The 48242-nt window shown below is 39.7% G+C and carries 46 protein-coding genes and 2 pseudogenes; 25 read left to right on the top strand and 23 right to left on the bottom strand.

From position 1 onward, the window contains the following. The first annotated feature begins 231 nt into the window (after window positions 1-231). The 3 genes and pseudogenes from P20311_RS13705 to P20311_RS13695 all read left to right on the top strand — a co-directional run bounded on the left by P20311_RS13705 (window position 232) and on the right by P20311_RS13695 (window position 4173). Window positions 232-1113: a LysR family transcriptional regulator gene (locus P20311_RS13705; protein WP_008113873.1), complete on the top strand. Its 882-nt coding sequence runs from the start codon at window positions 232-234 to the stop codon at window positions 1111-1113. Window positions 1114-1326: 213 nt separating this feature from the next. Continuing rightward, window positions 1327-2757 (top strand): aerolysin family beta-barrel pore-forming toxin, encoded by a 1431-nt coding sequence (locus P20311_RS13700; RefSeq protein ID WP_008113871.1) that lies wholly within the window; start codon window positions 1327-1329, stop codon window positions 2755-2757. A 223-nt stretch (window positions 2758-2980) separates the two neighbouring features. Next, window positions 2981-4173 (top strand): annotated as a pseudogene (locus P20311_RS13695) (acetyl-CoA C-acyltransferase family protein). A gap of 87 nt (window positions 4174-4260) precedes the next feature. On the opposite strand, the gene P20311_RS13690 reads toward P20311_RS13695, so the two are convergent. The 5 genes from P20311_RS13690 to P20311_RS13670 form a co-directional block, all read right to left on the bottom strand. Continuing rightward, window positions 4261-4635 (bottom strand): hypothetical protein, encoded by a 375-nt coding sequence (locus tag P20311_RS13690; RefSeq protein ID WP_008113868.1) that lies wholly within the window; start codon window positions 4633-4635, stop codon window positions 4261-4263. A gap of 52 nt (window positions 4636-4687) precedes the next feature. Further along, on the bottom strand, window positions 4688-4987 hold the full coding sequence (locus P20311_RS13685; protein WP_008113866.1) for a DUF6419 family natural product biosynthesis protein: 300 nt from the start codon (window positions 4985-4987) through the stop codon (window positions 4688-4690). 121 nt (window positions 4988-5108) lie between these two features. Then, on the bottom strand, window positions 5109-5687 hold the full coding sequence (locus tag P20311_RS13680) for a cold shock domain-containing protein (RefSeq protein WP_008113864.1): 579 nt from the start codon (window positions 5685-5687) through the stop codon (window positions 5109-5111). Between the two features lie 109 nt (window positions 5688-5796). Further along, entirely contained in the window at window positions 5797-6030 is a 234-nt protein-coding gene (locus tag P20311_RS13675) for a hypothetical protein (RefSeq protein WP_008113861.1), read from the bottom strand. A 156-nt stretch (window positions 6031-6186) separates the two neighbouring features. Further along, window positions 6187-7092, bottom strand: coding sequence for a hypothetical protein (locus P20311_RS13670; RefSeq protein WP_008113860.1), 906 nt, complete (start codon window positions 7090-7092; stop codon window positions 6187-6189). 193 nt (window positions 7093-7285) lie between these two features. On the opposite strand from P20311_RS13670, the gene P20311_RS13665 reads away from it, so the two are divergent. Then, on the top strand, window positions 7286-8230 hold the full coding sequence (locus tag P20311_RS13665) for a TIR domain-containing protein (protein WP_008113858.1): 945 nt from the start codon (window positions 7286-7288) through the stop codon (window positions 8228-8230). Window positions 8231-8614: 384 nt separating this feature from the next. After that, window positions 8615-9142, top strand: a complete 528-nt coding sequence (gene gloA / locus P20311_RS13660) for a lactoylglutathione lyase (protein WP_008113856.1) — start codon at window positions 8615-8617, stop codon at window positions 9140-9142. A gap of 73 nt (window positions 9143-9215) precedes the next feature. On the opposite strand, the gene htpX is transcribed toward gloA, so the two are convergent. The 5 genes from htpX to bioB form a co-directional block, all read right to left on the bottom strand. Continuing rightward, window positions 9216-10079, bottom strand: a complete 864-nt coding sequence (htpX, locus tag P20311_RS13655) for a protease HtpX (RefSeq protein ID WP_008113854.1) — start codon at window positions 10077-10079, stop codon at window positions 9216-9218. Window positions 10080-10217: 138 nt separating this feature from the next. Next, window positions 10218-10901 carry a dethiobiotin synthase gene (gene bioD / locus P20311_RS13650; RefSeq protein ID WP_008113852.1) on the bottom strand — a complete coding sequence of 228 codons (684 nt, stop codon included), beginning with the start codon at window positions 10899-10901 and terminating at the stop codon, window positions 10218-10220. Between the two features lie 10 nt (window positions 10902-10911). Beyond that, window positions 10912-11745 carry a methyltransferase domain-containing protein gene (locus P20311_RS13645; RefSeq protein WP_008113850.1) on the bottom strand — a complete coding sequence of 278 codons (834 nt, stop codon included), beginning with the start codon at window positions 11743-11745 and terminating at the stop codon, window positions 10912-10914. Then, complete coding sequence (locus P20311_RS13640) at window positions 11742-12896, bottom strand: 8-amino-7-oxononanoate synthase (protein WP_008113848.1); 1155 nt, start codon at window positions 12894-12896, stop codon at window positions 11742-11744. Before P20311_RS13640 ends, P20311_RS13645 begins: the two co-directional genes overlap by 4 nt. Before the next feature lie 14 nt (window positions 12897-12910). Further along, complete coding sequence (bioB, locus tag P20311_RS13635) at window positions 12911-13951, bottom strand: biotin synthase BioB (protein WP_008113846.1); 1041 nt, start codon at window positions 13949-13951, stop codon at window positions 12911-12913. Between the two features lie 95 nt (window positions 13952-14046). Between bioB and bioA the strand changes: the two genes are divergently transcribed. From bioA to P20311_RS13600, 7 genes and pseudogenes are all read left to right on the top strand, one after another. After that, on the top strand, window positions 14047-15348 hold the full coding sequence (gene bioA / locus P20311_RS13630) for an adenosylmethionine--8-amino-7-oxononanoate transaminase (protein WP_008113843.1): 1302 nt from the start codon (window positions 14047-14049) through the stop codon (window positions 15346-15348). Between the two features lie 179 nt (window positions 15349-15527). Beyond that, entirely contained in the window at window positions 15528-16340 is an 813-nt protein-coding gene (locus P20311_RS13625) for a hypothetical protein (RefSeq protein ID WP_008113841.1), read from the top strand. Next, entirely contained in the window at window positions 16341-17381 is a 1041-nt protein-coding gene (locus tag P20311_RS13620; RefSeq protein WP_008113840.1) for an ABC transporter substrate-binding protein, read from the top strand. Then, entirely contained in the window at window positions 17381-18880 is a 1500-nt protein-coding gene (locus P20311_RS13615) for an iron ABC transporter permease (RefSeq protein ID WP_036932919.1), read from the top strand. The genes P20311_RS13620 and P20311_RS13615 overlap by 1 nt, the downstream gene beginning before the upstream one ends. Before the next feature lie 12 nt (window positions 18881-18892). Then, window positions 18893-19903: an ABC transporter ATP-binding protein gene (locus P20311_RS13610; RefSeq protein WP_008113836.1), complete on the top strand. Its 1011-nt coding sequence runs from the start codon at window positions 18893-18895 to the stop codon at window positions 19901-19903. 30 nt (window positions 19904-19933) lie between these two features. Continuing rightward, window positions 19934-20143 carry a hypothetical protein gene (locus tag P20311_RS13605; RefSeq protein WP_008113834.1) on the top strand — a complete coding sequence of 70 codons (210 nt, stop codon included), beginning with the start codon at window positions 19934-19936 and terminating at the stop codon, window positions 20141-20143. Between the two features lie 242 nt (window positions 20144-20385). Beyond that, window positions 20386-20826: pseudogene (locus P20311_RS13600) on the top strand (CatB-related O-acetyltransferase); the annotation flags it as partial. 3 nt (window positions 20827-20829) lie between these two features. On the opposite strand, the gene P20311_RS13595 reads toward P20311_RS13600, so the two are convergent. Next, the gene (locus P20311_RS13595) at window positions 20830-21264 is read right to left on the bottom strand and encodes an ATP-binding protein (RefSeq protein ID WP_008113825.1); all 435 of its coding nucleotides are present in this window, start codon (window positions 21262-21264) and stop codon (window positions 20830-20832) included. A 286-nt stretch (window positions 21265-21550) separates the two neighbouring features. Between P20311_RS13595 and asnS the strand changes: the two genes are divergently transcribed. Beyond that, window positions 21551-22948, top strand: coding sequence for an asparagine--tRNA ligase (gene asnS / locus P20311_RS13590; RefSeq protein WP_008113822.1), 1398 nt, complete (start codon window positions 21551-21553; stop codon window positions 22946-22948). Window positions 22949-23073: 125 nt separating this feature from the next. On the opposite strand, the gene P20311_RS13585 is transcribed toward asnS, so the two are convergent. The 3 genes from P20311_RS13585 to P20311_RS13575 all read right to left on the bottom strand — a co-directional run bounded on the left by P20311_RS13585 (window position 23074) and on the right by P20311_RS13575 (window position 26015). Next, window positions 23074-24153, bottom strand: a complete 1080-nt coding sequence (locus P20311_RS13585; RefSeq protein ID WP_008113820.1) for an acyltransferase family protein — start codon at window positions 24151-24153, stop codon at window positions 23074-23076. A gap of 185 nt (window positions 24154-24338) precedes the next feature. Then, window positions 24339-25265: an electron transfer flavoprotein subunit alpha/FixB family protein gene (locus P20311_RS13580; RefSeq protein WP_008113818.1), complete on the bottom strand. Its 927-nt coding sequence runs from the start codon at window positions 25263-25265 to the stop codon at window positions 24339-24341. Beyond that, window positions 25266-26015, bottom strand: coding sequence for an electron transfer flavoprotein subunit beta/FixA family protein (locus P20311_RS13575; RefSeq protein ID WP_008113816.1), 750 nt, complete (start codon window positions 26013-26015; stop codon window positions 25266-25268). Between the two features lie 220 nt (window positions 26016-26235). Here P20311_RS13575 and P20311_RS13570 point away from each other — a divergent pair, with 220 nt between their 5' ends. The 5 genes from P20311_RS13570 (at window position 26236) to P20311_RS13550 (ending at window position 32002) form a co-directional block, all read left to right on the top strand. Further along, window positions 26236-27882 carry an electron transfer flavoprotein-ubiquinone oxidoreductase gene (locus P20311_RS13570; RefSeq protein ID WP_008113813.1) on the top strand — a complete coding sequence of 549 codons (1647 nt, stop codon included), beginning with the start codon at window positions 26236-26238 and terminating at the stop codon, window positions 27880-27882. Window positions 27883-27983: 101 nt separating this feature from the next. Next, window positions 27984-28448 carry an acyl-CoA thioesterase gene (locus P20311_RS13565; RefSeq protein ID WP_008113812.1) on the top strand — a complete coding sequence of 155 codons (465 nt, stop codon included), beginning with the start codon at window positions 27984-27986 and terminating at the stop codon, window positions 28446-28448. Window positions 28449-28701: 253 nt separating this feature from the next. After that, entirely contained in the window at window positions 28702-29271 is a 570-nt protein-coding gene (locus P20311_RS13560) for an outer membrane beta-barrel protein (protein WP_008113810.1), read from the top strand. Between the two features lie 172 nt (window positions 29272-29443). Continuing rightward, complete coding sequence (gene tsaA, locus P20311_RS13555; RefSeq protein WP_008113807.1) at window positions 29444-30148, top strand: tRNA (N6-threonylcarbamoyladenosine(37)-N6)-methyltransferase TrmO; 705 nt, start codon at window positions 29444-29446, stop codon at window positions 30146-30148. Window positions 30149-30277: 129 nt separating this feature from the next. Further along, on the top strand, window positions 30278-32002 hold the full coding sequence (locus tag P20311_RS13550; RefSeq protein WP_008113804.1) for a proline--tRNA ligase: 1725 nt from the start codon (window positions 30278-30280) through the stop codon (window positions 32000-32002). A 180-nt stretch (window positions 32003-32182) separates the two neighbouring features. Here the strand turns inward: P20311_RS13550 and P20311_RS13545 are convergent, their stop codons facing one another. From P20311_RS13545 to P20311_RS13535, 3 genes are read right to left on the bottom strand one after another with little or no spacing between them, the layout of a single operon-like run. Next, window positions 32183-33391: an ABC transporter permease gene (locus P20311_RS13545; RefSeq protein WP_008113802.1), complete on the bottom strand. Its 1209-nt coding sequence runs from the start codon at window positions 33389-33391 to the stop codon at window positions 32183-32185. Continuing rightward, window positions 33384-34172, bottom strand: a complete 789-nt coding sequence (locus P20311_RS13540; RefSeq protein WP_008113800.1) for an ABC transporter ATP-binding protein — start codon at window positions 34170-34172, stop codon at window positions 33384-33386. The genes P20311_RS13545 and P20311_RS13540 overlap by 8 nt, the downstream gene beginning before the upstream one ends. Then, window positions 34169-34981: a DUF3025 domain-containing protein gene (locus P20311_RS13535; RefSeq protein ID WP_008113798.1), complete on the bottom strand. Its 813-nt coding sequence runs from the start codon at window positions 34979-34981 to the stop codon at window positions 34169-34171. Before P20311_RS13535 ends, P20311_RS13540 begins: the two co-directional genes overlap by 4 nt. Window positions 34982-35088: 107 nt before the next feature. Here P20311_RS13535 and P20311_RS13530 point away from each other — a divergent pair, with 107 nt between their 5' ends. Beyond that, window positions 35089-36714 (top strand): M28 family metallopeptidase, encoded by a 1626-nt coding sequence (locus tag P20311_RS13530; RefSeq protein ID WP_008113796.1) that lies wholly within the window; start codon window positions 35089-35091, stop codon window positions 36712-36714. Between the two features lie 88 nt (window positions 36715-36802). Then, window positions 36803-37972: a putative manganese transporter gene (locus tag P20311_RS13525; RefSeq protein ID WP_008113794.1), complete on the top strand. Its 1170-nt coding sequence runs from the start codon at window positions 36803-36805 to the stop codon at window positions 37970-37972. Window positions 37973-38060: 88 nt separating this feature from the next. Here the strand turns inward: P20311_RS13525 and P20311_RS13520 are convergent, their stop codons facing one another. The 6 genes from P20311_RS13520 to seqA form a co-directional block, all read right to left on the bottom strand. Further along, on the bottom strand, window positions 38061-39641 hold the full coding sequence (locus P20311_RS13520; RefSeq protein WP_008113793.1) for a dihydrolipoyllysine-residue acetyltransferase: 1581 nt from the start codon (window positions 39639-39641) through the stop codon (window positions 38061-38063). An 8-nt stretch (window positions 39642-39649) separates the two neighbouring features. Next, window positions 39650-40627, bottom strand: coding sequence for an alpha-ketoacid dehydrogenase subunit beta (locus P20311_RS13515; protein ID WP_008113791.1), 978 nt, complete (start codon window positions 40625-40627; stop codon window positions 39650-39652). Then, window positions 40627-41841, bottom strand: a complete 1215-nt coding sequence (locus P20311_RS13510; RefSeq protein ID WP_008113789.1) for a thiamine pyrophosphate-dependent dehydrogenase E1 component subunit alpha — start codon at window positions 41839-41841, stop codon at window positions 40627-40629. The genes P20311_RS13515 and P20311_RS13510 overlap by 1 nt, the downstream gene beginning before the upstream one ends. Window positions 41842-42106: 265 nt before the next feature. Continuing rightward, window positions 42107-43159: a succinylglutamate desuccinylase gene (astE, locus tag P20311_RS13505; protein WP_008113787.1), complete on the bottom strand. Its 1053-nt coding sequence runs from the start codon at window positions 43157-43159 to the stop codon at window positions 42107-42109. Window positions 43160-43242: 83 nt separating this feature from the next. After that, entirely contained in the window at window positions 43243-44880 is a 1638-nt protein-coding gene (pgm, locus tag P20311_RS13500) for a phosphoglucomutase (alpha-D-glucose-1,6-bisphosphate-dependent) (protein WP_008113784.1), read from the bottom strand. 9 nt (window positions 44881-44889) lie between these two features. Continuing rightward, window positions 44890-45474, bottom strand: coding sequence for a replication initiation negative regulator SeqA (gene seqA / locus P20311_RS13495; RefSeq protein ID WP_008113782.1), 585 nt, complete (start codon window positions 45472-45474; stop codon window positions 44890-44892). Between the two features lie 221 nt (window positions 45475-45695). On the opposite strand from seqA, the gene P20311_RS13490 reads away from it, so the two are divergent. The 5 genes from P20311_RS13490 to fur all read left to right on the top strand — a co-directional run bounded on the left by P20311_RS13490 (window position 45696) and on the right by fur (window position 48227). Then, window positions 45696-46463, top strand: a complete 768-nt coding sequence (locus P20311_RS13490; RefSeq protein ID WP_008113779.1) for an alpha/beta fold hydrolase — start codon at window positions 45696-45698, stop codon at window positions 46461-46463. 95 nt (window positions 46464-46558) lie between these two features. Beyond that, window positions 46559-46780 carry a DUF2788 domain-containing protein gene (locus P20311_RS13485; protein ID WP_008113777.1) on the top strand — a complete coding sequence of 74 codons (222 nt, stop codon included), beginning with the start codon at window positions 46559-46561 and terminating at the stop codon, window positions 46778-46780. Window positions 46781-46782: 2 nt separating this feature from the next. Then, window positions 46783-47061, top strand: a complete 279-nt coding sequence (gene ybfE / locus P20311_RS13480) for a LexA regulated protein (RefSeq protein ID WP_008113775.1) — start codon at window positions 46783-46785, stop codon at window positions 47059-47061. 13 nt (window positions 47062-47074) lie between these two features. Next, entirely contained in the window at window positions 47075-47602 is a 528-nt protein-coding gene (gene fldA / locus P20311_RS13475) for a flavodoxin FldA (RefSeq protein WP_008113772.1), read from the top strand. A 181-nt stretch (window positions 47603-47783) separates the two neighbouring features. Beyond that, window positions 47784-48227, top strand: coding sequence for a ferric iron uptake transcriptional regulator (gene fur / locus P20311_RS13470; RefSeq protein ID WP_008113768.1), 444 nt, complete (start codon window positions 47784-47786; stop codon window positions 48225-48227). The last annotated feature ends 15 nt before the right edge of the window (window positions 48228-48242 follow it).

Below are 48242 nucleotides of genomic sequence, written 5' to 3'. Positions count from 1 at the left end.
CGCTTTTATTATCAATAAGGGTTATTTGAAGAACCTTAAGTTACCAGTGTGTCCATACAAGTACATCCTAGCTTAAAACAAGTTACTAGATGATTTAATTCAAAGGTAAATTTTTTGTTGCCACAAAAGGGACTAATGAGTACTTTAATTAAATAACTAGTTTTATAACCTAACCTAGTTATTAAGTACTAAATACAATTTCATACCTTAAATTTATACAGGAGATTTTCCTTGCTTGATATCATCGCGCTTTTTATAAAAGTAAATCATTACAAAACATTTAATGAAGCGTCAGTAAAGTTAAATATTCCTTTACCCACGTTACAAAGAAAAATAAAAAAACTTGAAGAAGACTTATCGTTAGCGTTGTTTTATCGTGAAAAAGGAAGGCTGCGGTTAACAGAGCCTGGAAAGAGTTTTTATAGCCACTGCCTAGCCCATGTAGAAGGTTTACAAACTACGCTGTGCAATTTTAAGAATTTCAGTGAAAATAAAGTGAGTAAAATTAAACTAATAGCGCCGCAAAACTTTATAAAGAGTGTGTACTTCTCAGGCGTTATAAATCAATTCACATTACTTTATCCAAATATTAAGATTCATATGATGCTATCGGATGAACGCCTTGATTTAAAAGCCACTGAGTTTGATTTAGCCATTAGAATTGGAAAACTAGATAGCTCACAAAATATATGTAAAGTTATTAACCAAATGAGTTTTGTTTTAGCTTGTTCATCGAGTTTAATTGAGCAATATGGCATACCAAGTAATTTTGACGATTTAGCTAAACTACCCCACATATCGTGCTCGCCATTCGAAAACTGGTCCTTTAAAGCAAATAAAAGTGAACAGGTAATTTTTAAACCTCAAGCCAACTTTATTTCTAACGATATAGAAATGTGTGCATTAGCTGCTATTGAAGGAAGAGGTGTTTATTATGGTCCAAAATATTGTTTATTACCGCATATAAAAGACCAAAGCCTAGTAGAGGTATTAACTCAGTACACACCCATTAAGCGAGATGTAAACCTGATATGGCCTAATAAACTAATTCCAAAAAGTACACGCTACTTAATCGATTTTTTAGAGCATTCTCTTAAAGGGATCAAAATGTAGATACCTCATCACTTATACTTTTATTAATTTTTTGTAATGTTTAAGCAACTAATTTTTTTGAAAAACCAACTTTCATTTAAGTCTCTATAAAAAATTAGCGAGTTCTTTAGAATCAAAATCGGTCCAAAATTAGATTATTTAATTAGGGCCTAGTTTAAATATAATTTTTTAAAGGATGTAACTTAATGAAAAAAATAATTACCCCTATTGCTTTTGTCACACACTAGTTTTGTAAGTGCCAACACAACGGCAATTTATCCAGATCAACTTAAAAATGAAAGCTTAGGCGCTGGATTATGCTCAGCTGATAATAGATTAATAACAAAGGCCGAAGCGCAAACCTACAGAAACGAGCTTATTAATAAAATGGGTAAGTGGCAAATAACGGGATTAGCTGATGGTTGGGTTATTATGGGCTCTGGCTACGCAGGTGAAATAAAACAAGGGTCTGCTGCAAATTCTTGGTGCTACCCTACCGATCCCATTAATGAAATTCCTACATTAAGTCCAGTAAAAGTATCCCCTGGCAGTCAAAGCCAAATTGAATGGGACTTAGTAAATCAAAAAGAGAGTTTTATAAAACCCCTTTCATACCTTGCTCACACAATGGGATTTGCGTGGGTTGGTGGAAATCGCTCAAGCTATGTGGGTGATGACATGGAGGTATCTAAAGCAGGCTCTGGATGGAAAATACAAGGTTATAATGGGGGCAGCTGTGATGGTTATCGATGTGATGAAAAATCAGCTATTACCGTATCTAACTTTGAATATGTGATGGATAACGAATCATATAAAATAACAGGTGATATTGTTGCTGCCGACAAAGAACTAATTAAAACGTTAACAGTCCCTGCAGTGAATGACACGTCAGCAGCTCAAATGTCAGTCGTTACCATTGAATACGATGCTGCTACTAATTGGTCTAAAACAAATGACTACAGTATTTCTGAGTCTGTTACATTATCCAATACATGGAAATCCCCTTCAGTTACTGGCGGATCAGACACTTCGTTATCGGTTACTATAGCAGCAGAGCAAGCATGGGGAACAAGTAACGGCGGCTCAGAAGCTGAACGTGTTGTTGTACAGGCAAGAACCAATGTACCAGCATTCACAAAGCTTAATGCTAAGGTCGATTTGTTTAAATCATCAATATCGTATCCTTATTCATTCGATGCTGATATTACTTACGATCTATCAATAAATGGCTTTATGCGTTGGAGAGGCAATGCTTTATTAAGCCATCCTGAAAACAGACCTAATGACACTGCTAATTTTGTAATAGGCCGTTGGGCAGGTCAAGAAAAGAGCATTGAGTATCAATGGGAACACCGCTATATACCAGGTGAGAATAAAAAATGGGATTGGCCTTGGATGATACAACAAACAAGCTTATCAACAATGCAATACTATTTAAGTCATGTTTTAAGACCTAAAAAAACAACCCTAACAGGCCACTTTTATGCACAAAGCCAATTTGCTGGTAGCGTTTATTTTGGTGATGAAACCCCACTTGTCACTAACCAAAGAAGTAAGCGAAGTGTTTCAGCTAGTGATTACTCAAGTGCAGAAAAATTAAAAAAAGAGTTTGAAGATGCTGGTTTTAAAAATGTAGTTGTTAATATTGAAATGATTGATTTATAAATCCCCGTGGGCTCTCATAATGAGAGCCCTATTTTATAAATTTACACAAAAATATAATTATCACACGCCTATTTTACTTTATTAGAAAACACATACAGCTCAACCCAACCTCGCCTTTAGTTTATTTAAAAGTTATGCTTTGATGTTAGAAGAAGTATTGATCTCCTTTGTCTATTAAACATATTTCAGCAAAAGTGATTATAAAAATAATAAGAGAACAGCAATGACACAAAATACAAACAACAGCGTAGTAATACTCAGTGCGGTTCGTACCGCAATTGGTGGCTTTGGTGGCAGCCTTAAAGATTTTAGCCCCGCTGAGCTTGGCACTCTGTGCGCAAAAGAAGCACTAAACCGATCTCAGCTTACCCCTGACCAAATTGGCTCATGTGTGGTAGGCAAAGTTATTCATAACGGCCCAAAAGACGCTTACCTATCAAGGGTTATTGGACTAGATGCTGGGTTACCTATAAGCAGCCACGCTGTAACGCTTAATCGCTTATGTGGTTCAGGGCTTGAAGCAATCATACAAGCGGCACAACAAATTCAATTAGGTGATGTAGATGCAGCCCTTGCTGGCGGAGCAGAAAGCATGAGTAGCTCTGCCTACACCCTCGAAAGTAACCGCTGGGGGCAAAAAATGGGTAATAGCACTATGGTTGATGAGCTCACCACGACCTTACAAGACCCATGGGATAATAACCCGATGGGAATAACAGCTGAAAACATTGCAGAAAAATATTCAATTAGCCGTCAGCAACAAGACGAGTACGCAGCAAACAGCCATAATAAAGCTGCAAAAGCCATTGCTGCAGGTCATTTTAAACAGCAGATTGTGCCTATCGAGATTAAATCACGTAAAGGGACGCACATTTTGACACCGACGAACATGTTCGCGCCGATACCACAGTCGATAAGCTTGCAACTTTAAAGCCCTACTTTAAAAAAGATGGAACCGTTACCGCAGCAAGCTCATCCGGTATAAACGATGGTGCAGCCATGTTGGTACTTATGTCAGAGCAAAAAGCTAATGAGCAGGGCTTAAAACCGCTCGCTCGTTTAGTGGGTTATGCCAGAGCCGGCGTTGATCCTACTTTAATGGGTATCGGCCCTATTCCTGCAGTAAAGCAGGTTTTTGAAAAAACGGGTTTAACACTTGACGATATAGATGTGATTGAATCTAACGAGGCCTTTGCAGTACAAGCACTGTGCGTTACAAACGAATTAAACTTTCCTGCCCATAAGGTAAACCCGAATGGTGGTGCAATTGCCTTAGGCCACCCTGTTGGCGCAACGGGTGCAATTTTATCAACTAAATGCTTGTACGAACTCAAACGAACTCAAGGCAAATATGGGCTAGTCACAATGTGTATTGGTGGCGGGCAAGGCATAGCAGCCATTTTTGAAGCGCTTTAATGAGTAAAGCTAAATCATTTTTGTAGTAATAAAGTTGATAATTGAATTGGCTAGTCACATAACTAGCCAATTCAATATTTACACCAATTAACTAAAAACGCCAAATAAGTTAAGTACAACGAGTAAAGCGCCAAATAGACCCGAAAGTGTTAATAACCAATAAAAGATACATCCAAGAAATCTATCGAATTTGGTTGTATTTTCAAATAACAACGAAGAGTGCGCATACATAAAAGAAAACTTACTTTTTTCAATTTTAAGTAACCAACGCCTTGGCAAGGAGAATGCTTGAGCAACATTTATAATATCCCAACCACTAATAACCTCTAGACCGAGTATATCTTTTGTTTTAGGGTTTTTTCTTAATTTACGTACGGTCATTTGGCCAAAAACTACATAAAGGATCCCAGAAATAATAGATGACATAATTAATATAGCGACCCAAATTTCTCTATCACTCATAATTTATTAACCTGCTCCATAATATAATCATATATCCCTCCGGCATCTTCTTTTACAATTTCGTTAACTTTCTTACGCCTAATAAAACACCACCAAATGAAATTAAAAATAATATTGGTAAAAACAGTAATGTTTGGGTGTTGTCTAGATTTATACCTGGGCTGCCAATAACCGCCAGCGTATTAATTAACAGTAGTATTAAGCTTGATTGCAGATAGCCCTTGTAACCTATAGCCCCTGCGAATAACAGCATAATAAATGAACCTGAAACTGCAGGCGTAAAAGGCGCCGCGGCGAGTAACATACAAACAAACGAAAATATAACAGCACATCCAATTATTACTTTAAACATAACAACCTCCATGATAAATGGCTTTAATCCACCAGCTATTTATAACTGTATTACTAAAAATCGTATTCCACTTAACAGGTATCAACTAATTTTTAGTTTATTAATAACCCCAATATAAAAACTACCTATTTCCAAACTGCCGTTCACAAGGCTCGCCATCTCTATCACCGTCCATTTTAGTATTTGGGCAATGTTGAATAAAAAATAATGCCTCTGCATACGAGGTCATTTGGCTACAATGTTGGCGGCCATCACAACGAAATGTTGGTGGTGTTTTATTAAGTGAGCTTGAACTCGCGGGCATAAATGACTCTAAGTTAGCATTAGTTACGACTGGTGTTTGCTTGGTATTTAAAAAACCGGTTTTATACACACTAAAACCAATACTAAAAATAATACCAAGTGTTATAAGTTTCATTAAAGGTGAGTTCTTACCTGAGGTTTTACTTATTCTAACCGGCCTTGATGAAGCTTTTATGTGTGGTTGTGCGAGTACGCCCTCAATACGGCAATTTACAGCTTTAGTTTTACCGTTAGGCTCAGTCGCAACCTCAAAATAGATAATGTCACCCACTTTAGGTTTACGACACATATGTTTTAGCGATGAAATGTGTATAAAGGTATCGTGTTGTAGTGTGCTTGATTTAATAAAGCCAAAGCCTTTATCGTCATTCCAAGATTTTAATAATCCTTTGTTCATCCTTGAATCATCCATTTAATAGCTGTTAATTTTACACCCGTTTTAAAAAAGGTTTAAAACCAAGCAAGCCTTAGTGAGTTAAACTTAGCAATTTTCCCTATTAACTAACTCATTTTGCAAAAAAGCGTATTTTTGCTTCTTTTAATGTGCTTAAAAATACAGAAAACGCACAAATTCCGCCCCCCATAAACGCAATTTGAAAGCTTGATAGTGACGAGAAACTAAATTGCTGAGAATACATGTACTGCCCAAATAACTGTGCAAAGGTAGCCACACCTAAAATAATTAACAATGGGCACACAACTAGCGTAAACCAAAACCAAATACGTTTAATACCTTTCATAATTAATACCTTTCATAAATAATCCTTTTCCTTAATTTGACTTAGAAATTAATTAGCTAGTGAGCCACTAGCTTTTTATTTTAAAAGCAACTTATAAGGTTCCCGCATGAATTTGATGTCTGAAGTCAAGATTTGACCCCTATGGTTTGTTATGCATTAAAACCCATAGTACTTGCCGATAGCTGTAGCCAATAGACTACCAGCAGCACCAACCTTAACATCCCATAGTGTTGACGCTGCTTTAGAAACCATTGTGCCCATCCAGCCCGATACGGCTGAACCAAAGTTACCAGATTCTACTTCCGCACTACCTTTATCGGTTTCTAGTGCAACTTGAAGTGACTCTATATCCTCATCACTAACTTTATTTTGTTTGAGGACTTCGATTAAGGAAGCCATATCATTTTTGTTTACGGTATTACGAATAGTTTGAGTATTTGAATCACCAACTACGATAGTGGCATTATCACCAAAAACTGCATTGTTAAATAAATCTGACACGCCAACCTCTTTCGCTCTTGTTTTCATATCACTCAACTCCATTTCATTTGGAAATTTTTCAGACAATTCCAAAACGAAATCTAAAAGTCGAGTCGTAACCTCTGTCAATATTTGCGTCATCGCACCAGCAGAATGAACAGCCCAAGCGGTTTCTACACCATAGCTAGTATCAAAACCCTCAGACAGGAGTGGATAGAACTCAGGTGCGATACTTACCTGCAAATTTTCTTGAGTTGAATACTGCTCGATAACAGCTATGCTGTCCATCAAGTATTTAGTGTCTAGCCTTTCACGTATTTCATCATCTAAGTGCATCAAAGGCAGAGTTTGATTCTGATATCTGTATACAGAATTACTCAAATTGCCTTTAACTGTAAGATGCAGTTTCCTATAGGAGGGGACAGACTCACGATTTCCATATCCTCTGAGCTCACTATCAACCCAATCGAAAAGCTCTTTCTCACCTAACTGATGAAGAAGTACTTTTGTTTTCAACAATGCTACTTTTAAGTTGCTTTCTCCAGAGCTTAACAACTCGATAATTTCTTCGATTAACTTCATTTACTTACCAAACTCAAATTTAATGCATAACGCCCCACTAAGAGGCAAAAAATTGTTGGTTAAAATAAGCGAGGCACGAGCAAAAGCCAACTGTTTTTTGTCCTGCTTAAGTGGCTTGTTATAAGCCCTTTACAAGGTTAATATAAACCAATGAAAGAAGCTAGTTGTCTGATTTAATTAATAAAGGTCGAAAATGTCTGATTTAACCACTAAAGAACGTAGAAAACTAGAAACTTTTTTTGAAATGAGTAGTGGTTATTTTTTAGATTTTTCTAATAATTCTTTAGCGCAATTTATTGCAGAATCTGTAGATATAGAGCTTTATTCAGATAAATACGAAATTGGTTCAGGCTCAAAAGCGAATAGAATGCGCGCTATATGGGATTTAGAATCTAATCAATTAGTTGGTAAATTAATTCGTGATATAATTGAAGATGATGACGATAAACATTTACTACACCCATACAACAAAAATAGGAATCAGGAATTAAAAAGGCATTGTTTACAGATTGCTATGAGGTTAGAAAACACTAGTTTTCCTGTAGCTCCCTCCCCAACAAAACAACCAAACATTATAAATACCCAAGTTCACAACGCTCCAGTTATGCATCCATCCGCTGCAGGGGTATTTAAAGCAGTGTCGCAACCTTTCCCTCAAGAGCATCCAGTTTACAACACGCCTATTACACCCCAGAAGAATAAGGTGTTTATTGTTCATGGTCATGATGATTTGGCAAAAGAACAATTAGCTCGATTTGTAAGTCAAATAGGGCTTGAGCCAATAATATTGCATGAGCAAGCTAGTTCAAGTAAAACGATAATTGAAAAAATTGAAAAGTATGCTGGTGAAGTATGTTTTGCCATTGTTTTATATACACCCTGTGATCAAGGCTCTAAGGCTGGGTTAACTGAGCTATCACCAAGAGCTCGTCAAAATGTAATTTTTGAACATGGGTATTTCATAGGGAAACTAGGTAGAGAAAACGTAACTGCAATAGTTAAAGGGAATATCGAAAAACCAAACGATATTAGTGGAGTTGTTTACGAAAATTTTGATGCTGCTGGAGCATGGAAGTTCAAATTAGCAAAAGAAATGAAAGAGTCAGGCTGTGAAATAGATATGAACAGAATTATTTAAACATACGCCAAACCTATCAGGGCTTATAACAACTTTGTCTACGACATTTGTCGTTTTATAAACCGACAAATGTCCATATATTACATTGCATTTATCTTAGCCCTCAAATAAACACCTGTAAACAACTAGTTAACTGCTGCTCATGCTTAATAAATGCAGAAATACCCCAAAATGGTGGAGATCAGTAATATTAGACAAAACACTACTACTGTATAAATAAACAGCACAGCTAAATATGCCATTTTTCGCTTATAAAACATTCAGCTCACTGGCTGGTAATTTAGCTCGATGGTTTTAATTTTTGCTGCTGTTTATTATGATGTACGTATTCCCTGCCTTTTTAAATCCATTAAGGTTTTCAGTCATTTCATTAAGGATTATCTCATGTCTAGCTATAACGAATCTCCAGAGCAAATTGCACAAGCCACTGAGGGCTATGTGATGCAACAAACTATGTTGCGTATTAAAGATCCAAAACCGTCGCTGGCATTTTATGAAAACGTATTAGGTATGAAGCTGTTAGGAAAGTACGACTTTCCTGGTATGGAGTTTACCTTGTACTTTTTAGGCTATGAGCAAGATATGCCTATAGGCGATGATAAAGAAAAAACCCAGTGGGTGTTTCGCCGCCCTGCGCTGATTGAGCTTACCCATAACTGGGGCACTGAAAACGACGACAGCTTTACCGGTTATCACAGTGGTAATGAAGAACCAAAAGGCTTTGGCCATATTGGTATAAGCGTGCCCGATGTATACGCTGCTTGTGAGCGCTTTGCTAAATACGATGTGGAGTTTGTAAAACAGCCAGATGGCGGCTCAATGAAGGGCCTTGCATTTATTAAAGACCCTGACGGTTACTGGATTGAAATACTTTCGCCAGAGGGCATTACAGACATTATTCAATCACAATAAAAACTATTAAACATAAAAAAGCCTGCAAATGCAGGCTTTTTGTTTACAAGTACTGTGAAAAACTTGAATTTTTTTAACGACGTAGTGCGTCTATACGTGCATCAAGCGGTGGGTGAGATGAAAACAACTCAGCCATGCCTTTACCACTGGCTATACCAAAGGCCATCATTGAGCCTTCTAATTGCGATGGGTGGTTTTGCTTTAATCGCTCAAGGGCTGAACGCATTTTATCTGCGCCTACCAACTGAGCTGCACCGTTGTCGGCTGCAAATTCACGTTTGCGGCTGTAATGAGCAACCACCACACTGGCTAATACACCAAATAATACTTGGAATAACATATCAAATAAGAAGTAAGTCCAGCTGCTGCCGCCCTCTTCTTCATCGCTATTTATAAAATTATCTACAATTCCCGCCAGTACTTTTGCGGCAAAAATAACAAAGGTATTAACCACGCCTTGAATAAGCGTTAGCGTTACCATGTCGCCATTAGCCACGTGCGATACTTCGTGCGCAAGCACTGCCTCGGCTTGATCTTGGGTCATGTTGTGTAATAAACCCGTACTTACCGCCACCAGCGAGTTATTTTTACTCGGGCCGGTTGCAAAGGCGTTCATTTCTGGGCTGTCGTAAATAGCCACTTCTGGCATGTTAATACCGGCTTTTTTAGCTTGAGCAGCCACAGTGCTTACCAGCCATTGTTCGGTTTCGGTACGAGGTTGGGTGATCACTTGCGCACCGGTTGATTTTTTGGCGATCCATTTCGACATAAATAACGAAATAAACGACCCACCAAAACCAAATACAGCAGCTATTAATAAAATACCACCTAAGCTACGATGGCTTAAGCCCAGCGCACTCATTATTATTGAAAGCACAACACCTAATACCAACATAACCGCTAAGTTAGTTAATAAAAACAAAAATACACGTTTCATACATGGTCTCCAAAAATAACATTTATTGCTGAGCGATTTCTTTTTGTTGATCGGCTATAGCAATCACTGCGTTATGACACACTATGTCATAACGTCAGCGCCATTCTGTGACAAACTATGTCACAACACAAGGGTTATTTATGGATTTAGTAATAATTTTTCAAGCAGGGTTTTATAAATTTGTAATTTAGGGGTTTGCTCGGTATAGGGGCTTATAGCAAGCATTGGAAAAGGTAAGCGTGCTTTAAGTGAATCTAAGTTTGCTTGGTATTCATCCATAGTGGCATCAACTTGGTTAGCAATCCAGCCAATGCAATTAACACCCATACTTTGCATATGGGCTGCAGTGAGTAAAGCATGATTAATACAGCCAAGTTTCATCCCTACCACTAATATTACGGGTAGTTGCTCTGCTTTTACCCAGTCATATAAATATTCGTTATTATTAATTGGCAATGCCCAGCCGCCCGCACCTTCTGTTAGCAGGTAGTCTGCACCTTGTTGCTTCACATTTTTATAAGCGGTACGTAGCTTTTCAACGCTTAGGGTTACTCTCACTTGCTCTGCTGCAATGTGCGGAGCTATGGCGGGCTCAAAAGCAAACGGATTAATAATGTCGTATTTAGCACTCACAGTCGCGCTTTTCATTAGCATTAAAGCATCGGCATTAACGAGCTGATCAAACGCAAGTTCACACCCTGATGCAATAGGTTTAAAACCTATTGCACGCTGCTTATGTTGGGCGAGTAACTTTAATAGCAAACTAGTTACGTGGGTTTTACCAGCGTCGGTATCGGTACCGGTAATAAAAAATTGCTGCATTGCCTTACCTTTAAATTTTTGCTTTTTCTAATGATAACAATACCACATGGTAAGATACATGGGCTTGGTTGTTTACAAGCGGATACGCCGCACATACTTTTTGTAGCGCCGATTTAGTTAATAAACCAGGGCGCTGCGTTGCTTTATTTTGCGACGTTGCACCAATGGCTTTAATTGAGCTAATCGCTTTAAGCGGGCTGGTAAACTCATCGGTAAAAATAACCTTTGTCGCGTTATTAACAATAAACCCTGCCTTTTTGACCGATTGGTTTATATTATCGCTACTTAAAAAGTTATTAATGTGGCTATGCGAATCGAGCGCGGCAAACGCCGTTTTTATTTCATGTAGTGAGCCTTCTACCACCGTACTTATGTACGCCTGCCCACCGGGCTTTAAAGCTGAATGTAATGAATACATTAGCATTTCAAAATTAGCCGACCATTGCATTGCAAAATTACTAAATACCACATCAATACTATTTTGTTGTAATGGCAAATTATCCATGTCGGCGCAAATACGCGGTGCGTTTACTGCACTATTTTTAAGCATGTTGAGGCTTAAATCCATGGCAATTACCTGTTTGTATATTCCTTGTAACGCTTGGGTATTCACTAACGGCCCCGCGCCTAAATCAATACAGTGTTTGTGCTTTGTGCTCGCATCAAGCTTAATGAGTTTAATTAAATCGATTGCTGCTTGTTTTTGCACATGCGCATGGGCTACATATTGGTTTGCCGCCGTTGAAAACTTGCGTTGCGTTACCTGCTTTAAACTACTAACAGCTAAACAAGCTAACGGTGACTTTATACACGAGTTCGTATTTGTAGCTTGTGCGCTTGTCATGCAATGGCCTTTTTTAAACAATTTACCAATGTTGTTATGTCTTGCTCGGTATGGGCGGCGGTTAAGGTAACGCGTAGCCTTGATGTATTATGCTGCACCGTGGGCGGACGAATAGCGGTTAGCCAAATCCCATGTTGTTTGAGCTGCTCACAGGCTTTTAAAGTCTGTTCGGCACACCCTAAAACTAAGGGTTGAATGGCAGTGGTCGAATCCATTAAGGCAATTTTGTGCTCATTGGCTAAACGTTTAAATAAAGCAATATTGGCGTTTAATTTTGCTCGCTTGTGATTTGCATCACGTATGGTTTTAATTCTTGATAATGTATGCGAAGCAATAAATGGCGACATTGCGGTCGAATAAGTGTAATCGCGGTTAAACTGCAGCATGTAATCAATAAATTCACTTGAACCTAATACACACGCCCCGCTACTTGCCACCGCTTTACCAAAGGTGATCACTAAAATATCTGGTAAATTATCTGCCGCTATAAGTGGCTCACAGCTTCCCAAACCCGATTTTCCCAGTACGCCAAAGCCATGCGCATCGTCTATCATTAACCAGGCGTTATGTGCTTTAGCTAAACTAAGTAACTCAATTAATGGTGCTTGGTCGCCATCCATTGAGAATACACCCTCACTCACGATCAGTTTATACTTAGCATTGGACTTTTCGAGCCGTGAACGTAAATGATTCATGTCGTTATGGTTAAAGCGCACAAGTGCTGCGTTTGCATGCAATGCGCCGTCGATTAAGCTCGCATGATTAAGTTTATCCTGAAAAATCGCACTTTGTTGAGCAATGGCTTTATCTTGAAATAGCGCTTTTATAACACTGCTATTAGCACTAAAGCCCGAATTAAACAGCATGGCATTGTTATAGCCCAACTGAGCACATAAGTATTTTTCGAGCTGTTTCTGCGCACCTTGATAGCCAGTAACTAAAGCAGAGCTATGACTTCCTAAGCTCTGCATGCCTTCAAACAAAGTGGGCTCATCGGCAAAGCCTAGGTAGTCGTTACTGGCAAAGTTAAGATAGCGTTTATTATCAACTATAATTTCACGCGCACTGGCTTGCTCAATAACATAACGCTTGCGGTTGAGCGCGCTTTGCTGGCGCGCTTGTAAATGGCTATTTATAAAATCAAATGACATAGCAATACACAATGTTAAGCAGGATAAAACAATTCTGAACTGGCTTTATCGGCCACTTTAGAAGATAACGACGCAGCAACGGCTTCATCTGAATAGTCTTCTGCCGTTTCAGGGTTCATACCCAGTTTTTTAATTAATTGCATATCGGCATCAGCTTCTGGGTTTTCTGTAGTCAGGAGTTTATCACCATAAAAAATGGAATTAGCACCGGCAAAAAAACACATCGATTGCATTTGCTCATTCATTGCGCTGCGCCCTGCCGATAAACGCACATAGCTGTGCGGCATCATAATACGCGCGGTGGCAATAGTACGAATAAACTCAAACTGATCTAAGTCGTCTACGTTTTCAAGCGGTGTCCCTTTTACTTTTACTAGCATGTTAATGGGGACGCTTTCTGGTTGCTGCGGCAAATTAGCCAATTGCATTAATAACCCATAACGATCGCTGGGTTGCTCACCCATACCGACAATACCACCAGAACAAACTTTCATACCGGCATCACGCACATGATCGATAGTGTTTAGTCTATCTGCAAAGGTACGGGTAGATATAATTTGTTCGTAATATTCAGGTGAGGTATCTAAATTATGGTTATAGTAGTCAAGCCCTGCATCACTCAATGCATGGGCTTTTTCATTAGTAAGCTTGCCCAACGTCATACAGGTTTCAAGGCCAAGCTCTTTTACTTCTTTAACCATTTTTGAAATGTACGGCATATCACGATCTTTAGGATCTGACCACGCAGCGCCCATACAAAAACGGGTGGCGCCTTTTTGTTTTGCAAGGCGTGCTTGCTCTACCACTTTTTCTACTTCTAGCAGGCGCTCTCGTTCTAGGTCGGTTTTATAATGACCAGACTGCGGGCAATATTTACAATCTTCAGGGCAAGCACCTGTTTTTATTGATAGTAAAGTAGAAATTTGCAACTGATTAGGATTAAAATTAGCACGGTGTACGGTCGCGGCTTTAAAAAGCAGATCGTTAAACGGCATTTCAAATAAGGCTTTAACCTCGCTATGGGTCCAATCGTGGCGAACTGTTGCAAGCTCCATAATACTCTCTTTTATTTTTTGCTCTTGGTGTTATTGGCTTAGAATACGTATTGCCGTACCATTGTCAACGAACTCCACTTAGTTAAAGTTTACATATGAACACAAAACAAACAATAGACCTTGATTTTGACCGAAATCACATTTGGCACCCTTATACATCAATGACTCAACCAATTCCGGTTTACCCTGTTACACACGCCAATCACAACCTTATCTACTTAGAAACAGGTGAAAAACTCATTGATGGTATGGCCTCTTGGTGGAGCGCAATACATGGCTACAATCATCCCGTTTTAAATCATGCGATGACAGAGCAAATCAATAAAATGAGCCATGTAATGTTTGGCGGCATTACCCATTACAGCGCAGTGGAGCTTTGTAAAAAGCTAGTAGCGATAACGCCTGAACATTTAAACAAAGTATTTTTAGCCGACAGTGGCTCGGTAAGTGTTGAAGTCGCGATTAAAATGGCACTGCAGTATTGGTTAAGCCAAGGTATTACTACTAAACAAAAGTTAATGACTCCGTTTAAGGGCTATCATGGCGATACTTTTGCGGCCATGAGTGTGTGCGATCCGGTTAATTCTATGCATAGCTTGTACTCTGGCTTTTTACCTGAGCATGTATTTGTACCTGCACCTGTTAGCCAATTTAATGACGAGTTTAATCAAGCCGAGTCGGATGAACTAGAACACTATTTTTTAAATCACCACCAGCACGTTGCCGCCTTTATTATTGAACCCATAGTACAAAACGCAGGAGGAATGAACTTTTATCACCCTGATTATTTAGCCTGTGTGCGCAAGTTATGTACTCAATACAATGTACTGCTCATTTGCGATGAAATTGCTACGGGCTTTGGCCGTACCGGTACAATGTTTGCTGTAGAGCACGCCAATGTACAGCCAGATATACTTTGCATTGGCAAGGCACTCACCGGCGGCAGCATGACTTTATCAGCCACGTTAACGACCGACAAAATAGCAATAGGCATTAGCGAAGGTGAAGCCGGTGTTTTGATGCACGGACCTACATTTATGGGTAATCCTCTCGCCTGCGCCGTAGCGTGTGCCAGTATAGACTTGTTGCTGGAACAAAATTGGCAACGGCGAATTTGTGAAATAAACCAAGCGTTACAGCAATTACATCAGTGTAACTCACTTACTGATGTAGCAAATGTTCGCACTTTAGGTGCCATTGGCGTGGTAGAGCTGACAGATGAGGCAGGAATAGTAGATGTAGCTAAAGTTCAGGCTTATTTTGTTAGCCAAGGAGTGTGGATACGACCCTTTGGTAAACTAATTTACCTAATGCCGCCATATATAAGTGACGATACCAGTATAAAACACCTTTGTGATGCAATATATAACGCTATAAAGGGTAAACATTACGTATAGATGGTTAATTATTTTAGCCACGAAAGTTAAAATTTAATTGATATATCCATTTAGTTATTATTCCTCTGTAAAGTTTAGTAAATTTAGTCCTTTGGCTTGATTTAGTATGTTGATCTGAAAGTTCTTTAGGGATATGATAATGACTATCATTTACAATAACATTTATGGACTCACTTGCTATGAAAATATTACTTAAGCCTGCCAAGACATTAAGTGCAACTTTTTTACTCGCCTCTGCGATTTTTGCACAACCGGCACTTGCTAATGGCCCAATTGGTGAGCATGTTAATCACCTTCAAGCTAATTTAAAAACCTACAACGAAGACGTTGAGTGGATGGTTTCAAAGGTTGATACCCTAGTAAGCAATTACGAGAAAAAAGGCGCTAAAGCAGTTAACACTGATGACTTAATTGAGTACTGGGAATCGGTTAAATTTCACAGTGCCATAGAAACAAATTATGTCCCTGTGTATGCCTCTATTTGGCAAGGTTTGTATGGCATAAAAATGGCTATTGATAACAAAAAGCCAACGTCAGAAGTACGTACGCAGCAACAAGCAATGAACAATGCATTATGGCAAGGCCTTGGCGCAGTTAAGCTTGCGGCTCAGTTTCAACAAAAAGGGTTATTAAAAAGCGTTACAGCCACAGCAACAAAAGAAATGACGCAAAGCGCGACCATTGATGAAATTAAACACAAATTAGACCGAGTGGTCGCTAAATACGCAGAACGCTTAAACGATGAAGCAACTAGTATAGTTCACGATACTTACCTGCATTTATTTGAAGGCGTTGAAGGCACACTCATTGAGCAAGACGCTAACTTAGTAGAAGTACTTGAAAAAGACTTTAATGTAACGCTACCGCAGGCTATTTCAACTAATAAAACTGTAGACCAAGTACGTGACGTGGTTGTTGATATGCAAACTAAGTTAACTCGTGCACAAACGCTAATTGAAAAAGCTGAAAAATCACGTAAGGATGTATTTTAAGTGAAACGCAGAACCTTTATTCAAGGCTTAGCTGCGTTAGGGGTAGCGGGTGCTTTGCCGCTATCGCTTTCACGTGCGTTTGCCGCTGATATCGCCAACCCCGTGTCGGTAGATACATTACCTAAACTTAAAGGCGCATTAACCCTTTATTTAGGGCGTGGTGAAGGTGGCTTATACGAAAATGTATTACAAGCCATTCAAAAAAAGAACCCAGATTTAGATCTTGCTATTCGACGCGGCCCAACTGCGGCATTGGCTAATACGATTGTTGCTGAAGCTAAGGCAGGTGTTAAACGTGCCGACTTATTTTGGGCTGTCGACTCGGGTGCTATTGGTTTAGTAACCGATGCCGGCCTTGCTAAACAATTGCCAAATGATTTATCCGCACAGCTACAGCCACAGTTTAGATATGATGAGTGGGCACCTGTAACTGGTCGTATACGTACTTTGCCTTTTAATACTGAGCGCTTAACCAAAGAGCAAATTCCAACAAGCATTATGGAAATTGCAGACAGTGATTTAAGTATTGGTTGGGCACCCGCTTATGCTTCTTTTCAATCGTTTGTTACCGCTATGCGAATTTTAGAAGGCGATGATAAAACTGCTAAATGGCTTAAAAAAGTGCAAAAACGCTCAAAAACTTACGCTGGCGAACTCGGTGTGGTAATGGGCGTTGAACGTGGTGAAGTAGATATTGGTTTTGCTAATCACTACTACACGTTACGTTTGAAGTCTGGTAAGCCCGACGCTAAACTTGATCTTGCATTTACACAGCAAGATGCCGGTTGTTTAGTGAATGCCTCTGGTATTTTATCGTTATCTGACGACCCACTAGCAACTAACTTTATGCGCTATTTACTCAGTGTTGAAGTACAAAGTTATTTAGCCAGTGAAGCGTATGAAATTCCGCTAGTAAATGGCATAAAGCAACCTGATGGCTTGCCTAAATTAACCAGTATTTCGCCACCTAAAATAGACTTAACTCAGTTGGCTGACTTACGTCCAACTATTGACTTAATGCGCAGCAGCGGCGTTTTATAATGCGAATACCACCATCTTATCCTATGGCGCTGCTTGCAGCGCTTGTTACCCTTACTCCTATTTTTGTTTTAATAACGCTTGCCAGTGACGCAAGCTCTTTTTTTGATAGCCATAATTTAACCATTTTAGGAAATACTCTGTCGTTAATGGGCTTAACTGTATTAGGCTCAATTTTAATTGGTGTGCCACTGGCGTTTATTAGCGCTTATGTGCAGTTGCCATTTAAAAAGTTTTGGTTAGTAGTATTTGCCGCCCCTTTAGCTATACCAAGTTATATTGGTGCATTTACGCTTTATGCTGCATTTGGCCCTGGTGGTGAAATACATAACTTACTTGGTTTTGAAACCCCTTCTATGTATGGCTTAACTGGCGCCGCCATTGTAATGACCCTGTATACCTTCCCGTTTGTAATGATGACAACCCGCTCCTCCCTACTTAGCCTAGATGCGAGCATGGTCAATGCAGCTCGTACATTGGGTATGTCGATGACACAAAGCGTGTTTAAAGTTATTTTGCCCCGTGTTGTAAATGGTATTGCTGCGGGCTCGTTACTCGTTGCCTTATATACGCTATCTGACTTTGGTACACCGGCAATGATGCGTTTAGACACTTTCACTCGCGTTATTTATGTAGAATATAACGCCTTTGAACTGAGCCGTGCGGCTATGTTGTCTATGCAGCTAATGGTAATTGTTGGCTTTTTACTAATGATTGAATCGCAAATTAAAACTGCGTCTGAACGCCAAGGCCAACCCCTTATTTTATTCCCAAAAAAATGGCAATTAGGCGCGATGTTTGCCACCTTTGCACCAATTTTGTTACTTGCTATTGGCTTACCACTAGCAGTATTTACACTTTGGCTAATGCGTGATGGTTTTAGTTCGTTTGATTTTAGTATTGCATGGCATTCTACTTACGCTTCAGCGATTGCAGCTATTGTTACAGTTATTGTGGCTATTCCTGTGGCGCATGCGGCATTAACAGGAAAAGCAGGTAAAGTGATGGAACGCGTTACTTACTTTGGTTTTGGTATTCCGGGGATTGTTATGGGCACAGCGCTTGTGTATGGCGGCTTACAACTACCCTTTTTATATCAAACACTGGGCTTGTTGATCATTGCTTATATGCTACGTTTTTTACCACTTGCGGTTGGCTCTGTGCGTACCAGCACCGAGCACCTCGATCCAAGCTTAGTAAAATCAGCCCGGGTATTAGGCGCAAGCCCGCGTGAAGCTTTCACACGTGTTACTTTACCACTGACTATGCGTGGTATTATTGCAGGTGCCGCTTTAGTCTTTTTAGAGTCGATGCGTGAATTAGAAGCCACACTATTATTGGGTCCAACTGGTTTTGAAACCTTATCTACGTATTTATGGCGTGTTTACGAAGCCGGTTATTTTGGCCGCGCAGCAATACCAGGGTTATTGTTGGTGGTGATTTCGGCGGCGGCTTTAGCTATTATGATGTCTGGCGAGAAACGCAACCAGTTTGAACATTAAGGATTTATTTAAATGCTATCTGTAAGTCAGTTGTCTATAGATTATGGCAGTAATCGTGTTGTTAGTGACTTAAATTTCACGTTAGGTGAAAGCGAAATTTTAATGCTTGTTGGTCCAACAGGTTGTGGTAAAAGTACTATTTTACAAGCCCTAGCTGGGCTTTTACCAATTAGCGACGGTGAAATTAAGGTCGCTAAATGGACAGCGACACCAAAGCATACTGTAGCCCCTGAAAAACGCAGCGTAGGTATGGTATTTCAAGACTTTGCGCTGTTTCCCCATTTAACGGTTGAGCAAAATGTGTGTTTTAAACTAAAAGACACAAGCCCTGCCGATCATTGGATAAAGCTACTCGGTTTAGATGCGTTTAGACATAAAAAACCAGCGACACTTTCTGGCGGGCAAAAACAGCGCGTAGCATTAGCGCGTACCCTAGCCCACCAGCCAGACTTTGTATTACTTGATGAGCCACTATCAAACTTAGACGCGGCTTTAAAAGACATGCTACGTTGGGATATACGAAATGCACTTAAAGAAGCCGGCGTACCCGCTATTTGGGTTACGCACGACCAAGAAGAAGCACTTTCGGTGGGTGACCGTGTTGGCGTGCTAAAAGGCGGAAAAATACAGCAAATTGATAGTCCTGAGCAATGCTTTAGTATGCCCAACAATCGCTTTGTAGCACGCTTTTTAGGTGAAGCTAGTTTTATAAAAGGAACGCTGAATAACGGCCAAGCAATTACCGATATTGGTAATGTGCCCGCCCATGGTGTTGACTGTGAACACGGTGAGGTAGAGGTGTTACTTCGTCCCGATGATGTATTATTAGTACAAAGCAGCGTAGGTAATAATGGCGAAGTTATTTGGGTACGCTTTGAAGGCGGCAGCAGATTATGCGCCATAAAACTAGCCTGTGGTACTGTGGTTACAAGTCGGGTGAGTCATGAAGTAGTGGTAAATCCTGGTGATAACGTACATGTATCGCTTAGTACCTCTCATCCGCTGGCGGCATTTAAAAGCTAGCGCTTTATATATTCTACTTTGGAGGAAACTATGAACGGACCAAATCCAAACAATCCATCACCTATGGAAGGGTTTCCTCAAGTAGGTTATTTAAAAAACTTTATCACCTCTGCGAATATAGATGTTGGTGATTACACCTATTACGACGACCCTGACGGCCCTGAAAACTTTGAAAAAAATGTACTTTACCATTTCGATTTTATCGGGGATGAACGGGGTCTGTTTATCTTTCGAGATTAAATTTGCAGTAGTGTGTTTGGTTTTTAGGCAAGGCGGAGCCTATGTAGTGTGGTTTTTCCACATAATTAGGCGATAACGCAGCATTAATGCCAAACACGCACTGCCCGTAGGGTTCTGCCTAGGGACAATTAACTTTTTGTTGCTCGGTTTTTACTTAGCCCACTAGGTTACAAACCTCGCGCCGCAATTTAATCGCCCTTAGGTTGAACAAATCTTAATCCTGATAGGTAAACAGACCCCAAATCGGTAAGTTTTGTGCGATAGCTAAAGACGTTACTTTTATAATGAATGGGGCTAATCATCAAACCTCCGGCTTTTCTACTTATCCATTTTTTATATTTGGTAATGGCTGGGAAAAATCTGCACCTCAACAAGGTGATTTACCTTTTAAGGGAGATACTGAAATAGGTAATGATGTGTGGATAGGTTACAACGCCACCATTATGCCAGGAGTAAAAGTCGGTGATGGTGCCATTATAGCAAGTAAATCTGTGGTAACGTCTGATGTGCCCGCCTATGGCATTGTTGGCGGTAACCCTGCAAAATTGATAAAAAAGCGTTTTGATGATGCGACAATTAATAAACTTCTAGCGATTGCATGGTGGGACTGGAGCAGTGAAAAAATCACCGCTCATTTAGATGCCATTACACACTCTGATATAGACGTATTAGCTAAAATTTAATAATTACCACTCAAACATGTAAGCCATTTTACTAATCGTTTTTAACGGTATGTTATGGCTATTGCGTTTTGCGTATAAGTGTTGCATTGATTTATCTTTCACTTCGCCAACAATCACTTCTTTTACCTGATAGCCTAAAGCAATGGCTGCTTGTGAATAGGCAATAAATTCCCACTTTTTAATATTGGTGTTATCCACTATTACCAGTTCAATGCCTTGTGCTAAGGCATTAATAAAACGGGCCAAGTTTAAATTATGATATTGCGATAATTTAAACTTATCAAAATGATACTCACCCTGCTCGTTAACAAAGTAATCATCTGTTGAGCAAATAAAATATTGGCTTTCATCTGCACCGGAAAGTTCCTCGGCGAGATTTTGCGCATAATATGACTTACCACTGCCTGGTAGCCCTCGTAAAATAAAAACTTGTTTCATAGCATCCATTTTTTATTAATACGTCAATTCGGTTTATTTACTAATAATGCCACAAATTGATGAAATTTCAGAGCAACAAATGGTAATAGTGGTTATTTAACTGTAAAAATTGGTTAAAAAAACAACGTACCACTAAAAACTTTTAAAGAGTTGCCCACAACAGTTTTTTTATTTTACTTTACTAGGTATTATACAAGGTTCAAGTGCAGTGACCTCAAATGCTAAATAGCACGAGTAACGCACAGTTAATTTATATAGTTAGGCAACTTATATCATTGGAGTGAAGATGAGCCATTTAGCGATTTCAGAGCTATTAAAAGGCAATGTTGCGGTAGACAGCCAAGTAACCATTAAAGGCTGGATCCGTACACGCCGCGATTCAAAAGCAGGAATATCATTTTTAGCCGTTCATGACGGTTCGTGTTTTGATCCTATTCAAGCGGTAGTTCCTAATTCACTGAATAATTATGATGAAGTTACAAGCTTAACAGCAGGCTGTTCTGTGTCGGTTACCGGTGTATTAGTACAATCAGCAGGACAAGGTCAATCTTTCGAAATTCAAGCTAACTCAGTAACTGTGTTAGGTTGGGTTGAAAACCCAGACACCTACCCAATGTCGGCTAAACGCCACAGCATTGAGTATTTACGTGAACACGCTCACCTTCGCCCTCGCACTAATATGATTGGCGCAGTAACACGTGTCCGTAACTGTTTAGCACAAGCAATCCACCGCTTTTACCATGAGCAAGGGTTTTACTGGATCAGCACGCCAATTATTACTGCAAGTGACTGTGAAGGCGCAGGCGAGATGTTCCGTGTATCAACGCTTGATATGCAAAATCTGCCAATGACGGACAAAGGCGAGATTGATTACAGCGAAGACTTTTTTGGTAAAGAAGCCTTTTTAACGGTTTCAGGCCAACTTAATGGTGAAACGTACGCTTCAGCTATGTCAAAAATTTACACCTTTGGCCCAACGTTCCGTGCAGAAAACTCTAATACTTCACGTCACCTTGCTGAATTTTGGATGGTAGAGCCAGAAGTTGCGTTTGCTGATTTAGAAGACATCGCAAAACTTGCTGAAAACATGCTTAAGTACGTGTTTAAAGCCGTATTAGAAGAACGCCGTGACGACATGGAATTTTTCGCATTACGTGTTGAAAAAACAGCCATTAGCCGTTTAGAAGAATTTGTTGAAAAAGACTTTGCCCAAGTTGACTACACCGACGCTGTAGAGATTTTAAAAGCGTGTGGCAAGAAATTTGAGTACGACGTTGAATGGGGTGTAGATTTACAGTCTGAGCACGAACGCTACCTAGCTGAAGAACACTTTAAAGCACCGGTTGTTATTAAAAACTACCCGCGTGATATTAAAGCATTCTACATGCGTCAAAATGAAGACGGCAAAACTGTTGCAGCTATGGACGTAGTTGCACCAGGTATTGGTGAGATCATTGGTGGTTCACAACGTGAAGAGCGTCTTGATGTATTAGATGCACGCCTTGAAGAGATGGGCTTAAACAAAGAAGACTACAGCTGGTACCGCGACCTACGTAAATACGGTAGCGTGCCACACTCTGGCTTTGGTTTAGGTTTTGAGCGTTTAGTTGCTTATGTTACCGGTATGGGTAACGTACGTGATGTTATTGCATTCCCTCGTACTAAAGGCAGCGCAACTTACTAAGCTAAGCTTTGTAACGTTAAATAAAAAACCAACCCGCGGGTTGGTTTTTTATTGTCTGATATATTAATGTGCATAAATACTTGAACAATTTGCCTCCCGCTTAAGGAAGAAAATTGTTATAAATACTAAATCTTTATAAATATTTTTCGTTTATAAAGCATATTCGAAATTACCCAAAAGCCAATAACATGCAATAAAGCAAAGGTGAACGATGCCAATTTAGCGCTCATAACCAAGGCGAGTTGCTGATACATCCAATCCCCCAAGTTTAGCTCGCCAATATTAATCAGTGAATAGCTCAGTACCCACACAGCCGATAATACATATATAAACAGTGGGTTTGACCCATACACAATTAATGGATTAACAAGGCGCTCAGGTTTAACAATGTCGCAAAGCCAAACAAAAAATGCCAACACAATACAAGCAATCCCGGATGTGTAAATAACAAAGCTACTAGTCCAAAGCGATTTATTAATTGGCATCACCATTGAGGTTAATTGCCCAATAACAACTGCAACTACACCAATAACTAACAGCCGTTTAATACTTGCCCACTGGCAACTTGTGCTCGTTAACAGGCGCGTTACTTCAAAACCAAATAAGACACTCACCACAGCGGGTAACGTACTGATCAGCCCTTCTGGATCAAATGCGAGCCCTTTGCCTTGCCATAAATGCGACTCACCTAGTACGGCAATATCAACCGCTCTAACTAGGTTATGTTCGAGTGTATAAGCGTTTTCAGCGCCAACGCTTAACAGTAATAACCAATAAGCAACTAAGATAATAACCGATAGCGTTAACACCCCTCGCCTATTTAAAAACAACACACAGATAGACGCTAAAATATAGGCTATCCCTATACGTTGCAGTACACCTAATATTCTCAAGTTTTCAATATTGGTAGTAAAGGGATAAATATTTAAAGCTAGACCAATGGCAAATATAATTGCTCCACGTTTAACTAGTCTTAATACTTGGCTAGCACTGGCTGCACTGTTAGTTTTTTTGAACGAAAAAAACATCGCAGAGCCAATAATAAACATAAAAAACGGAAAAATTACATCCGTAGGGGTACAACCATGCCAATCTGCATGAAGTAAAGGGGCATACACATGGGACCACGATCCCGGAGTGTTTACCAGTATCATTAACGCTATGGTTAGCCCACGCATAGCATCAAGTGCTTTATACCTTGTCATTTTGGCTCCTATTTAATAATTTGTATTTCTACAAATGACAACGCTGTCACTTTGTAGTAAAAAAACTTAAATCGCAAGTAATTTAGATAAGTGGAGTTGTTGAATTAAAAAAGCCGCAGAATCAATAATGAAACTGCGGCTTTAAATCAGAATTTGTTACTTTAGGAGCGGTTTATTGCTGTCCTTTATAGTGCTTGCTCTAACTGTGGTAAAACATCAAATAAGTCAGCAACTAAACCGTAATCAGCTACTTGGAATATTGGCGCATCAGGGTCTTTATTAATGGCAACAATAACTTTTGAATCTTTCATACCCGCAAGATGCTGAATGGCACCACTAATACCCACAGCAATATATAAATTAGGCGCGACAATTTTACCTGTTTGCCCTACTTGCATATCGTTAGGCACAAAGCCCGCGTCAACCGCTGCACGTGATGCACCAATAGCGGCACCGAGTTTATCGGCAATGCCATTTAATAATGCAAAATTTTCACCATTTTGCATACCACGACCACCCGAAATAACCACATCTGCAGCCGTTAGCTCTGGACGCTCTGATTCAGTTTGTTCAACACTAACAAAACTGCTTAACTGTGAATCAGAGACTGCATCTACAGCGGTTACATTAGCTGGAGCTTGCTCGCCTTGTAAATCAAAGCTACTTGCACGTACTGTGATCACTTTTTTACTATCGAGCGATTTAACCGTTGCAATAGCATTACCCGCGTAAATTGGGCGCTTAAATGTATCTGCGTCAATTACGTCAATAATTTCTGAAATCTGCGCTACATCTAATAATGCGGCAACACGCGGCATAAAGTTTTTACCTGTAGTAGTTGCACTTGCCACAATATGGCTGTAACTATCTGCAAGTGATAACACTAGATCTGTCATGCTTTCAGCAAGTTGATGCTCATAAACTGCATTATCAGCAAGTAAAACATTCGCAACACCCTCAATGCTCGCGAGTGACTCACTCATGGCGCCAAGGTTTATGCCTGCTAATAATACATCTACGTCAAAGCCTAATTTTTTAGCGGCATTAATCGTTTTTGAGGTTTCTGGTTTTAAGGCACCGTTATCGTGCTCTGCAATTACAAGAGTTTTCATTTAAATCACCTTTGCCTCTGTTTTAAGTTTTTCTACAAGCTGTGCAACATCTTCAACAATAATCCCGCCGCTACGTTTTGCAGGCTCTTCTACACTGACCAATTCAATACGCGGGGCTAAATCTACACCTAGCGAATCAGCCGCAATAACTTCTAACGGCTTACGTTTGGCTTTCATAATATTAGGTAGCGACGCATAACGAGGCTCATTTAAACGTAAATCGGTGGTGACTATTGCGGGTAAATTAAGTGCAACGGTTTGTAAACCGCCATCAACTTCACGAGTAACATTTACTTTGCCATTTTCAATAACCACTTTAGAAGCAAACGTACCTTGACCACGGTTAGTCAGCGCCGCTAGCATTTGACCTGTTTGATTATTATCAGAATCGATTGACTGTTTTCCTAAAATAACCAGTTCAGGCGATTCTTGTTCAACTACTTTGGCAAGCAATTTTGCTATATGTAAAGACTCTAAATTTTCTTCTGTTTCAACATGAATCGCTTTATCTGCGCCCAAAGCCAGTGCTGTGCGTAATTGTTCTTGAGATGCTTTAGCGCCAATAGTAACAACAACTACTTCGGTTGCAGTACCCGCTTCTTTTAAACGAATCGCTTCTTCTACCGCAATTTCACAAAATGGGTTCATGGCCATTTTTACGTTAGTTAAATCAACACCGCTGTTGTCAGGTTTAACGCGAGCTTTTACGTTGTAGTCGATCACTCTTTTTATTGGTACGAGAACTTTCATAGGGACTCCATAATTATTTAAACCTATAAGCTAACGTATACGTCAACCTATTTATTTTATGAAATCAGACTACTTCCTGTTGACGTAAACGTCAACCTAAAATAACCTTAAACTATTCACAACCTGTAACGTTTAATTTGCATAACAAAGAAACGGGTTGCTTAGCTTACTTTTTGCCAAATAAAGCAAAGGTGAGTCCGTCATAGATAAAGAGGTTATTATGATTGAACGCGAAACCATGGAATTTGATGTTGTTGTTGTCGGGGCTGGTCCTGCGGGGCTTTCAACAGCAATTAAACTCGCGCAGCAAGCACAAGAAAAACAACAAGAGTGCATGATATGTGTAGTTGAAAAAGGCTCAGAAGTTGGCGCACATGTATTATCAGGTGCCGTTTTTGAAACCAAAGCACTGGACGAATTACTGCCAAATTGGCAGGAGCTTGGCGCTCCTGTGTCGACTAAAGTGGTAAATGATGAAATTTACTGGTTTAACAACGAACATAAAGCAACCTCAATTCCTCACTTTGCTACACCTAATACATTTCATAATAACGATAACTACATTGTTTCTATGGGTAATGTATGTCGCTGGTTGGCAGAGCAAGCAGAAAACCTTGGAGTAGAAATATTTCCTGGCTTTAGTGCGCATTCAGTCATTATTGAAGATGATGTTGTAAAAGGCATCATTACTGGCGATATGGGTGTAGATAAAAATGGCAATGAAAAAGACGGTTACATGCCAGGCATGGAGCTACGCGCTAAGTACACAGTATTTGCTGAGGGCTGTCGCGGTCATTTAGGTAAGCAGCTGATCAATCAGTTTGCTTTAGACGATGAATGTTCACCACAGCATTATGGTTTAGGTTTTAAAGAAATTTGGCAAGTTGATGAATCTAAACATCAATTGGGTAAAGTTGTACACGGAACCGGTTGGCCATTGAGTGGCGACACTGGCGGTGGCGCCTTTATGTATCATAGCGAAAACAACCAAGTGGTTGTGGGGTTAATTGTTGATTTAAATTACTCTAACCCACACTTAAGCCCATTTGATGAATTTCAACGATTAAAACATCACCCGGTATTTAAAAACACCCTTGAAGGGGGTGAGCGCATTGCTTACGGTGCACGTGCTATTGCTAAAGGCGGTTTGCATTCATTACCCAAAATGCACTTCCCGGGTGGCTTGCTAGTGGGTTGTGATGCAGGCACGCTTAACTTTGCAAAAATTAAAGGCAACCACACGGCAATGAAATCAGGCATGATAGCCGCTGAAGTTATTTTTAATGCCCTACAAAACGATTTAGCCAATACTGATTTAACTCAATACACTACTGAGTTTAAAAAGTCATGGGCGTATAAAGAGCTGTATCAGTCACGCAACTTTGGCCCTGCTATGCATACCTTAGGTAAATTTGCAGGCGGCGCATACAATACGCTTGATCAAAACATTTTTAAGGGTGCCCTACCGTTTAGCTTTAAAGATAACGTGCCTGACCATGCAACTTTAAAAGACGCTGACCAGGCTGAAAAAATTAACTACCCTAAGCCAGATGGCAAACTCAGTTTTGATAAGCTTTCTTCGGTATTTTTATCTAACACTAACCATGAAGAGTCGCAGCCATGTCATTTACACCTTAAAGATGCATCAATCCCGATTAAGGTTAACTTAGTTAAATTTGATGAACCCGCGCAGCGCTACTGCCCTGCTGGTGTTTACGAAGTGCAAGAGGTAGAAGGCGAGCAAACCTTTGTGATCAACGCGCAAAACTGTGTGCATTGTAAAACCTGTGATATTAAAGATCCGAGCCAAAATATTACCTGGGTAACACCTGAAGGTGCTGGTGGCCCTAACTACCCTAATATGTAACATCCTTTCTATTGAAATTATAAACTTATCCTAAATTGCAGGGGCTTCGGCCCCTTTTTTGCGCTATGCTGTTAAGTAATATGAATAAATGAGAGTGTGTTATGGCGTCGTCGAGTGTAATTTTTCGTTTTTTAGCAGAGCCAACCGATGTAAATTTTGGTGGTAAGGTGCATGGCGGTGTGGTCATGAAGTGGATTGACCAAGCGGGTTATGCCTGTGCTGCGGGCTGGAGCGGCCATTACTGTGTAACGGTATCGGTTGCAGGCGTTAAGTTTAGCCGCCCTATTTTAGTGGGCCAAATTGTAGAAGTTGAGGCAAAAATTGCACATACCGGCAAAACTAGTATGCAAATTTTTATTCAGGTTCGCTGTGGCGATCCGAAAACGCAAAACCTAGTTGAAACCAACCACTGTGTTATTAGCTTTGTTGCTATGGATGAAACAGGTTACCCCGTGGCAGTGCCAGAATTTAAATCGGTTACTGACGAAGACAAAAAGCTTGAGAACTACGCAATTAAAATGAAACAAATAGCCATAGAAACAGAAAACCTATTAGATAAAGTTTAACTTAGTACCTTTTGCAGGTATGTATAAACTACAACAACCTGTAAAAGCTACAATTTTTTAATTTTTATACATTTACAGTACGCTGAATGCCTGAATATTTTGCGTACTAAACACACCAAGTTAGTTCAATAAACACCCACTAAAGTACAAATTTTAGGCTAAGCAATACTTGGCACGCTCACTGCAATTAGTAAATTGATGTTTGATAAATTAAGTCGAACACATCGATATTATTTTTTAAAGGAGCTATACAATGATTAAAACACTTTCTCTTTCTGCACTTGCTTTAGCAACACTGGGTTTTAATTCAGCGGCACAGGCTGATGTTACCGACATGGACTCTCCACGCATTTATACCGGTATTGGTTATGGCCAATATTCATTTCAGTTTGAGGATAGCGAAAACGACATCGATTTTGATGACGACGCGCAAATGTTAAAAGGTTACATTGGTACTCAATTTAATGAACATTTAAGCCTTGAGCTTGCTTATCAAAACTTTGATGAAGTGAGTGATATAGACAGTAAAGCAGAAATTGATGGCGTATCGTTAGCCGCGCGGTTTGCAGCACCTATCACTGAAGACTTTTCTGTTTATGCAAAAGGTGGTTGGTTTGAATGGGATGCTGACGTTACTCAAGAACTACCCGTTGGCAGCATAAGTGCATCTCAAGATGGTGGTGACGTATTTTACGGTGCAGGTATTGAATATGCATTTACAACCAATATGCAAGTGCGTTTAGAGTATGAGCGTTACGAATTAGAAGATGATATTGATCCAGAAATGGATGTTGCGTCAGTATCATTTCAATACATGTTTTAATAACAACTCAATAATTGCAATGTGAGGGTAAGGCTAGGTTTAGCCTTGCCCTTTTTTATTCCACATTTAAACCAATCAGTCTAAAATTTCTTTATGCTGATTATATTAAGCTAATGCCAGCAACGTTAATAACAGGTAGAATAATGCTCTATTTTTTCTATAACCGAGCATTATGAGCGATTATCAAATTTCGGCTATTGGCCATATTCAATCTCCGTATAAACAAAAATTTGCTATACCTAGGCAGCCACGTTTAGTGCCTGAAGCTAAAGCTAAACTTATTTTTGCCAAAGAGTTTAATCGTGAAGAATTTGTTCGTGGTTTAGATGAATTTAGCCACATTTGGCTGTTATTTCGTTTTCATGAAACTGCTGATAAAGGCTATTCAGCGATGGTGCGCCCGCCTCGCTTAGGCGGTAACGAACGCAAAGGCGTATTTGCCACCCGTGCTACTTTTCGTCCAAATGCTATTGGTATGAGCGCTGTAAAGTTAGAGGGAATTGAATACAAGAATGGGCAGTTAGCGTTATTGCTCGCCGGTATAGATTTACTTGATGGCACACCCATTGTAGATATAAAACCTTATTTACCCTATTCAGACTCATTACCGGATGCAAGCGCTGGATTTGCCGATACGCGTCCAGAAACTCAAATGAGTGTTGAATTTAGTGAGCAAGCGCTCGATTTTATTGCTAAGCAACAACACTACCCTGAGCTACAAGCGTTTATTAGTAATGTGCTAAAACAAGATCCACGCCCTGCCTACAAAAAGCAAAAACAAGGCATGCAAAGCTATGGTATGAATTTGTATGAATACAATATTACTTGGCAAGTGACTGACTCTCACCATCTCGTTACTGATATAGAAATTAGTTAAACCTACTGTAAAGCCCTGCTATGGCTATAAAATGCGATAAAAAATCACTTAGCGCTTTAGTGTCAATGCAACCGCTGGTAAACTGAGCGCCTTAATTAAAAGAACATATCACTCTATTTCGGAAAAAACATGCGTACTAGTCAATATATACTCGCTACACTTAAAGAAACGCCATCCGATGCGGAAATTGTCTCGCATCAATTAATGCTTAGAGCCGGAATGATCCGTCGCGTCGCTTCGGGTTTATACACTTGGCTTCCCTCTGGCTTACGTGTGCTAAGAAAAGTAGAAAACATAGTACGCGAAGAAATGGATAAAGCCGGCGCAATTGAAATGCTTATGCCTGTTATTCAGCCTGCTGATTTATGGGAAGAGTCTGGCCGCTGGAGTGAGTTTGGTCCTGAGTTAATGCGCTTTACCGACCGTCATAATCGTGAATTTGCTATGGGTCCTACCCATGAAGAAGTGATCACCGATTTTGTTCGTAAAGAAATTAACAGCTACAAACAACTACCAATTACTTTGTACCAAGTACAAACTAAAGTACGTGACGAGCGTCGCCCACGATTTGGTGTTATGCGTGCCCGTGAATTTACTATGAAAGATGCCTATTCATTCCATTTAACCGATGAATGTTTAGATGCAACTTATCAAGTAATTCACAAAGCCTACTGTAATATTTTTGAACGTTTAGGCTTAGATTACCGCCCAGTAATTGCAGATACAGGCTCTATTGGCGGTAGTGTATCGCATGAGTTCCATGTACTCGCTGAATCTGGCGAAGATGCCATTGCTTTTAGTGATGCCAGCGACTATGCCGCTAATATTGAAAAAGCCGAAGCACTAGCGCCAACTGAAGCGCGCCCACAAGCAAGCAAAGAGCTAAAAGCATTCCCAACGCCTGATGCTAAAACAATTAATGAGCTGAAAAAACACTATGGTGTAAAACCCCATCGCGGTGTTAAAACATTAGTGGTTTATGGCACTCCTAATGAAGACGGCGTACGCGGCCTTGTTGCATTAGTACTGCGTGGTGATCATGAACTAAATGAACTTAAAGCTGAAAAACACCCACTGGTTGATTCTCCACTAGAAATGGCAACCGAGGCAGATATTGTTGCTGCCATTGGCGCAAAACCAGGGTCTTTAGGGCCTATTGGCTTAAACATGCCTATTATTGTTGATAGAACAGCGAATGTAATGGCTGATTTTGTAGCCGGTGCCAACAAAGACGATGAGCACTTTAGTGGCATTAACTGGGATCGCGACGTAACAGACTACGAAGTTGCTGATATCCGTAATATCGTAGAAGGCGATCCTAGCCCATGTGGTCAAGGCACGTTGCAAATCAAGCGCGGTATTGAAGTGGGTCATATTTTCCAACTAGGTACTAAGTACTCAGAAGCAATGAAAGCAGGTGTACTGAGCGAATCAGGTAAAAACCAAATAATGACTATGGGTTGTTATGGAATTGGTGTATCACGTATTGTTGCTGCAGCTATTGAGCAAAATAACGACCAATACGGTATTACATGGCCTAAAGCTATCGCGCCTTTCGATTTAGCAATTGTGCCAATGAATATGCATAAATCGCATCGTATTCCTGATATTGCTAATAACCTATACCAAGGTTTAAAAGATGCAGGCTTAGATGTGCTATTTGATGACCGTAAGGAGCGCCCTGGTGTTATGTTTAACGACATGGAATTACTTGGTGTGCCTTACACGCTTGTAATTGGTGAGCGTAACCTTGATGAAAACAAGGTAGAACTTAAAAACCGCCGCACTGGCGAAAAGCTAATGATAGATATTGATAGCGCGATTGAAACAATCAAAAATCAATTTAATGCATAAGCTTAAAGTTAAATAAAAAAACCGCTGTATGTATTTTTCATACAGCGGTTTTTTATTAATTGCTTATCTAGTAACTTTCAAACACAGAGCTTAGATTAAGCATATAGCACTCTCTCATCATGATAATTTATAAAAAAAGGTCGCTGTGCGACCTTTTTAAATACTTTGCAATTAAAATGGTTATCTAAACAACACGTCTTCGCGGTTAAACCACTTAACACAAAATGCCAGTAGCGCACCGGCTATCAGTGCCGTAGCTAAAAATATCAATCCAACCAGCGTGTAATCGACGGTGCCTTTAATAATTTCTTTAATCGCTAAGGCGACGTTAGTAACCGGAATAAAGGCTGTTTTAGCGGTCAGTTCCATATTAGGCATTATGGAAATAATAATTGGGAAAAATACCACCATACTTAATGGCGTCATGTAATTTTGTGCTTCTTTAAACGAACGTGCATAGATTGATATAGCCAATGCTAATGCAGAAAAAATAGCTGCAATTGGCAATAACAATACAAAAATCATCAGCAAGTCTGTAATACCTAATGTACTAAACGCGGCTTTAATAAACTCTAGATCAGCAAATGCGAGTGCTAATGCTATCCAACACCCCATACTAATCACGGTGATAGTAGTTGATGCGATTGAAGTAGTGAGTAGAGTTATAAATTTACCCAATACTAGCTCTGTACGAGTAATTGGCGTAAGTAGTAAAGTTTCTAACGTGCCACGTTCTTTTTCGCCAGCGCCTAAATCTATTGCTGGGTAAGTTGCCCCCATCAGTACTAACGGGATAAGTAAATAAGGTAAAAACCCACCTACTTTTTCACCTAAGTTTTCACGTTTGTCTGCAGTATCAACTTTAACCACATTAATTGGCTTTAAAATAGATTGTTGTGCGCTTTTATCAATACCAAAGCTTAATAGTTTACTTTCTTGAAGTGTATCGCTGTACTCTTTAGCAAGCTCTTTTACACGCTCAAATAAGAAGTTAATTGATTTTGAATCATTAAATACAACTTGCCATTCACTTTGCTTTTTATCATCTAATGTTTGCACTGCATCGCTTGGTAAGTATATGCCCATGTCGATATCGCCAGCAGTTACGCCTGCTTTTAGCTCCTCAACACTATTGAAGGTTTTATCGCCTTTATATAACTCAAAGCTTTTATGATAAAACACTTTATCAGTAAATTCTGGGGCAAAGTCGCCATTGATAATCGCATAAGTATTCACTTTTTGCTCTGCATCAAGCGCGGCTTGCGAAGAGATAAACGCAACCACAGCAAATAACAACGGAAAAACCACAATCGGAAATACCACCACGAACAACAAGGTTTTTTTATCGCGTAACAGCTCTGTTAATTCCTTTTTAAATACCTCAAACATCTTGCTTCTCCGTTAATATGTTCATAAACGCTTGGTTTAATTCTTCGCTGTTACCCGCTTGTTTAAATTCAGCGAGGGTGCCATCAAAACAACTTATACCTTCATTAATGACCGCTACACGGTCGCATAAAAGTGCAACTTCATCTAAATGGTGCGTTGAGAAAATAACCGGAGTTCCTTGTGCTTTTAAGCCTTTAATAAAGTTAATTACTGTTTGAGTGGTCATAATATCAAGCCCGGTAGTTGGCTCATCAAGAATAACAACATCTGGGTGATGCACTACAGCACGCGCTATATTGGCTTTTTGTTTCATACCGGTTGATAAGTTTTCAGCGCGCTTATCAATAAATTTATGCATATCGAGTAAGGTAAATAACTCTTCACAGCGTGCCTTGATTGCTTGCTTGCTCATGCCATGTAGCTTTGCAAAATATTCGATATTTTCTTTTACCGTTAGACGGCCATATAAACCAGTAGAGCCAGACAAAAACCCGATAGATTTACGCCCAATGAGTGGCTTTTTAATTATGTCATTTCCAGCAATAGTAATACTGCCATCATCCGGTTTTAATGCGGTTGAAATCATTCTTAAGGTGGTGGTTTTACCCGCGCCATTAGGCCCTAATAGCCCTAATACTTCGCCTTTTGCACAGCTAAAGCTGACATTTTTAACCGAGTGAAAATAATCTTTATCTTCGCGTGGGTCTATTTCATCTGTTTTATTTTTTTTATGATCTTTAGTGAGCTTAAACTTCTTTTTAAGCGCGGTGACTTCTATCATTTTCGTGTCCTTCGTTTCGGTCTAAAATAGTCCGTGTTGTCGTAAAATGATGAATTGTTATTCTCCTCACACCAACCAGGAACACCTAATAAGGGTAAGGGTGAAAGCTGTTTATTATCGGCTAAACAATCATCGTTTTTAATCATCTCATAAAGTCGCTGATCTAGGTACTGGTATTGCGTTACTAAATCTTTACAAAATATTTCATCCGGCACACTTACAAATAAGGCTTTGCCTGTGAGCCCAATATAAGGCTTAGTCAACATTTCATAATTAGCATGGCCAAACATAAATGGCGCTATGGTTTTACCCCACAGCTCTCTATGCTCTATAAACGCTGTTTTCCATTGGTGGTCTCTTAACCACTCTTTCCACTGTGATTCACTAATAGCTAAAACCACACCGCATTCGTCAAATAGGGTTAAAGCGTTACGATGTTTACTACGCTGTTTTAATCCATGCAACGCTATTTCATCAACATGACGCTGATTAATAAGGGCTTTTGTTTTTGGAAATAAGCACCAAATAAAACCACCAAACAGATCATGCCAATTTTGTTGGCGCGTGGGGACTTCCCCTGTTTCAAAAATGACTTGTTCATAATAGCGTTCAGCAAAGTCAACCTTGGCATCATCGATAAAACGAATGGGGAGATTATTTGCGTTTATGGCATTTAAGTACGGGGCAAAATACGCAGGTTCTGGCCAGTCTGTTTGTTGATGAATTTTAAACAGCTGACGTAAGTGAGCAAATGCCCCTGTGTTTAGGCTCGTTACTTGAAATTGTTCTGGGGGAGTAAAACGCTTCATTGTTACCTTTACTGTACATTTTTATCCGTGACAGTTTACCGCAAAAACTGGTTCTAATTAACAGAAGTTCATATACTAGGGCCACTTAGAACAAAAAAAGAGCCAATATGAAACGTTATTTTTCTTTGACCTTAATCACAACAGCGATTCTAGCGGGTTGTGCAACAACAAGTATCACTTCTGACGATGTTGCGAAAGGCTATAACAGCATTCAAGCCGATGAAATTGCTAAGCATGTAAAAGTGTTAGCCTCTGATGAGTTTGGTGGTCGTGCTCCTTCATCTGAAGGTGAAAAGCTTACGCTTGACTACTTAACAAAAGAATTTACTGCATTGGGTTTTGAACCGGGTAACGGTGATAGCTTTTTCCAAGAAGTACCGCTTGTATCATTAGAAGCAGACTCAGACATGGTGCTTAATATTGGCGGTAAAGACTACCAATACAAAAAAGACATGGTAATGGGTAGTAGCCGTATAAGTGCGCAAGAAGGGATTGAAAATTCAGAGCTGGTATTTGTCGGCTACGGTGTTAACGCACCTGAATATAACTGGAATGATTACGAAGGCCTAGATGTTAAGGGTAAAACCGTCGTGATGCTGGTAAACGATCCTGGTTTTGCAACTAAAGATCCAAACTTATTTACCGGTGATGCCATGACCTACTATGGCCGTTGGACTTATAAATACGAAGAAGCAAGCCGTCAAGGTGCAGCGGGCGCTATTATCATTCATGAAACAGCACCGGCGTCTTACCCTTGGTCAGTGGTTGAGAACTCGTGGAGTGGCGAGCAGTTTGGTTTTGTAAAAGATAATAACAACATGGATCGTGTTGCTGTTGAAGGTTGGGTTACTGTTGATGTAGCAAAAGAGCTATTTACTAAAGCAGGCCTTGATTTTGATACTGCTAAAGCAGAAGCGGCTAAAGGCGCTTACCATGTAGATATGGGCGATTTAGCTGCCACTGTGAATGTAAAAAATACCATCAAAAAATCGGTATCATATAACTTTATTGCCACTCTTCCGGGTAGTAAAACGCCAGATGAGCATATTATTTACTCTGCGCATTGGGATCATTTAGGAACGGATAAAAATCGTAAAGGCGATCAAATTTATAATGGTGCCCATGATAATGCGACAGGTACTGCCGGTATGATCGAAGTGGCTGAAGCCTTTACTAAACTAGGTAAACGCCCTGACCGTTCAATGACCTTTTTAGCGGTAACCGCTGAAGAACAAGGTTTACTTGGCTCAAAATATTACGCCGCGAACCCGGTTATTCCAGCAAATAAAACCGTTGCAAATATTAATATGGATAGCTTAAACCTATTAGGTAAAGTAAAAGATATTAGTGTTGTAGGTATTGGTAAATCACAAATGGATGAACTATTAGCTACTGCTGCAAAGGAGCAAGGCAGAACAGTATCGGGCGACCCTAAGCCATCTTCAGGTGGTTACTACCGCTCTGATCACTTTGCCTTTGCCAATATGGGTGTACCTGCTATGTATGCTGGTGGTGGTTCAGAAGCGTTTGATGAAGAAACGGCTAATTACCGCAAGCGTATGAGCCTAGTACTGCGTGGCTGTTACCACCAGCCTTGTGATAGATATCGCGATGAGTGGGATTTATCAGGTGCGGTTCAAGATTTACAATTATTTTATAAAGTAGGTTTTGATATTTCGCAGCAAACTCAATGGCCTACTTGGAATGAAAACTCAGAGTTTCAACGTAAATAAGCATTTTCAACCAACCCTTCAAATGATATTGATTATCATTTAATAAAATAGTACAGTGCGATCTAGTTTCTTAATTAGGTCGTACTGTATGTTTTTAACAGAACATTTAGGAGTTATTTCGCCAGCTGCAAAACGTGTTTTTCATCAAAATAAACGCCTAATTTTACCACTGTTAATTTTAGTCTGTTTAGCCTTGCCCAGCTTACGCACTATAACAATCACTGCACTCAGTGATGCTTTTTTTCAAGTCAGTGTGTTTGTTGCTGCTACCTTATTTATTTACTACTACGCGATTGATCATTTACCCCAACTAGAGCTTCGTTATCTAAATGCTAAGTCTCCTGTGTTAGAGGTCAGCTTTGCTGCTTTTTTAGGTATGCTGCCAGGCTGTGGTGGTGCAATCATTGTGGTTACTCAATTTACCAAGGGACAAGCAAGCTTTGGGGCTATTGTCGCGGTATTAACAGCAACTATGGGTGATGCTGCGTTTTTATTATTAGCTACCCGCCCTACTGACGGGTTAACAATAATGGCCATAGGCTTAGTCGTTGGAACGCTAGCAGGCTTACTGGTTAATAAACTACATAAAACGGGTTATTTATGCCCTACCAATCAAAAGCAAACACAACCGGTGACTGTATTGCCAACCAGAATAATAAAGTTGAGCAAGCCTATTTGGTTAATGGCTATTATTCCTGGATTATTGATTGCTTTTATACTGGCATTTAATATTGATTTAAGCCAATTTGGCAATCATGTAGTAAATGCGGTCAGCTTTTTTGGTGCTTTAATGGCACTATTTGTGGTGTTTATGTGGGCGCTATCATCAAAAGGTGAAAGCTATAAAGAAGTAACCTCAGAAGATGATGTATGCAGTCCGCCTTCAAAAATAACAAAAGTACTTCAAGATACTCATTTTGTAACTGCGTGGGTGGTTGCCTCCTTTGTGTTATTTGAACTACTGGTTACCGTGTTTGGCCTTGATTTAAAAACATGGTTTTTAAATTTTGCCTATTTAGCACCGTTTATTGCGGTATTAATTGGCTTTTTACCCGGTTGTGGACCGCAAATCATTGTCACCACGTTATACATTCAAGGCGCGATACCGTTTAGTGCTTTAGCTGCGAACGCCATTTCTAATGATGGCGATGCGCTTTTCCCTGCCATTGCTATGGCACCCAAAGCGGCCATTATTGCCACACTATATACCGCAGTTCCGGCGTTATTAGTGGGTTATGGACTGTATTTTTTCAGCTAAATCGCTTTACCTTTTATTAATTTACTTTTCAAGATATAAAAAACCAGCTAATTTGCTGGTTTTTTTATTAAAAACTTAATGAAAAAGATTAGCGCATTGCCATCATCATTTTAGCTGGTTGCTCTAAGTATTCTTTCCATAAATTGTTAAAGCGCGCTATCGTGCCGCCATCAATTACACGGTGATCACCTGACCAACTTACTTGCATAATTGCACGTGAAACTACCTGCCCATGCTGATCAAAGCGTGGAAGGTGCTGTAATTTACCAAGTGCCACAATCGCGACTTCTGGCTTATTTATGATTGGCGTTGCAATAGTGCCGCCAATTGCACCAATGTTAGAAATGCTAATAGTGCCACCTTTTAAATCATCAGGTGCAACTCGCCCTTCGCGAGCAGAATCAGTAAGCTGAGTTAAACTGTTAGCAACCTCTACAATGCTTTTAGTTTGACAAGCTTTAATATTAGGCACTAATAAACCCACTTTAGAATCTACCGCAACTCCAATGTTATGATCGTCATAGTAAGTAATTTCGCTACAATCATCATTTACTTTTGAGTTAAGTACTGGAAATTGACTCATAGCCAACGATAACGCCTTAATAAAGAATGGCATCATAGTTAACTTAACGCCCTGAGCTTTATATTGCTCTTTCAGATCAGTTCTAAGTGCAATTAAATCAGTTAAGTCAATTTCATCACTGTAGGTAAAATGTGGAATAGTAGAAACCGACGCTACCATTTGTTTTGCCATGGCCGCTTTAATACCTTTAATCGCTTCTGTTCGCGTTCCACCTGTGCTCGCTGTATGTTCAGTACTGCTGGTTTTTTTACTCTCAGTAGTCTGTGGTTTGTTAAGCTCAGAAGTATCCATACCAGATGGCACTTCATTTTTTATAAACGCTTCAATATCTTGTTTATAAATACGACCATTTTTACCACTGCCTGGTACGCAAGTTAAATCTACATCAAGCTCTCGCGCTTTACGTCTAACCGCAGGTGAGGCAACTGCTTTTTCGTTAACAATCGCAGTTTGTGGTTGTGTTTGTTTAACCGGTGCATCGGTAGTTGCATTGCTTTGTGCTTTTACGACCGCTTGATTAACATCAACATCTTCTTTTGCAACTTGACCTGCTATGGTCATTTGAAACAACGGGCTGTGTACTTTGGCAATTTCACCTTTTTGATAATATAGCTTTTGTACAGTACCGGTATATTTAGCCGGTATCTGTACCAACGCTTTATCAGTCATTACATCACAAACAGCTTGGTCTTCTTCAATCTCATCGCCTTCTGCTACTAACCACTCTACAATTTCACACTCAACAATACCTTCACCAATATCGGGTAAGATAAAATCTTCTAAGTGTTCACGAGTAGATGTTGATGTTGGTGCCGATGATGTTTCAGTCTTTTCGCTGGGTGCTTCCCCGGCAACATCCATTGCAAACAACGGCGCATGCACTTTAGCAATATCGCCTTTTTTGCAATGCAGCTTAGTGATCACCCCATCGTGTACCGCAGGAATTTGCACTAAGGCTTTGTCTGTCATCACATCACAAATAGGCTGATCTTCTTTTACTGTATCACCTTCTTGTACCAGCCATTCGACTACTTCGCATTCAACAATGCCTTCACCAATGTCGGGTAATATAAAATCTTTAGCCATGGAAACCCCTAAAAGTTCACTGATTGTTTAATTGCGGCCATTACTTTCAATGCATCTGGAACATATTCTTTTTCAAGCGCCAGCGGGTATGGTGTATCTAAACCACAGACACGTAAAATAGGTGACTCTAAATGCAAGAAACACTCTTGAGCGATGGTTGCCGCAATTTCGGCGCCAAAACCATTAGTAATAGGTGCTTCATGACTAACAATAAGCCGACCCGTTTTTGTCACTGACTTAGCAATCGCTTCAACGTCCCACGGTAAAATACTGCGAAGGTCAATCACCTCACAGCTAATACCTTGCTCGCTGGCTTGTTTAGCGGCTGCTTCTACGATTTCCATTTGTGCGCCCCACGCCAATAAAGTAACGTCAGTGCCCTCTTGAACTACCTCAGCTTTACCTAGTTCAATGCTGTAATCTTCTTCTGGCACTTCACCCGTAGATGCACGATATAAACGTTTTGGCTCAAAAAATAGCACTGGGTTATCGTCTTTAATACATGCGCGAAGTAAGCCTTTAGCTTGATAAGGGTTACGTGGCACGACAATTTTTAACCCTGGTGTATGGGCAAAATACGCTTCTGGCGATTGCGAGTGATACAAACCACCAGCAATACCGCCGCCGTAAGGTGTGCGTATTGTTAGATTACCCACGTTGAATTCATTACCACTACGGTAACGAAACTTAGCCGATTCATTCACTATTTGGTCAAACGCAGGAAAGATGTAATCAGCAAATTGAATTTCTGCAAGCGCGGGTGCACCAAATGCAGCCAAGCCATTAGCAAAACCTAGAATGCCTTGCTCTGTAAGCGGCGTGTTGAATACACGGTGCTTTCCGTATTTTTCTTGTAAGCCTGATGTTGCTCTAAAAACGCCACCAAAATAACCCACGTCCTCACCAAAAATACACGCTTGAGGGTGTTCATTCATGGTGATATCTAAAGCAGAATTAATTGCATGTAGCATGTTCATTTTAGCCATTACTTAATTCTCCCTGCTGTTGTTGGATAGGCATCAGGATGAGCTTTTATGTGTGTTTTAAGCTCATCATATTGGCGTTGTAAAGATGGAATTGGCGTGTCGTACACATCAGAAATTAGTTCTTCTAAGGCTGGTTTATCAATTACTTCAGCGCGTTTAAGCGCCGCTAAAATATCATCACGAATTGTTTCTTTGGCTTTTATATCTTCTGCGTCATCTAACCAGTTTTGTTTCACTAGCCATTTTCTAAAGCGCTCAATTGGGCACGCTTTATAGTTTGCTTCTTCGTCTTTTGAACGGTAGCCACTAGGATCATCTGATGTTGAGTGCGCCCCTAAACGATAGGCTATCGATTCAATCAGTACAGGTTCACCTTGAGTTGCTGCAATTTCTCGGGCTTTTTTAGTTGCTGCATAAACAGCGAGTGCATCGCTGCCATCAACACGTATGGTTTTAATACCATACCCTACGCCACGCGATGCAATACCATCACCTTTAAATTGTTCATCAGCTGGGGTAGAAATAGCATAACCATTGTTACGTGCAAAAAAGATAACCGGTGCCTTGTGCACTGCAGCCATGTTAAGACCTGCGTGAAAATCACCTTCTGAAGCGGCACCTTCACCAAAATAACAAATGGTGACGTTATCAATAGTGCTTGCTAGTTCACCTGTTTTAGCATCGATATGTTTTACTTTTTGACCGTATGCGTAACCGGTGGCCTGTGGAATTTGAGTTCCTAATGGCGATGAAATTGTCATGTAGTTAAGTGCTTTAGAACCGTAATGGATCGGCATTTGACGGCCTTTACCAAGATCTAATTCGTTAGAAAACATCTGATTCATAAATTGGTCAAGCGTAAAACCACGGTAATGCAACGCCGCTTGCTCACGGTATTGCGCCATAATCATATCATCTTGATCAAGGGCTGCCGCAGAGGCTGTTACGGCAGCCTCTTCACCTAAACACTGCATGTAAAAGCTAACACGGCCTTGGCGTTGAGCACCCTGCATACGCTCATCCAATAAACGAATAAAACGCATGGTTTCGTATAATTTAATAGCGGTTTGTTTAGAAATGTCAGGTGCAGGAGCACTAGGATGAATGTCGCCGTCCTCAGTTAAAATACTAAGGGTTGGAATATTAAGCGCGTGGCCGTCGATGAACTCAAGCTTATGGTTAATATTCAGCGATACGTTATTGGGATTACTCATAACCTACCTTCTCTTGTTGTCGGTATCACAGTGCCCCTTTAAATTATTATTATGGGTGATTGTTGCTGAATAAACTTTGCAACATCTGCACTGTATTTAATTAAAGCTGCCAACACTTTACGTTAACGTAAAGTGTTATTCAACAAAACTGTGACCAAACAAAAGTAAATATTGAGCAAAAAACTGGCAAGTTAACTATACATAAAATTAACCACTTATTAATCAGTTGGTTAAACTTTAATAACAAGTGGTCTGATGTGTTGAATTAACTAAAGCGGCTGTCTACTTGCATAGGGACAACCGTTAATAGTGCACGTTGTCCAATAGCAACTTGTGCGTTAGGAAAAATAATCGCTTCCCCTTCTACGTCCGCATAAATTGCATTATCACCATCAGTTGCTAAAAGCTCACCCTTTGCAAAGCCTGTAAAGTTCTCGGCATCATCAGAAAACGGAAAGCTAAAGTTTTGTTCTGTTCGGTTAATTGTGCGATGAACAGAAAACAACTCAAAGTCATTTGCATTAAATTTATGGTATTCCACTTCTTTTTGGCTAATTAATGCAGTTAGAGTTTGTTTTGTTTTTGCAAAGCGTGACATGTCATTTTCACCAAAGGGTTTCACTTGCCCAAGCTCTACAGTAAATGAGTCGGCACCATGCACAAACGACGAATAGTAGCTAAACGTGGTAGCAGGCGACTTCATCATCAATACTGTATTCACACCACAGCTTAATAAGAACTGCAGTTGCGACTTTTTCCAAGGCTTGCCATGTAAAAATGGGTAAACAGCAAATTTTTCGTTTTTAGAACCGCGAATAGCGGTATGTAAATCATAATGACAGCGATACGTACCCTGCTCAGAACGGGCGTAAAAATCGCTAACATATTGCTCAAGTTTATCAGCGCGAACGCGTTCGTCGTTCATCGCAATGCCATCAACTGTGTGGTGCCCATTAAATAAGCGATTTAAGTTCTCTTCTACAAAGCGTTTACCAATATTAATTGACTGAGGGTTACCAAAAATAAATAAAACCCGTTGTTGTAATTCAAGTTGCCCACTAATAATGTGTTTAATCAGTTCATCGCAAATTTCAATGGGGGCTGTTTCATTGCCATGAATGGCACTTGAAAGCACCACATTCTTTGACGTTATACAATCAGGTTCAAACTCAATCACACCGGTATCATGCACAGTTACTTGCGTATTATTATTAAGGGTAAATTGGCCTGCATCCAAATGCCATTCATGGTTTCGAGAAAGCGTTAAAAAATCACCATCTTGTTTTAATTGATTAATATATTCTGAAGTGGCTGACATCACTATAAGAGCCCTTTTTGTTTTATAAATTGTAGATACAAAAACGGCTGAATAAATCAGCCGTTTTTAATTTTAATAGCAGATTAGCTAATTACTGAATCAACCAGTTTTTTAGCTTCTTTTTCTAATAAGGCTAAGTGCTCTTCGCCTTTAAATGATTCTAGATATATTTTATATATATCTTCAGTACCTGAAGGACGCGCTGCAAACCAGCCGCTTTCAGTTACTACTTTTAAACCACCAATTGCCGCATTATTACCTGGCGCATGAGTAAGTTTTTGTAAAATGGCTTCACCCGCTAAGGTATCTGCTTTTACGTCATTAGCACTGAGCGCTTTTAATCGTGACTTTTGCTCATGCGTTGCCGGCGCATCTAAACGTTTATAAAGTGGCGCACCAAACTCTTGCTCTAGTTCTTTATATAACGCAGACGGGGTTTTACCCGTAACTGCAAGAATTTCAGCGGCGAGTAACCCCATAATAAAGCCATCTTTGTCTGTACACCAAACCGTGCCATCAAAACGTAAGAAAGCCGCACCAGCGCTTTCTTCACCACCAAAGGCCAATTTGCCTTTGTTTAAACCCTCAACAAACCATTTAAAGCCAACGGGTACTTCTTTTACTTTACGCTTGTTGCGCTCAGTTACTTTGTCAATCATTGAGCTAGAAACAAGGGTTTTACCGATTTCAACACTGGCATCCCAATCACGATGCGTTAGTAAATAGTCAATCGCTACGGCTAAAAAGTGATTAGGATTCATTAACCCATCTGGTGTTACTATGCCGTGACGGTCATAATCAGGGTCATTACCAATCGATAAATCAAAATCATCTTTAAGGGCAATTAAATTAGCCATTGAATAAGGTGATGAGCAATCCATACGAATTTTGCCATCTTTATCAAGCGGCATAAATGCAAAACGCGGATCAACACTGTCATTAACGACCGTTAAATCTAAATTATATTTTTGCGCAATCACTGGCCAAAAGTTAATGCCTGAGCCACCTAATGGATCAATACCAATCTTGATGCCTGCATCGCTAATCGCTTTTAAATTAATAATGTTTTTTAAATCATCAATATAAGGCGTCATTAAATCTTCGTAGCGAATAAAACCAGAACGTGAAGCTTTAGCAAAAGGAAACAGTTCTACTTCAACTAAGTCTTCTAATAATAATTGATTGGCTCTGTCTTCAATCCATTTTGTAACGTCTGTATCTGCAGGACCGCCATTGGGCGGGTTATATTTAAAACCGCCATCTTCTGGTGGATTATGAGATGGAGTCACTACAATGCCATCGGCAAGCTCATTAGGATGATTTTTATTATAACTAACAATAGCATGGCTAATAACTGGCGTTGGAGTAAAGTCACCATTTTCTTGGGTGATCACTTGCACTTCATTAGCAACCAACACTTCAATTGCTGAGTTAAAGGCCGCCTCGCTCAGTGCGTGGGTATCTTTACCTAAAAATAACGGACCAAATATATCGTTCTGTTTTCTGTAATCACAAATAGCTTGGGTAATTGATAATATGTGTGATTCGTTAAATTTTACATCGTAGGCACAGCCTCGGTGCCCTGAGGTGCCAAATGCAACACAATGCTCGGGGTTTTGCTCTAAGTCAGGCTCATTTAAATAATACGCAGACACTAACTTTGGTACATTCACTAAAGCCGATTGTGGTGCAGTTTTACCTGCGCCGGAATGAATTGCCATGGTCTTTCCTTAAAGATAATCACGAATTTTTTCAGCTTGCTCGTTGCTATAGCCTAAACTAAGTGCAACTTCATGCAGCATCATTTTTTTACGCGTGGTATTAGAATTGGTCATCACCCAATATTCACTGTCAGTGATATTTTTTGGGTTCATACTACTACCGCTATTCACTAAGTCTTCTTTACTGGTCGCGAAGTAAACACGATCTCGACCTTTAATATCTAGTACCGCAGAGAAGTCTGTTTTATGCGTTCGATAAAATGCACTTAAAATAAATAAGAAACGACCTACAACACCTTTTTGCATCGCCAATTCTTCTTTATTTAAAATATTAAATACGTTTGCATTTTTTTTATTTACCGGCGGTTTTGCTACTTGGGTTGGCTGTTCAACGTCTGCTATAGGTTGTTCTAGTGATGAATTAGACACACTAACGGTTTCATTTTTATGATCAGTGTCTAATTTAGTGGTGTTAATTTTTTCGCCGTTGAGATTTAATAAACGACGTAAAATAGTGGATGCACTCTCACCAATACTCTGTGTATTGCTTGCAATGTACTGATATAACTCGTCGTCTATGTCGATTTGTTTCATGTTCTTCCTGTCATTACGGGTCACATTTTTCTTTCGATATGATTATACCCAATCCAGTTAGAAATGCGAGTTACAACCCACGCTACCCTAAACATATAATTAATAATGACCAAATAATCAGAGAGCTAGGTATTTTGCATCCAGCGTTTAAATAATATCTGTATTTTTTGCTTTTTTAGTTAATGCTCGGCAAACTATGCGCAAAATTATGGGAGACGTTTATGCAATTAAATTACAAACAAATTGGTCAAGGTCCAAATGTTATTTTGATCCATGGACTGTTTGGCTCATTAGAAAACCTTAATGTGATTGCAAAGCCATTAAGCGAGCATTTTTGCGTAACCAATGTTGATTTACGTAATCATGGCCTTTCGCCCCACAGCGATGAAATGGATTATACTGAAATGGCTAATGATGTTGTTGAATTAATGACGGCATTAAACATACAAAAAGCGCATCTGGTTGGGCACTCTATGGGCGGCAAAGTGGCGATGCAAATAGCACTGAGCCATACTGATTTAGTCGATAAACTAGTGGTTCTTGATATTGCGCCTGTGAGCTACCCTGCGCGCCATACTCAAATACTTGAGGCTTTAAATGCAGTAAAAAATGCAGATATTAGTGATAGAAAGCAAGCTGATTTAATAATGCAACCGTATATAGAGGAGTTAGGTGTACGTCAGTTTTTATTAAAAAGTTTATATAAAAATGATGATGGGCACTTTGTTTGGCGCTTTAATTTACCTGTGCTCGATGATAAATATTCAACTATTACCGCAAACATTAATGCAAATAATTCTTGTTTGTGCGAAACTCTGTTTATTAAAGGTAATGACTCTGACTACATTTTAACCGAGCATCGCGAAGCGATTAATGCGCTGTTTAAAAACGTCAGTGCAAAAATCATTCATGGTGCGGGTCATTGGTTACATGCCCAAAAACCACAGGCTGTAAACAAAGCAATCAATGATTTTTTAACTGCAGTTTAATGTTATTTTTATGGCGTGTTTTTGATTTATCACACTAAATAATTAAAGATTTATGTGCTATAGTACGCGCCGTTTAATTTAAAGGTTATACGTCGATGGTCAGTCAGTTTATTAACGAATTTGATACCTTAGGGTTGTATTTTGGCTTAGCAGGTATTTTTATTTTTATCGGCTTGGCAATTAAAGACGTACTGAAAAGCGGCAATGTGCCTAAATTTGGTCGTTATATTGTGTGGCTGGTACTCTTTTTAGGTTGCTCTGGCTTTATTGCCAAAGGACTTATTCAGGTATTTTGGCAAGGTGCGGGTGTAGGTTAAGCATGGCCAAGTCAGAAACAGATAGAACAACGCTTGATTTATTTGAATACGAAAAACGTCCAGGAAGACCTAAAACTAATCCCCTTCCTCGGGATATGCAGTTAAAGGTTAATAAACGTAATCAAATAAAAAGAGATAAGGCACGTGGTTTAAAGCGTGTTGAATTTAAAGTTTCGTCACAGCTGTATCAGGCACTGAGTGATATGGCAGATGCACAAAATATTAGCCGCAGTGCGTTGATCGAAACAATTTTACAAGAAAGATTGGCTATTGATAGATAAAAGGTTTAAATCCATGGCAAGTGTAGGCATTTTTTTCGGAAGTGACACAGGTAACACAGAACACGTAGCAAAAATGATCCAAAAAGAATTGGGTAAAAAGCTCGTTGCTGTGCATGACATTGCAAAAAGCTCTAAAGAAGAGATTGCTGAGTTTGATCTGATCTTATTCGGTATTCCAACTTGGTATTATGGTGAAGCGCAATGTGATTGGGATGATTTCTTTCCTGAGCTTGAAGAAGTAAGCTTTGAAGGTAAACTAGTGGCTATTTTTGGCTGTGGCGACCAAGAAGACTATGCAGAATACTTCTTAGATGCTATGGGCATGATCAACGATATCGTAACAGAACGTGGCGCTATTGTTGTAGGGCATTGGCCTACAGACAGTTATGATTTTGAAGCATCAAAAGGCATGGCTGATGACAAACATTTTGTTGGTTTAGGTATTGATGAAGACCGTCAGCCAGAATTGACTGAGCAGCGTGTTAAACAGTGGTGTGCTCAGGTATATGATGAAATGTGCTTAAGCGAGTTAGCAGATTAATCCCCCCTTTTAATGCTAACTGTTTAAAATATTATCAAACAGTTAGCATTTTCCGCGTTAATATTGATATAGATCAATTGTTCTTTGCACTTCCTGCTAAGGCACGTTATCCTAACTGTTATTGTGACGAGTACATCTTGCAAGATGTCTAGTATAACTAAATAAAATTGAGACAGATTTAATGACTGATCATAACTTGGAACTTAAAAAAGCCGGGCTAAAGGTAACTTTACCGCGTATTAAAATTTTAGAGATTCTTCAATCTCCAGATAACCAACACATAAGCGCTGAAGATGTTTACAAGGTTTTATTAGATCTAGGCGAAGAAATTGGTCTTGCGACTGTTTACCGTGTTTTAAATCAATTTGATGATGCAGGAATTGTAAGCCGTCACCACTTTGAAGGCGGTAAGTCAGTATTTGAACTTTCTGGCAGCACTCACCATGACCATTTAGTATGTTTAAAATGTGGCAAAGTTGTTGAGTTTGAAGATGACTTAATTGAACGTCGTCAACTCGAGATTGCTGATGAAAACGGTATTAAGTTAACTAACCACTCTCTTTACCTGTACGGCGAGTGTGAAGATAAAGACGCATGTAAGGCGTTTGCACAAAACAATAGTTAATATTATTAATTGCAT

Source organism: Pseudoalteromonas sp. BSi20311 (genome assembly GCF_000239875.1).
GTDB lineage: Bacteria > Pseudomonadota > Gammaproteobacteria > Enterobacterales > Alteromonadaceae > Pseudoalteromonas.
This window is presented reverse-complemented; position numbering and strand designations above follow the sequence as displayed.

Bases quoted from the DNA above. Each gene is read 5' to 3' on its own strand.
- P20311_RS13690 (WP_008113868.1), bottom strand. From the start codon at position 4,635: ATGAGTGATAGAGAAATTTGGGTCGCTATATTAATTATGTCATCTATT.
- P20311_RS13685 (WP_008113866.1), bottom strand. From the start codon at position 4,987: ATGTTTAAAGTAATAATTGGATGTGCTGTTATATTTTCGTTTGTTTGT.
- P20311_RS13680 (WP_008113864.1), bottom strand. From the start codon at position 5,687: ATGAACAAAGGATTATTAAAATCTTGGAATGACGATAAAGGCTTTGGC.
- P20311_RS13675 (WP_008113861.1), bottom strand. From the start codon at position 6,030: ATGAAAGGTATTAAACGTATTTGGTTTTGGTTTACGCTAGTTGTGTGC.
- P20311_RS13670 (WP_008113860.1), bottom strand. From the start codon at position 7,092: ATGAAGTTAATCGAAGAAATTATCGAGTTGTTAAGCTCTGGAGAAAGC.
- P20311_RS13665 (WP_008113858.1), top strand. From the start codon at position 7,286: ATGTCTGATTTAACCACTAAAGAACGTAGAAAACTAGAAACTTTTTTT.
- gloA (WP_008113856.1), top strand. From the start codon at position 8,615: ATGTCTAGCTATAACGAATCTCCAGAGCAAATTGCACAAGCCACTGAG.
- htpX (WP_008113854.1), bottom strand. From the start codon at position 10,079: ATGAAACGTGTATTTTTGTTTTTATTAACTAACTTAGCGGTTATGTTG.
- bioD (WP_008113852.1), bottom strand. From the start codon at position 10,901: ATGCAGCAATTTTTTATTACCGGTACCGATACCGACGCTGGTAAAACC.
- P20311_RS13645 (WP_008113850.1), bottom strand. From the start codon at position 11,745: ATGACAAGCGCACAAGCTACAAATACGAACTCGTGTATAAAGTCACCG.
- P20311_RS13640 (WP_008113848.1), bottom strand. From the start codon at position 12,896: ATGTCATTTGATTTTATAAATAGCCATTTACAAGCGCGCCAGCAAAGC.
- bioB (WP_008113846.1), bottom strand. From the start codon at position 13,951: ATGGAGCTTGCAACAGTTCGCCACGATTGGACCCATAGCGAGGTTAAA.
- bioA (WP_008113843.1), top strand. From the start codon at position 14,047: ATGAACACAAAACAAACAATAGACCTTGATTTTGACCGAAATCACATT.
- P20311_RS13625 (WP_008113841.1), top strand. From the start codon at position 15,528: ATGAAAATATTACTTAAGCCTGCCAAGACATTAAGTGCAACTTTTTTA.
- P20311_RS13615 (WP_036932919.1), top strand. From the start codon at position 17,381: ATGCGAATACCACCATCTTATCCTATGGCGCTGCTTGCAGCGCTTGTT.
- P20311_RS13610 (WP_008113836.1), top strand. From the start codon at position 18,893: ATGCTATCTGTAAGTCAGTTGTCTATAGATTATGGCAGTAATCGTGTT.
- P20311_RS13605 (WP_008113834.1), top strand. From the start codon at position 19,934: ATGAACGGACCAAATCCAAACAATCCATCACCTATGGAAGGGTTTCCT.
- P20311_RS13595 (WP_008113825.1), bottom strand. From the start codon at position 21,264: ATGAAACAAGTTTTTATTTTACGAGGGCTACCAGGCAGTGGTAAGTCA.
- asnS (WP_008113822.1), top strand. From the start codon at position 21,551: ATGAGCCATTTAGCGATTTCAGAGCTATTAAAAGGCAATGTTGCGGTA.
- P20311_RS13585 (WP_008113820.1), bottom strand. From the start codon at position 24,153: ATGACAAGGTATAAAGCACTTGATGCTATGCGTGGGCTAACCATAGCG.
- P20311_RS13580 (WP_008113818.1), bottom strand. From the start codon at position 25,265: ATGAAAACTCTTGTAATTGCAGAGCACGATAACGGTGCCTTAAAACCA.
- P20311_RS13575 (WP_008113816.1), bottom strand. From the start codon at position 26,015: ATGAAAGTTCTCGTACCAATAAAAAGAGTGATCGACTACAACGTAAAA.
- P20311_RS13570 (WP_008113813.1), top strand. From the start codon at position 26,236: ATGATTGAACGCGAAACCATGGAATTTGATGTTGTTGTTGTCGGGGCT.
- P20311_RS13565 (WP_008113812.1), top strand. From the start codon at position 27,984: ATGGCGTCGTCGAGTGTAATTTTTCGTTTTTTAGCAGAGCCAACCGAT.
- P20311_RS13560 (WP_008113810.1), top strand. From the start codon at position 28,702: ATGATTAAAACACTTTCTCTTTCTGCACTTGCTTTAGCAACACTGGGT.
- tsaA (WP_008113807.1), top strand. From the start codon at position 29,444: ATGAGCGATTATCAAATTTCGGCTATTGGCCATATTCAATCTCCGTAT.
- P20311_RS13550 (WP_008113804.1), top strand. From the start codon at position 30,278: ATGCGTACTAGTCAATATATACTCGCTACACTTAAAGAAACGCCATCC.
- P20311_RS13545 (WP_008113802.1), bottom strand. From the start codon at position 33,391: ATGTTTGAGGTATTTAAAAAGGAATTAACAGAGCTGTTACGCGATAAA.
- P20311_RS13540 (WP_008113800.1), bottom strand. From the start codon at position 34,172: ATGATAGAAGTCACCGCGCTTAAAAAGAAGTTTAAGCTCACTAAAGAT.
- P20311_RS13535 (WP_008113798.1), bottom strand. From the start codon at position 34,981: ATGAAGCGTTTTACTCCCCCAGAACAATTTCAAGTAACGAGCCTAAAC.
- P20311_RS13530 (WP_008113796.1), top strand. From the start codon at position 35,089: ATGAAACGTTATTTTTCTTTGACCTTAATCACAACAGCGATTCTAGCG.
- P20311_RS13525 (WP_008113794.1), top strand. From the start codon at position 36,803: ATGTTTTTAACAGAACATTTAGGAGTTATTTCGCCAGCTGCAAAACGT.
- P20311_RS13520 (WP_008113793.1), bottom strand. From the start codon at position 39,641: ATGGCTAAAGATTTTATATTACCCGACATTGGTGAAGGCATTGTTGAA.
- P20311_RS13515 (WP_008113791.1), bottom strand. From the start codon at position 40,627: ATGGCTAAAATGAACATGCTACATGCAATTAATTCTGCTTTAGATATC.
- P20311_RS13510 (WP_008113789.1), bottom strand. From the start codon at position 41,841: ATGAGTAATCCCAATAACGTATCGCTGAATATTAACCATAAGCTTGAG.
- astE (WP_008113787.1), bottom strand. From the start codon at position 43,159: ATGTCAGCCACTTCAGAATATATTAATCAATTAAAACAAGATGGTGAT.
- pgm (WP_008113784.1), bottom strand. From the start codon at position 44,880: ATGGCAATTCATTCCGGCGCAGGTAAAACTGCACCACAATCGGCTTTA.
- seqA (WP_008113782.1), bottom strand. From the start codon at position 45,474: ATGAAACAAATCGACATAGACGACGAGTTATATCAGTACATTGCAAGC.
- P20311_RS13490 (WP_008113779.1), top strand. From the start codon at position 45,696: ATGCAATTAAATTACAAACAAATTGGTCAAGGTCCAAATGTTATTTTG.
- P20311_RS13485 (WP_008113777.1), top strand. From the start codon at position 46,559: ATGGTCAGTCAGTTTATTAACGAATTTGATACCTTAGGGTTGTATTTT.
- ybfE (WP_008113775.1), top strand. From the start codon at position 46,783: ATGGCCAAGTCAGAAACAGATAGAACAACGCTTGATTTATTTGAATAC.
- fldA (WP_008113772.1), top strand. From the start codon at position 47,075: ATGGCAAGTGTAGGCATTTTTTTCGGAAGTGACACAGGTAACACAGAA.
- fur (WP_008113768.1), top strand. From the start codon at position 47,784: ATGACTGATCATAACTTGGAACTTAAAAAAGCCGGGCTAAAGGTAACT.